Origin of the sequence: Dokdonia sp. 4H-3-7-5, assembly GCF_000212355.1 — a bacterium.
Taxonomy (GTDB): Bacteria; Bacteroidota; Bacteroidia; order Flavobacteriales; family Flavobacteriaceae; genus Dokdonia.
Window position 1 is genome coordinate 1,095,757 of the sequence record NC_015496.1, and the last position, 57,671, is coordinate 1,153,427.

The window sequence follows — 57,671 nt, forward strand, 5'->3', positions numbered from 1 at the left end:
GCACTTTTTTCTCAAGCCTTTGGTGCTGATTATAGTAGTTATCACCTACACTTAGTGCCCAGCTTGCAAGTTTCTGCTTTGTAGGCGTAGCCTCCTTTGTTTTCGCTTGTATAGCTGCATAAATTTTTTCAAAAATACGAGGCACTGTACACATCACCGTTGGTCGCACTTCTTTGAGAACCTCTGCAATTTTCTTTGGATCTTGATTAAAATACACTTCAATCCCCATGTGCAAACAGAAAAACACCCAACTACGCTCAAAAATATGACTGAGTGGTAAAAAGCTTAATGACACATCTTGATCTGATATATCAAGTTCATATTTATGCGCTGCAAGAGAAGCTCCTATATTAGCATGGCCTATCATCACACCTTTAGGTTCTCCAGTGGTTCCTGAAGTATAGATAATACTTGCTAGATCTTTTACATCAAGGTCTTGCTGTCTTTTTAAATAGATGTCTTCAATTTCTTGGGTAGGGCTAGTAGCAACAAAGTCTTCTAAATACATAGAAGAAACAGAGGGTTGTAACTTAATGGTATCTGTAAGAGCTACAATAAGCTTTAAGTATGAAGAGCTTTCTAGAAGTTCATAAGCCTGATCGTATTCATGCTGATTACCCACAAAAAGCAAGCTTACCTCAGCATCATTTATCACATAGTCTACTTCCTTTGTAGAGCATGTTGCATAGATAGGTACCGTTACTGCTCTTATGCTCATTATCGCAAGGTCTGCAATAATCCAGTTAGGCATATTTTCGGCAAAAATGGCTACGTTATGCTGTGTTTCAACACCAAACTGCAGTAAACCTTTGGCAAGATTTTCAACACGGTAATACATATTTTTCCAGCTTATACCTTCCCAAGTATTAAGTGTCTCATTCTTTACATAAAGCGCATTCTTGTTTTCAAAGCATAGCGCATTTTCCTTGACATTTACTACTAGATGTTTGTAATCCATAAACTGTAATTAATTACGATATTTAATCATTGAGGTTTTCCAAAATTAAACATTAATAGACCGTTTCTTCTTTTATTGGCCTTAGTAGCGTATAATAACACGCTTTTATTAACCTCTGTTAATAGAAGTGAAGCATCCTAGCAGAAAACCTTATATTTATCTACCATACGGTTGTATTTAACACAGCAACAATTCTTAAAATCGTCTTCTATGAAACTCTGGCCTCTCTGTCTCTTATTTACTGCTTTTATAGGTGTTGCTCAACCTCCCGTAGATGCACTTATAGATCAAAATCTCAAGAAAACTCTTATTGAACACAAAGCCTTTGTGAGCATTCCTAACTTGCCTTCAAACCCGGCTTTAATGCTAGAAAATATTGCCTTTGTAGAAGAGCGTTACAAGGCGCTAGATTTCACAACTAGCTTACTAGAAACTAGTACGCTCCCTATTCTTCTCGTAGAGAAAGAGTACAACCCAAATTACAAAACAGTACTCTTTTATGTTCATATAGATGGACAGGCAGTAAACCCTGCAACATGGGATCAAGAAGACCCTTTCACTCCTGTACTCAAGGTGAAAAACAGCTCTGGGGATTATAAAGCGATTTCTTGGGATCACCTAGACACTAAAATTGATAATGACTGGCGTATTTTTGGCCGAGCCGCTGCAGATGATAAGGCACCTATCATGATGTTTATTACTGCGCTACAACTTTTAAAAGAGCAACAAAAAGAACCTACTTTTAATATCAAGGTGATTTTTGATCCCGAAGAGGAATATAACTCGACTGCTTTACTTTCTACTCTAGACACTTATAAAAGTAGATATGCTGCAGATTATTTTGTGGTAATGGATGGTCCTGCTCATGATTCTAATAAGCCCACACTTACCTTTGGCTGTAGAGGAATTGCCACTGCTGCAATCACCACCTACGGTGCCCGCCTACCTCAACATAGTGGTCATTATGGCAACTATGCACCTAACCCAGTTTTTAGACTTGCAAACCTACTAACTACAATGAAAGATGATGATGGAAAAGTCTTAATAGAAAATTATTATGATGGAATTACCATTACTCCAGAAACGGCTCAAGTACTCTCTTCTGTACCTTTTGACGCAACTGATTTTAATAAAAAATTAGGTGTTCACACCGCCGAAAAAGTTGGAAACTCATATCAAGAAGCGCTGCAATTTCCTTCTCTTAACGTTAGACAAATAGGGACCTCGTGGACAGGTGAAGGTCTCAAAACGGTAGTTCCAGAGTATGCCATTGCAAACCTTGACATACGCCTTGTTCCAGAAACAGATGGTGATGCACAACTAGAAAAGATTAAAAAGCACATCACTAAACAAGGTTATCACCTTATAGATCGAGCACCCACGGAGGAGGAAAGACTTGCTTATCCTAAAATAGCCACGTTTACAGGTAAAACTTCTGTAAATGCATTTAGAACAGATCCAGATGATGCTTTTGGCAAAAAAATGAGGAAAGCACTATCACAATCTTTTGGTGAAGAACCTATTACAATTAGAATGATGGGTGGCACCGTGCCTATTGTTCCCGTGATTAAAGCGCTAGATGTTCCTACAGTTATACTTCCGCTGGTTAATATGGATAACAATCAGCACAATCCTAATGAGAATATACGCATAGGGAATATTAGACAAGGTATTAAGGTATGTCTAGCATTACTTGAAACAGCTTTTTAGGAAGGTTTTTGTGTTGTTACGCTTTCGCGAAAGCATACTAATATGCACAACTGCATCCTTTAAAATTTAGAGCTATTTACCACATTATTGAAGAAATATTGCATAAAAAGCAAAACGTCCAACTTATAACAAGTTGGACGTTTTTATTGTATACTTACGCTTTCGCGAAAGCGTGATTTATTTACTTAATATCAAAACGATCTGCGTTCATGACTTTAGTAAATGCCTTGATAAAGTCGGCTACGAAACGTTCTTCACCATCATTTGCTCCATAAACCTCAGCAATTGCTCTAAGCTCTGTGTTTGATCCAAAAATTAGATCTGCACGAGATCCTGTAAACTTCATCTCTCCAGTACGACGGTCACTTCCTGAGAATAATGTCTCATCAGAAGAAAGTTCCTTCCAAGTGTATGTAAAGTCTAGTATGTTTGTAAAGAAGTCGTTTGATAACTGTCCAGGTCGATCTGTAAAGACACCTACTTTAGTACCGTTATAGTTTGTACCTAATACACGTAAACCTCCTACAAGCACTGTCATTTCTGGAATAGAGAGTCCTAGTAATTGTGCACGATCAATAAGCATTGCTTCGGCAGCTGTTGCTTTTTGTGTATGACTCACATAGTTTCTAAAACCATCTGCTTTAGGCTCAAGATAACCAAAGCTATCTACATCTGTTTGTTCTTGTGTTGCATCTGTGCGTCCTGGCGTAAATGGGACTATGACATCATGTCCAGCATCTTTTGCCGCCTTTTCTACTCCTACAGATCCTGCAAGAACGATAAGGTCTGCCATAGATACGTCACCATCAAAATCACTTTGGATAGCACCTAATACATTAAGCACTTTGTATAACTGCTCAGGGTTGTTTACTTCCCATCTATTTTGTGGTGCCAGGCGGATGCGTGCACCGTTTGCTCCACCACGCTTGTCAGAATTTCTAAACGTAGAAGCTGATGCCCATGCTGTAGAAACCATCTCTGATACTGTAAGTCCTGACGCTGCAATTTTTACTTTTAATGTTGCAACTTGATCATCGCTTAATGCATACCCATCATTGCTCGGTACTGGATCTTGCCATAATAACTCTTCACTAGGAACTTCTGGACCTAAATATCTCTCTATAGGTCCCATGTCACGGTGTGTTAACTTATACCATGCACGTGCAAAAGCATCTTCAAAAGCCTTGTGGTCTTTATGGAATCTCTCTGAAATCTTACGATATTCTGGATCTACTTTCAAAGCAATATCTGCCGTAGTCATCATAAGGCGCTGCTTTTTTGAAGCGTCTCCAGCTGTTGGAGCCATCTTTGCATTTGAAGATTCTGTAGGTGTCCATTGGTATGCTCCTGCTGGACTCTTGGTAAGCTCCCAGTCGTAATTTAATAGTACATCAAAATAATCTGCATCCCATTGTGTTGGGTTAGGAGTCCATGCTCCCTCTATTCCAGAAGTAATAGCATCATCAAGTACACCTGTACCATAACTATTTTTCCATCCGGTACTCATTTCTTCAATAGGAGCTCCGTGTGGCTCCGTTCCTACATAGTCGTTTGGATCTGCTGCACCATGTGCTTTACCGAAGGTGTGACCACCAGCTACTAGTGCTACTGTCTCCTCATCATTCATCGCCATACGTCCAAAAGTCTCTCTCACATTTGCAGCAGAGCCCATAGGATCTGGAACTCCGTTAGGTCCTTCTGGATTTACATATATCCATCCCATCATTACTGCTCCTAGTGGTGCTTCTAACTCTCCCTCTGCATAACGCTCATCATTTGCTCCCCATTCTGTCTCGCTTCCCCAATAAATATCTTGTTCTGGCTCCCATACGTCTTCACGTCCTCCAGCAAAACCGAAAGTTGGGAAGCCCATAGATTCTAAAGCACAGTTACCTGCGAGCACCATTAAATCTGCCCAAGAAATTTTATTTCCATATTTTTTCTTGATAGGCCATAATAATAAACGAGCCTTATCAAGGTTACCATTATCTGGCCAACTGTTAAGTGGCGCGAAACGCTGTGTTCCGGAGCTTGCTCCTCCACGTCCATCTCCTATACGGTAGGTACCCGCACTGTGCCATGCAAGACGGATCATAAATCCTCCATAGTGACCATAATCTGCAGGCCACCAGTCTTGTGAATCTGTCATTAAATCAAGTACGTCTTGCTTAAGAGCATTAAAATCAAGACTGTTAAATGCCGCAGCATAATCAAAGTCTCCTCCTAATGGGTCAGATTTTGTAGCATTTTGTCTAAGTATATTTAAACGAAGTTCATTAGGCCACCAATCACGATTAGTTGTACCGCCACCAGATGTTTGTTTATGTGCGCCTCCCATAAAAGGGCACTTTGCCGCTTGAGACTCATCATTAAGATCAAATGTTTCTGTATTTTTCATTCCAATAGGTTTTTCAAGGTTGATGGCGTAAAAGTATTTAATAACCATTCACGTAACTATAGTTTATCATTAGAATAAGTTAATGTTCAATAGTCAAAAACTATAATTCTAATTTTCACCAAAAATTACATACCATTTTTAATAAATTGTTACTAACTAATTAATAGTGCCTTAAGTTACGTATTGTATTTGTAATTCTACAACAGAATGTATTATGTATCCTTTAAATAAGGGTACCTTTGGGCGTATTTTAAAACGGTTATGCAATGAATATAGATATAAAGGAAATACTTACGGCGGCAATGGTACTTTTTGCTGTAATCGATATTATAGGTAGTATTCCTATTATATTAAAGTTACGCAAAAAAGCAGGTCATATTCAAAGTGAAAAAGCAGCATTAGTCGCGCTTATCGTAATGATTTTATTTGTATTTGTAGGAGAGAGTATATTAAGTCTCATAGGTGTAAATGTGTATGAGTTTGCTGTGGCTGGTTCTTTTATCCTATTCTTTATAGCCCTAGAAATGATTCTGGGTGTTAGTATTTTTAAGGATGATGATGGTATAAGTGCAAAGACGGTCTCTGTATTTCCACTTGCCTTTCCATTAGTAGCAGGACCCGGCACTCTTACTTCGCTTCTCGCATTACGTGCAGAATATGACCTTAGTAATATAATAATAGCTGTCATACTTAACATATTACTAGTGTACATAGTCTTAAAAACCTCTAAACATATTGAGCGCTTTTTAGGAAAGAACGGTATTGCTGTAATACATAAAGTTTTTGGTGTAATTTTGTTAGCAATCGCTGTGAAGTTATTTACAGCAAATATTCAAGAACTATTTAAGTAAATCTATGAAGTTTATAATCCCTATTGGAATTTTACTGGCGCTGGGCCTTCTTATTTACAATGTAACATTACTCGACTTTTCTAATCTTCTTGAAGGAGAAAGTAGCATTGCTCTAATAGGAGTTATAGCGTGCTTATGTGCAATACTCTTATTGCTTATTTTACGTACCTCCCGCAAGATTGCAGAGAAACATAAATAAGATATAATTACATCAAATAGATAATGTAAGGATTATAAATCTCATAAATAATCCCAGCTATTAATGTAAGTATTGCTAGTGCCGTAAAAGCAATATGCAACTTTTGATACCATAGATTACGACGTAATTTCCAAATGAGTTTCTCATCATTTAGATTTTCTATTTGAGCTAGAATAATTGGTGGCTTCAAGTAAAAAGGACTTACGGATATACCATGTCGTATAAGCAATGCAGCACTATTATCTAGCAATCTAAATATGATTGCGACAATATAAATATATATAGCTACTACCATTAACATAGGTTATCCTTTTTCACGAGTAAGTTCTATCACTTTTTGAATTACGGCATCTTCTTTATTTACCATCATCTCAAATGCATTATTATCAAAAAGCTGTCTAGCCATAGTAGCTTTGAGATATTTCTTGTACAAGTCTCTATATTTACTTGCTTTCAAATTAATCTGCCTAAACTGTGCGAAAGATATAAAATCTTCTACTACCTGATCTGATATGATAACCTCTTCTTGAAATTGTTCCATACTGAGGCTATTATAATAAGTTCTATCTTTCTCTAATTGCTCAAAAATAAACAAGCGCATATATCCAGAACGCAATACATAATTGAGATGTTCTACTTCATAGTCTGTATTTTTAGGGACAAAAATATCTGGTATGATACCTCCTCCTCCATAAACAATTTTACCCTTAGGAGTTCTAAATTTGAGAGAATCTGCAACTTTAATGCTATCGACACTGCGTAACTCGCCGTTTTCATATCTATTGAGATAATCTTCAAAATAATCTTTATCTCCTAATTCATAAGGCTTTTGTATGGAGCGACCCGTAGGTGTATAATAACGGGCGATTGTCAATCTCACTGCACTCCCGTCTCCTAAATCCATTTCTCTCTGCACAAGCCCTTTACCAAAAGATCTACGTCCCACTATTACTCCTTTATCATTGTCTTGCAATGCTCCCGCGACAATCTCACTAGCACTTGCAGAGTTTTCATTTATAAGGATAAAGACTTCTCCGTCTTCAAAAACACCGCCATCATCAGTATAGCTATTAGATATCTTTCCTGTTTTATTCTTTGTAAACAGTATGAGTTTATCCTCTTCTAAAAACTCATTTACCACTCCCTCTGCGCTAGAGATATATCCTCCTGGATTATCTCTTAAATCTAACGCTATTTTTGACGCACCCTTACCTTTAAGGTCTAAAAGCGCCTTTCTGAACTCTTCGTGAGTAGACTCTGCAAAACGATTAATTTTAATATACCCAAGATTATCAGTAAGCATATAACTTCCTACAACACTAAAAATAGGCACGTGATCACGCTCAAAATTAAAAGACATAAGTTTTTTAACTCCAGGTCTTTTTATCTTAATTTCAATAGGTGTTCTTGCTTTACCCTTTAAAATACTAGATAGAGAGTCATCTGTAATTTCTTTAGTGGATAAATTGATGCCATCGGCATAGACAATACGGTCTCCACCTTTAATCCCAGCACGATAACTAGGGCCACCTTTAATAGCCTGTATTACTGCCAGCGAGTCGTTATATGGATAAAAGCTTACTCCAATCCCCACAAAATCACCTTTCATATTCTCCTCCATAGCGCTATATTCATCTGGTGGAATATAAGTAGAATGTGGATCAAGATTATCCAAGATACCATTTACGGTTACATCTACTATGCTATCAGTGTTTATAACATCTACATATTCATAATCTATATAATCTATGAGCTTATTAAGTTTATCCTTTTTTGCATTTGATGTAAACAACGCGGTATCCTTATATCCAAAATCTAATAAACTCCCGAGCATGATGCCTAGAGCAATGCCTAAACCAAAAAGTAGAGGAATATATTTGCGTTGTATTTTCATTTATGAATCGATGTCTTGAAGATGTACTATCTCAACGCCTGCTTTTTCTAAAAATTTTACACCCGTGAGATCTTTATATGCATTATGATAAACCACACGCTTAATACCTGCCTGATGTACTAATTTACTACAATCCTTGCAAGGACTTAATGTGATATATAGAGTAGCCCCATGACAAGATTGTGTGGAACTGGCAACCTTTAAAATTGCGTTTGCCTCAGCGTGTAATACATACCACTTCGTATTATTTTCGTCATCTTCACAAACGTTTTCAAAACCAGTTGGTGTTCCATTATAACCGTCAGAAATGATCATCTTATCTTTTACAATAATTGCTCCCACTTGCTTACGGTTGCAGTATGACAGTTTTCCCCATTCCCGAGCCATTCTCAAGTAAGCGATGTCATATTTATGTTGTTTTGAAGCCATTAATAGTTGTGATATCTGTTGTTACGCTTTCGCGAAAGCGTAAAAAAATATAATATATAACTTATTTACACACTTCTAAAAGCATGTAAAACAATAATTAAAAATTTATACTAGATAGTGCCGTTTTAAACACAGGAATAGCGACACCAATTACTACAGATGAAATAACCATCACCCAATCCCTTAGTGAGAATCTAAAGATTGCTTGGCCTATAAAACTTATAACAAGTACAACAAATACAATAATTAATTGCGCAGCTTCAATACCTAAGGTGTATTCTATTAATGGTAGCAACTTACTTTCTGAACTTGATGTCATCATTTTAAAATACGTAGAAAAACCTAGCCCATGTATTAAACCAAAAAATAATGCTGCAAAAAGGTGAATTCCAATCTTCTGATTACGATTCTTTTTACCAGCCGTAAATATATTATATAAAGCCGTTATTAATATGGTAATAGGTATTAACAACTCTACTAGTGATGAGTTAACTCTAACCACACCATACGCCGAGAGCGCGAGCGAAAGTGTATGCCCTAATGTGAAGATTGTTACCAGTGTCAATAATTTTTTCCAATTAGAAAATAAGTATGGAACAGTGAGAACTATTAAAAAAAGTATATGATCATAAGCGTTCCAATCTAGTACGTGGAAAAGGCCTTCTTTAAAATAAAATACGAATGAATCCATCTAAAAAAATTAGGGGGTTTTTATCAAATGTACAAATTAAAAATCTTGATTAAATGGCTATCTTTGAAGCTTACTTTAAATTAAAAAATATGTCTTTTTCAGATTTATATGATAGCGGGTTCCGCAAGAGAAATGAAGATCACTTTGCATCTATTGTGAGAGTGGCAATGGATGATGGTGTAATTTCAGATAAAGAAAAAGCTTTTTTAGACAGGCTTGCTCGTAATCTTTCTATATCTGCAGAGGATTATGAAATTATTTTAGGAGATTATATGTCTCACCCTATTAACCCTCCTACTACTTATGATAGAAGATTAGAGCGTTTATACGATCTTACTCGTATGATTCACATTGATCATGATTTTGAGGAAGAAGAGCCTCTTTTAATAAGACTTTCTATAGGTTTAGGTTTTGCTACAAGTAATGCACCTTATGTTGCACATAAAGCACTTACTCTTGTAAGAGAAGGTACTGATCTTGATACATTTCAAGATGAAATCAAAAATATGAGCCGCTAGATTGTAGCTTTTATCATAAATCAAAAAGGGGGAAGATCTTTATGAGATCTTCCCCCTTTTTGATTTTATAGAATTTTTATTCTTCCTCTTCATCTAGAGAAGCCACCTCTTTACTTTTCCTTTTATACCTCGTTAAGAGTCTCTCTATTGTTTCAAAAAGAAGCTCTGCATCTATAGGCTTTGTTAAGTAAGCATTCATACCTGCCTCCTTTGCTGCATCTTGCTCTTCTTGAGCTGTTCTAGCAGTAAGCGCTATAATGGGCAGTTTACTTATTTTACTATTAGAATGACTTCGTATCTGCACTGCAGTATCAAGCCCATCCATTATAGGCATCGTAAGATCAAGTATCACTAAATCATAAGTGTTTCTGTCTAAAAATTCTAGAACACGCTCACCATCTTTTGCAATATCTATACTATAAGCACCATGGTCTACAAATAGACGAAGCATCAACAACTGATTCACCTCGACATCTTCTCCTAATAAAATACGTGGCTTTTTACCAGCAGCTTTATTATTCTTTGTCTTCTTAGCCTTTTCTTTCTTCTCTCGTTTCTGATTATGAGAAACTCCCATATATACCGTAAAACTAAATGTAGATCCTTCCCCTTCCACACTACTTACCTCGAGATCACTCTCTAACAATTGCGTCAGTTGTTTTACGATACTAAGTCCTAATCCAGATCCTCCAAAGAGGCCTCTTTTTTCTAGCTGTGTAAAGCTGTCAAAAATACTGTCTATCTTCTCCTTTGGTATTCCTATTCCAGTATCTGTCACTTCAAAAGTTACAGGAATTCTTCTGGCATTTTGAGAATCTGTTTTTACACAGAATTTTATATTTCCTTGATGCGTATATTTTAATGCATTCTCTAATAAGTTTACAAGGATTTGATTGATTCTAAGATGATCGCCCACTAAGAAACGTGGAATCTTTGAGCCCATCTCAAACTCAAAAGAAAGTCTCTTCTCATCTGCTCTGAGTTGATAGGTTTTACCTAAAACTTCTATAAATTCTTTGAAATCAAATCGTCTCTTCTTAATTTCTAGTTTGCCTGCTTCAATCTTAGATATATCCATCAAATCATCTAGAATAGTCACTAGATTCTTAGATGAGTCTTTTACAATATTGAGTATGTCTAACTGCTCTCTTGTAATATCAGTATTTTCTAAAACAGAAAGAAAACCTACAATACTATTGAGAGGAGTACGTATTTCATGACTTACGTTTGCAAGAAATTTATTCTTGAAGCTACGCTGTATTTCTAGCTCTTGATTAAGCTCTTGAGTAATATTAAAACCTATTATAGACTCGTTACGCACTTGTTTAATCTGGTGTACCGTTTTATAGTGATCTGTAAGATCATTTAAAATTACGACTAACGTATCGTCATCTCTTAAGATGGTTTTTATATCTAAGAAATAAAGTCTGCCTAGCACTTCTACTTGAACACAAAAGAAAGTATGTTCTTTTTTTGTCTCCTCAAAGACGGTCATGAGTGAGTAGAAAAAAGGATGGAACTCTGTAATATCAGAGCCTTTAGTAATTGAGAATAGGTTTTGATCTGAGTCTTCTACCTTAAGTCCTCTATTAACAATAAGTAGTTGTGTGGTTTTATTAAAAAAATCCTGTCTGAGGTTATCAAGCATTTTCAAGCAATTGCGCTGCTACATCATTAAACAGCTGTTCAACATTTTCTCCGGTCTTTGCACTGGAAAGATAGCTATGTTGAACATCTTGCGCCTTAAGAGCTGCCATGATTTCATCCTTGTCGACTAAGTCTACTTTATTTCCGATAATGTGCACAGGCACTTGGGGATACTTATCTTTTAGGTGACTTAAGTTATATTTCAAATCACTATATGTTACTGCTCTTGAGGCATCAAATACATAAATAAAGCTAGAAGCTCCCATTAAATACGATGGCCTGTATTTTGTAAAATCATCTGTTCCTTCAACATCCCATATAATAAGTGTTACCTTGTCAGAATTGATGTTTACTTCTTTCTTCATTATATGCACACCAATAGTAACTACATAGTTGTCTGAGAAATTATTCTCAACAAACCTGCGAAGCAGTGAAGACTTACCAACACCAAAATGTCCTAGTAATACTATTTTTTTAGATACGCTCATCTGTAAAATACTCTTTTAATTTTTTGGTAAATTTCTGATTGTCACTTAAATCATCTTTGTTTATCACAAACTGAGCAAAGTCAAGTAACACATCATCAAGTTTATTTTTGTATTCATCATCATAAATACCGCTTAAAATTACGGCAATATAATATTCTGAGAAGTTTTGTAAATGAATAGTGTAGAGTTGATAATCTATCCTCTCTAATTCCATCTCCCCTCTCTCAAAAGCGTCTTCTGCAAAGCTTTTTATCGCCGTAAGCATACCCGCCATCATATCCTTGTCCATCGTTTTGGTTTTTGAATAGCTTGCTTTAAGCAATCCAGAACCTTTTTCTATTACAAGTATTTGTTCAATATACGCTTTATATTCTTCTTTAAGTAGTGCCGCTGCGGTTGGCCTTTCTTTTCCCTTAGATTTAAATATATTTCTAAAAGAAAAAGCATTATCTATTTTCTTACTTATAGAATCATTGAGTTTTTTTATTTCTGCTTGGATGTATTTTTTTATCATTTTACCCATAATAGGGTATAATGCTTCTACCACAGCATCCTGAGAATTTTTAATTTCAGATTTTAAAGTTTGGGTGATGGTGGGCCCTAGAGTTTTGGGCATTTCTTCAACAAAGCTTAGCAAACGCTCATCTAAAATAGGGCCAACTCTATCTGATAAATGTTGCTGCCTCTCTTCTAAGTCTTTAAGTTTTCTGTATATATCATTCTCAGGCTTTTTCTCATCTGTGAGTAAAAGCTCTTTTAAAATTTCAAGACGTTCATCAGTTGTCATTAAAAATTTTCAAAGATTGATCTAAGCCTTTATATTCTCACCTAAACGTATGAGCATATCACCTAAGCTATCACGGCTCACCTTTCTATTATCAAGATCTTGAGTTTTATCATCAAGTGCCTGTTCAAGATCCGAGATACGAATATTTACATCTGTACTCAGATTATCAATGGCAGTCATAATCTCTTTACGAGCGTCGTCTACATAAGAAAGCATTTCTTCACGTTTTTGCGTGATATCTGCCTTAAGCGTATCAAATTCGTGATTATATTCTTGAATATTTTCACCAAAAATGAGGTTTTTGATAGCCTCAATTTTAGAATTTGCAACATCAGGTAGTTGCTCGTTCTGTGTAGGGTCTTTTTTAGCCATAATGGTAGTAGCCTTGATATTTGTTTAATCAAATATAAAAAAAATACCCCGCCTTATGAGTTTTAATCTTTCTTAACTCATCAATTAAGACTCCTTCATAAAACTTTCGGCTTTTTCGACCATTAATTTACTACCACAAAAGAAGGGCACACGCTCATGTAATTCTGTAGGTTGTAAGTCTAAAATAGCTCCAAAACCGTCACTTGCTTTTCCTCCTGCCTGCTCGGCTATAAAAGCCATAGGATTACATTCATACAGCAAACGTAGTTTACCATTGGCTGCTTTCGAGCTTTTTGGATACATGTATATTCCACCTTTAATCATGTTTCTATGAATATCAGAAACTAATGACCCTATGTATCGGGAAGTATACGGACGGTCATCTTTCTCTTCTTGACAGTATTTTATATATTTTTTCACTCCGTCTGGGAAGTGCACATAATTACCTTCATTTACAGAATAGATATTTCCTGTTTCTGGAAACTGCATATTAGGATGGGAAAGATAAAAGGTTCCAATGGCTGGATTAAGAGTAAATCCATTTACACCATGACCTGTAGTATATACAATCATTGTAGAAGTCCCATAAATAATATATCCCGCAGCTACTTGCTCTCTACCTTTTTGTAAAAAGTCCTCTATAGTCACAGGAGTTCCAGCGGGAGTCACACGTCTGTAAATTGAAAAAATTGTCCCTACAGAAACATTCACATCAATATTAGAAGAGCCATCTAAAGGATCCATAAGTAGTACATACTTATTATTGTTATCCTCGTTTTGACCTTGTATTGAAATAAAATCATCATTTTCCTCACTCGCAATTCCACAAAGAATATTGCGGTTTGTGAGTGTACGTATAAAGGTATCATTTGCCATCACATCCAGCTTTTGCTGATCTTCACCTTGGATGTTTGTCTCCCCAGCGGCACCCACTATATCTACAAGGCCAGCCTTGTTCACTTCGTGGTTTACTACTTTGGCCGCAAGGCGAATAGAGTTAATTAATCGAGAAAGTTCTCCAGAAGAGTACTGGAACTCAGCTTGATTTTCAATGATAAACTCTCCTAATGTTTGGTTTTTTCTTGACACGATACGTGTTTTTTGATTTAATGCAAAAGTAGCTTTAATCTTAACTTGCTACAACGTTTTCGTTTAAGAATAGTTAATGTAATTATTTACCTTAGCGTCGCTTATAAAAAACAACCCTGAATATGAAGATTAACATTCAAAGAGCAACACCGCAAGATATGCCCGCTGTGTTGGGCCTCATAAACGAACTAGCAGTTTATGAAAAAGAGCCTGATGCGGTAAAGATTACAGAAAAAACACTCTTAGAAAACGGTTTTGGTGATCACCCTCTTTTTACTTGCTTCGTTGCAAAAACAGAAGCAGAGGTTGTAGGCATGGCTTTATGTTATTTCCGCTTTTCTACTTGGGATGGTAAGTCGCTACACTTAGAAGATCTCGTTGTGAAAGAGTCCTTACGTGGCAAAGGAGTAGGGCAACAGCTCTATGATCAGGTTATGATTTTTGGAGCAGAGAGCGGTGTAAAACGTGTAGAATGGGTTGTGCTAGACTGGAACACTAGCGCTATCGAGTTTTACAAAAAAAGTAATGCAAAATTTTTAAAAGATTGGCATCTTGTACAGATGGATGAGCAACGTCTTAAAGATTACATTAAAAAAATTAATGCTTAATAATTTTTGGCTCTGTTGTGATGAATTAGCTTTCGCGAAAGCGTAACAAAATCGATACAACCACAAATCACCATTTGTTTATTAATAAGCTCTCTCTTGAATGGAGCGACTCACCTAGAAAAGTAAGATTACCAATATGCAGGTATTTAAATTTGGCGGAGCATCTGTAAAAAATGCAGATGGCGTGAAGAATGTAGCAACGGTACTACAAACTATGGGAGCTGGAGAAAAACTTGTTGTAGTCTCTGCAATGGGAAAAATGACTAATGCTATGGAGGCAATTGTTACAGCTTACTTTGATGATAAAAGCAGTCTTCCAGAACGTATAGAACACACGGTCGCTTATCACAAAGAGATTACTAATAATCTTTTTGAAAAAGGCGATGAAGTTTTTGAAAAGATAAAAGAACTTTTTGCAGAGCTCAAAGGTTTTCTTGCCTGGAACAAATCGCCAAAATATGATTTTGTTTATGATCAAATTGTGTGCTACGGCGAGCTTATATCTACTACTATCATAAGTGCATACCTCAACAAGCAAGGACTTACAAATACCTGGATAGATGCGCGAGGTCTTATAAAAACAGACAGCAGTTATCGCGATGGACGCGTAGACTGGAAGGCAACGAAAGCAGCGATAAAAGAGCATGTAGACCCAAGAGGACTTACCATTACTCAAGGGTTTATAGCATCAGACAGTAATAACTTTACAACCACATTAGGCAGAGAAGGATCTGATTATACTGGTGGCATATTTGCATACTGCCTCGATGCAGAAAATCTGACTATCTGGAAGGATGTTCCTGGTGTTTTAAATGGTGATCCTCGAGTTTTTAACAATACCGTTTTATTACATGAAATTCCATACGAAGAAGCCATTGAGCTTGCATTTTACGGAGCTTCTGTTATTCATCCCAAAACGTTACAACCTTTACAGCGTAAAGAAATACCGCTTTATGTAAAATCCTTCCTCAACCCTACGGCTGCTGGCACCATGGTAAGTAGTGTGTCTACGCTAGCACCTATGGTGCCGTGTTATATAGTCAAGAAAAACCAAGTGCTCATATCACTATCTGCTCTAGATTTCTCTTTTATGGTAGAAGATAATATTGCAGAGGTTTTCCAGTTACTTTCTACTTACAAGCTTAAAGTTGACCTTATACAGAACTCTGCGATAAGCTTTTCTGTATGTGTAGACAACAAATTTAATGGCTTAGAAAAACTTACAAATCAGCTTAAAGGAAAATTTAAAGTAAGTGTTACTGCAGGGGTTTCTCTTTATACAATAAGGCATTTTGTACAAGAAGCTCTTGATAAATTTCAAGAGGATAAAACAGTGCTTCTTAAGCAAGTCACTCAAAACACAGTGCAACTTGTAACACAAAACTAGAAGTATGTTTTCTCTAGGTTAACAAAATGTAACTATAGCAAACCCTATTTGTTATATTTGCCTACTTAAAATAACCACAACAATAATGGGTCTAGTCACCGCTAAAGAAGTTGCACGAGCTATAAACGTCGATAAATTCGGCTTTATAGGCACCTTTGCTGGGTGGTCATTAATGAAGATTCTTAAAATCTCTTCTCTCAATAAAGTTTACGACCGTAATAAACATTTAGGAGATCTTGAGTTCCTTAATGCATTGCTTGATGAGTTTAATATTAAGTTTGAAATACCAGAAGAAGATTTAAAAAGACTACCTAAGGACGGCGCATACGTAACCATATCAAATCATCCTCTAGGAGGAATAGATGGCATATTACTGCTCAAGTTAATGCTTGAACAACGTCCAGATTTTAAAATTATAGCAAACTTTTTACTACACCGCATAGAGCCACTTAAGCCTTATGTAATGCCAGTAAATCCCTTTGAAAACAAGAAGGATGTAAGGTCAAGTATCGCAGGTTTTAAAAGTGCGATATCTCACCTTAGAGACGGTCATCCTCTAGGTATTTTTCCTGCTGGAGAAGTCTCTACGTATAAGGATGATAAACTTATTATAGACAAGCCTTGGGAAGAAGCAGCTATGAAGCTGGTTAAAAAGGCAGAAGTCCCTATTGTACCCATATATTTTCATGCAAAAAACAGCAGACTGTTTTATCAACTATCAAGCTTGAGCGATACACTTAGAACAGCTAAACTTCCTAGCGAACTCCTTACTCAAAAAAACCGAGTAATAAAGGTACGTATAGGAAATCCTATAAAGGTAACCGCTCAAAAGGAACACGAGTCACTAGCAGATTTTACAGAGTTTTTACGCAAGAAAACGTACATGCTGGCAAATTCCTTTGAGAAAAAGAATATTTTAAAAGACATCCCTCAAAAATTAAAACCGCCAAAGGAGCCGAAGAAGATTGTTACAGAAATGAGTAGCGACCTTATAGAAGACGAAATTTTACGCTTGCGCGAAAATGACCGTCGCCTCCTCACTAGTAAAAACTATGAAGTATATCTAGCTCCTGCTCAAGAGATGCCTAGCATTTTAAGAGAAATAGGGCGACTTAGAGAAATCACGTTTAGAGCCATAGGAGAAGGAACAAATGAGGCTATAGATCTAGACAAAATTGACAGATATTATTACCATATGTTTTTATGGGATAATGAAGCAAATGCACTTGCAGGAGCTTATAGAATGGGACTAGGATCAAAGATTTATAAGGAGCACGGTATAGATGGGTTTTATCTCCAAGATCTTTTCCGTTTTGAGCCAGAGCTGCACAAGATGATGAGTGAGAGTATTGAAATGGGTCGTGCCTTTATCATCAAAGAATATCAACAGAAACCTATGCCGCTTTTTCTTTTATGGAAAGGTATTGTACATACTACATTGCGCTTTCCAGAGCATAAATATCTCATAGGTGGGGTAAGTATTTCGAATCAATTTTCAAACTTCTCAAAGTCGATGATGGTTGAATTTATGAAATCCCATTATTACGACCCTTATATCGCACAATATATACGTCCTAAAAAGGAATGGAAAGTAAAGCTCAAAGATGCCGATAAGGAGTTTGTTTTTGACGAAAGTAAAGCAGATCTAAATAAGTTTGATAAACTCATTGAAGAAATAGAACCAGGATCACTACGACTCCCTGTTCTCATTAAAAAATACATAAAGCAAAATGCAAAAGTTATTGCATTTAATGTAGATCCCCTATTTAATAATGCAATAGATGGTCTTATGTATATACGCATAGCAGATCTACCAGAGAGCACCGTAAAACCTGTTATGGAAGAGTTTCAAGAAGAGCTTGAAAAAAAATATAATCAACGTAATACAGAAGAGGAATAAAAAAATTTTACTCCCCTCTCTATATAAATCTTATACTATCTGTATTCTGGATTTTCAAAATTCCAGCGAGTACCATCATCCCAGTCACCTCGTGAATTTCCATAAGCTGGATATCCACCTTGTGCTTTAAGCATACTTGCAAGATGCAATAGGTTGTATGTCATGAAGGTCGTATTACGATTTGTAAAGTCGTTATTTTTTGCTCCACTTTCTTCATCGTTATAACTAGCGCCAGGACCAGCCTCTCCTATCCATCCGCAATCTGCTTGTGGAGGGATGCTATACCCTATATGCTGTAAAGAATAAAGCGTACTCATGGCTACATGCTTAATACCATCTTCATTACCCGTGATAATACAACCTCCTACTTTGCCGTAAAAATAGTACTGACCTTTCTCATTGCGATTACCACTCTCCCCATATAACCGCTCTATAAGCTTTGTTGCTACAGATGACTTCTCACCTAACCAGATTGGAGTTCCTATCACAAGGATATCTGCCTCTTCTATTTTTTTAAAAATTTCTGGCCATTCATCTGTCTCTTCTCCATGTTCTGTCATGTCGTGATATACGCCATAGGCAACATCATGATTTACAAATCTTAAATATTCTACAGTAACGCCTTCAGCTCGCATAATATCTATAGAGACATCCATGAGTGCCTTTGTATGACTCATGTGAGGTGTTTTTTTAAGCGTGCAATTTATATACAGCGCTTTTAGGCTTGAGAAATCAGGTTTTTCCTTCATATCAACGATCTGACGTTTAAACTCTTAAAAACTTACATTTTTAGCACATAAATTATATTAAACTCAATTTATAAAAAACTCCAAATCTATGTTACAATAAATAGTATGCTTTCGCGAAAGCGTAAAAAATCAACCTTCCATTTGCGACATCAAATCGTTGAGCTTATCTTGAGTAATGGGCTTAACAATGAAGTTTTTTACGTTACTATAGGACTTGGCTTTTTCCTTATCTCTAGGGTCTATAGAACTTGTGACAATAAAGATGGTAATTTTCTTAATCACCTTTATTGTAATAATACCGTCTAAAAATTGCCACCCATCCAGAATAGGCATGTTTATGTCTAACAGTATTACATCTGGAATTGCAGACTCTACAGTACCTCTCAATACCGGAGCAAGGTGATTGAGCGCTTGTTCTCCATCATGAAAAATTAAAAACCCCTTACAGAAGTTACTCATTTTCATTAGTCGTTGTGCACCAAAAACAAAGATTGGGTCATCATCTATTATGCAGGCTATGTCTATTTGCTTCATCGTTTTAAATAAATTTTAAAAGTAGATCCTTCACCTACCGTACTTTCAACTTTTACACACCCTCCTAATGCTTCAATCTGGTTTTTTACAATATATAAGCCTAGACCTCTTGAACTTTCATTTCTATGAAAAGTCTTGTAGAGACCAAAAATTTTATTTCCGTGTAAATCTAAATCTATTCCAAGACCGTTATCTTTGAAGTGGATAATCGTATAGTCATCATTTTGAGAAGTACTTATTACTACCTTTAAACACGTATCCTCGCGTCTATAGGTAATAGTATTAGATAAAATATTTAAGAAAATACTTCTTAAGTATTCTGGAATACCCATTACTCTAAGCTCTGCAGGAATTTCTACTTTTACGCTGCCCCCCACCTCGTGAAATAATGTATTAAGACTTGCAAGTGTTTTATCTATAATTTGAACAATATTAATCTCAACAAAATCTTCAGAAGTGACGTTTTCAAAAGATGATACTTCGCTCAAATTTTCAATAGTCTCTTCAAGATTTCCAAATGCATTCTCTAGCATTTGAAACACCGAAGATTCTTCTATTTTAGGAATATCCTGTTTTAAAAAAGTCAACAACATATCTAAATTACTCGTATGTGATCGTAGATTATGAGAAACAATGTGTTTAAAATTTAATAATTTTTCATTTTGTCCTTCTGTTTTACTTAAAAGATCTTCAATTCTATGCTTTGCATTTTTAAGAGATGTTATATCTGTAATCTGGCATATGTAATAATCTGGATCCGACATCTCAGATTTCACTAATGAAACTGAAAGCAATCCCCATATAGTTTTACCTGTTTTATGTACAAAGCGTCTCTCCGCTTGATAATTTTCTATGTCTCCAGACAGTAGTTGGTCTGTGAGAATTTCATTGATAGGAACATCTCCTGGATAATTCAAATCATGAAGCTTTAACGTATTAAATTCATCTACTGTATACCCAAAAATCTTAGAAACCTGAGGGTTAACTTGTATCCAATTTCCTACTAAAGAAACCAACGCAACTCCATTAGGAGCGTTAGTAAAAGTTTTCCTAAACTTTTGCTCTTTTTGCTTGAGCTCTAACTGCGCCTTTTTTTGAAAATCAATATCTTGAAAAACACCATATAATTTGACACATTTTCCCTTTTCAAGAACAGGAACCCCGACAGATCGGACCCATTTTTCTTTACCAGTAGCAGTCATAATTAAATAATGCCCATCAAATTTTTTTGAGTTAGACATAGCATCTTCAAAATCTCGCTGTATTTTTTCTCGGTGATAACCCTCTTTATAAAATTTTATAGCCTGAGTAAGGTTGGGCTGGAAGTCACTAGAAACCCCGTGTATTTCTTTTGTACCTGCACTCCAGTACACCTTTTCTTCTCCCACATTAAACTCCCACATACCAATAGATGCCGCTTCTTGTAATAACAAAGATGCGTTCTCATCAAATGATGGAAATAACGAAGCAGGGGAAGTAAAAATTTTCATCTATAGGTTTGCCATAACATTCTGATTAACAGAACTATTATCCACTTTAGTTAACTAAAATAGATAATTTAATTTTAATTTGCGTAGAATAGCTAACCCTTATTCATTTTTAAATTTATCATACTAGAAATAATTAACGCAGCAGAGCCATTATTAAAATAATTAAATTGCCGCTTAAATAGAATTTTTAAGAAATTCTAATGGCAATTTCTCTAATAACGTCAAGCAAGCGCTCTGTGTGTTTTGTTGTCGTAAAAGGGTTCATAAATGTGGTTCTTAAATAGAATTCTCCACGTAAAGAGGTTCCCACAATATAAAACTCTCCATCTTCTAGTAATGCTTTACGTATGCTCTGGTTGACAAGATTAACATCACCAGCGCTCGCTTTATATCTAAAACACACTATATTTGAGACTGGATCTAGCGCTACTTCAAAATCTTCTTGCTTCTTCACTAAGGCAGCAAAATCCTTTCCCGCATCATAAAGCGTAGTAACAAAATCATCAAAAAACTGAACTCCATATGCATTTATAAGAGCATAAAAACGCAAGCTCATCATACTTTTTGTACATTCAAAAGTCCTTTTGGCTAGGTTAAACCAGTCTGCATCTTCGTTCTTTTCCCAGAGATATTGTGCTTTTTGCTCAAACGTAGCGTAGCTAGCCGTACTTTCCTTAAAAATAACCGCCGTTGCCAGCGCACTTGTACCCATCATTTTATGACCGTCTATAATTATGGAATCGGCTTTATCTGCTCCATTTAATAGATGTTTGTATTTAGGAGAAAAAATAGCTGCTCCACCATGGGCTGCGTCTATGTGGAACCATATTTTTTTTGCTTTCGCGAAAGCGTGAATCGCTTCTAGATCATCGTAAACCCCAGTACTTGTGCTAGGAGCACTCCCCACAATAGCAATCACCTCATAACCTTTTGCTACAGCCGAATCATAGTAAGTATCTAACAGTTCTGTGCGCATCTTGTAAGTGTCATCTGCAGGCACTTTTATAATGCCTTCACTCCCAAGGCCCATAATTCTAGCTGCTCTATCTACGCAATAGTGCGCTTCCTCAGAAACCATAATGGCAAGTTTACTGCTGTGCCCTTCATTCCAAACATCACCTTCTGCCATCACTCTACGAGCAGCAAGTAAGGCTGTAAGGTTTGCGAGCGTTCCCCCAGAGGTTAGAAAACCGTCGCCATTATCGAAGCCAATAACTTTTGCAAACTGCTCGATAATCAATCGCTCCAGTGCAGTAGATGCTGCTCCCATCTCATATACTGCCATCCCATTATTAAGTTGCGCGCTCAATAGTGTGGCTAAAGCAGATACAGGCACCGTAGGTGCCACCTGATGACCTATATATTTAGGGTGGTGCGTGCGTATTGACCTCGCGATAACAGTCTTAAAAAAGTCTGAGGTTGTGTGATTAGATGAAATATACTCTTTCCAAAATTGATACTCATCTTCTGGTGTTGTCCACGTGATGACTTTCTCTGATTTTCCCGAGGTAGTGTCAGACAAGTATTGAGATATCTGATTTACTAGATCTGTTCCTTCTTCTTTAAAGAGTGAGCTATCGTATGCTTTTTTTAATAGGGATGTACTCATTACTTCTCAGACATTTTTGATTTAGTATGCTCAAAGAAATCGTAAAACAGTCCTTGCAATTGCTCCCATTTGCGAGCATCTATACTATAATACTGCGCTTTACCCTTAAACTGGCTTTTTAAAACTCCTGCTCTTTTAATTACTTGTAGGTGTTGTGAAGTCGTGGGCTGCGATAGTCTTATTTTCTCTGAGATATCTTGACATAGGCAACCATCGCAATCACCTATGTATTCTATGATAGCCACACGTGCGGGATTAGAGAGAATCTTTGCCAGATCTGCAATCTGATTTGCCCTCATAGAATGTATATGCCTTTTTGTAACTCCCATAATGTTGCGTTGTTTATACTCTAAAGATATACATAAATTGTAATATCGCTATATTACGATAAAATATTTAACAAAAAAGCCCAGACTAGCTGAGCTTTATTAATAATTCTAGAACCAAGATTTCTTATTTACTACATATGTAGTATGGAAATCTTCGTCAGATTTCGTTAGATATATAATACCCTCTATAAAGCCCACAATTCCCGCAGCACCACATGTTACAATAGTTGCTCCAAGCTGAATAAGTCCTTCTTTAGTATAACCCAACATAAATTTATGGATTCCTAAATATCCGAATATAATTCCCATTATACCAATTAATACTTTGTTGCTTACTCCAGTGTTCACCTTATTCCATTCTTCTTTTGCACTATTGCCAAATTCATTGGCAGTATCTTTTGCTTCGTTTGCAAAATTACTTGCAGCTTTTTTTGCGTCGTCTGCCATGTTCTTTGCATCATTACCTGGCTTATCACCTGGGATTTTTTCGTCTTCTAAACTCATCTGGTTGGTTGTTGGTTAATTAGTTCTAAAACTACAAAAAAGATTGAGATACTTCTACGCTATTCCTCCTTTAAAAACTCACTATCAATAGGTTCCCATAATTCGATTTTGTTTCCTTCTGGATCCAGTATCCAGCCAAATTTCCCATAGCTATATTCTTCTACCTTACCTACAATTGTTACACCTTCTTCTTTGAGGACAGCCAATAACGCAAATAAATCATCAACCCTAAAGTTAAACATGAACTGCTTCTTACTAGGAGAAAAATAGGTCGTATCATCGTCCATGGGACTCCATTGAGTGGAGCATTTCTTTCCGTTCTCATCTCGCCACCAGAATGTCCAGCCATATTGATCTGTGGGAATCCCTAAGTGGTTTTTATACCACTCCTTTTGTGCATCTGGATCTTCACTTTTAAAGAACATTCCTCCTATTCCAGTAACTCTTTTCATAACGCTATATATTTAAGTGACTTACTCTTTCTTGAGTATAAATGCTGCAATAAGACTTACAATAAAACCTAATATAAACGTCATTACAAACATCATAAGCCCCGCAATAAATGACATCTCCGTACCGCTATATTGACTATACATTTCCCTTTGAGCCTCAAGCTGAGAGATAGCAACTGGATTATTTGACTCCACAGCAAGTTCCATGGCATAATCATTATACTCTATAAAAAAGGATGGATTTACAAATAAGGTATAGACAATATCTGCCAGCGCTACACCTAACCCTCCTAGAGCCGCAATAATAATTCCTGTTTTTAAGGCTTTCCCGAAAGATATTTTTCCAGCATACACCGTATCACGCTGATAAGCAACACCAAAATATACCATAGCCGCTGTCATACCCATAACTCCCCATCCTACGAGCTCTTGTGTGCCATAATCAAGGCTCTTACCCAAATATAGTGCTAGTGAAAAACCAAGCAACCCTATAAAAAAGGCAATCATTCCAAACTTCTTTATTACTAAACTCATAGTATTATATGTATAATTAATAGATTGAATCTAAGAAAATCGTTTCAATATCTTATCTACAATCGTTTGAGATAACTTGATTTTACTTTCTACTGTCCATCCAGCAATGTGCGGAGTAAGTAGTACATTGTCTTGCTTAATAAGATATTCCAATGGTGCTGGCAGATTTGAACTTCCGTCTGTGGTAAATAAATTCTCAAAAGAGAGCTTTTCATATTCTAACACATCAAGTCCAGCTCCTAATACTTTACCACTTTTCATAGCTGATACCAGATCTGCAGTAACTACAGATTTCCCTCTAGCTGTATTTATGAGATAAAATGGTTTTGCAAATGCATTTATAAAAGTGGCATCTACCATTTTATCTGTTTGCGGAGTCCAAGGTGTGTGCAAACTCACAACATCTACTTGCTTTTTAAATTCTTGTAATGATACTTGGCGTGCACGCTCGTCTCCCACATTTTCTTTAATATCATAACAGAGCACCTCACAATCAAAACCCTGCAGTTTCTTGGCAAAAGCCTTTCCCATATTACCGTAACCTATAATTCCTACAGTTCTCCCTTCTAGCTCAACACCTCTGTTTGCTTCACGGTTCCAGTTTCCTGCTTTTACCTCTGCATCTGCACGATTTAAGTTATTAAAGAGACTTAATAACATACCTAGCGCTTGTTCTCCTACTGCATTTCGATTACCTTCTGGTGCACTAATGAGATAAATTCCCTTACTCTCTGCATAAGGAATATCAATACTTTCCAGTCCCGCACCCACACGAGCAATAAATTTGAGATTGGGCGCTGCGTCGATAAACGTTTTATCAATATTAAAACGGCTTCTTATCACAATCCCATCATATAAAGCAATGATAGCTTCTGTCTCCTTTTTTGTAATTGTGTAATTCTCCACATTCTCATGACCCGCAGCGGTGAGCTGCTCCATAAGGAGTGGGTGGTTATTATCTAAGTGTAATATCTTCATTGATTATTTTTATTTTTTCCTCATAGGAATCCAGCCTAGAAAAATACCTAATCCTATTGCCATCATTATTCCAGACACAAAACCTATACCTCCAGACACATCATCAAAAACAAACATAAATGCTCCCGCAATTGCCATAATAACAATACCTATTATCTTTCTATTATTCATTATTTTAAATTTTAGGATAGCTAGTTTGTGTTTTTTCATGACTCACTTCACCTGTATGCGCAGTAGTTGATTTCTCAAAAAGCAATAGGTGTACTTCCTCTCCGTCTTTTGTAGTTGGGCAATGTTCTACACCTTTAGGTACGACAATGATTTCACCTTGATGTACAGTTTCAGACCACTCTTTTTCTGGGTTTCCGCTTTCGCGAAAGCGCATTTCTAACACTCCTTTTTGCACATAAAACAACTCGTCTTCATCCTTATGACTATGCCATACAAAGTAACCAGAAATCTTAGCAAGCAAGACTTGCATATCATCTACCGTAGCAATCTGGTGTGGATGCCATTGCTTATCAAATTTGGAGTACTTATCTTGAATGTTGATGGGCTTCATAAAACGACTTCTTTAAGATAAAGATAAGGATTTATAAAACTGTCTCTGTGTAGATAACCAATAATGAACTATGTATTAAAATAGCTCAAGCACCTCCTTAGGCACTCGCATCGGTCTGCCTTCTGGCATTTTGAGTAAGCACCAGTTTGTTACTGCGCTTACAAGAATCTTATCTTCTCCTTTACGACGTATTTCTGTGTGACGGACAGAGGTTGCGGCAGTAAACGTTTTCACGAAAGTGGTGACCACAATCTCATCACCCTCAAAAGCTTCTGCTTTATATTTGATATGGTGATCCATCACGACCCACGCCATTTTATTGATACCTAGCCGTTCTTCCTCTGGGTCTTCATCCTTGAAATAAGTTGCTGTGGCAGCATTCCAGTGTTTTGATGCAGCTATTTGCACCCAATCTAAGTACACTACGTTATTTACGTGCCCTAATACATCTATAGCAGATGGTGGAACGGTGAGGTGATATGAAAACGGTTGTTTCTTCAAATACCTAATACCATTTTTGCAATCCAGAAATAAATTAATATCCCGAAAATATCATTACTCGTAGTAATAAATGGTCCCGTCGCGATCGCTGGATCGATGCCTCTTTTATGAAGAAATAGTGGAATAAAAGTACCTATAATTCCTGCCATGATAATTACTACAAAAAGGGATGCAGAGATTGCAATCGCTGCTCTCACATCACCATACCACAATGCCGTAAAAGCAAACAACGCAAGTCCTAATAGAAGTCCGTTAAGTGCTGCTAGTAGCATTTCCTTTAGAAGACGGTTACCTATGCTTCCTTTTACATCATCATTAGCCAGACCCTGAACGATAATCGCACTAGACTGTACTCCTACATTTCCAGCCATTGCTGCAATAAGTGGTGTATAGAAAAAGAGTAGTGCATAGCTCTCTAATATATCTTCAAATCCTCCCATAATAGTCGCTGCACCAACTCCACCTACTAAGCCTAAAAACAACCATGGCAATCTTGCTCGTGTGAGTGTAAGTATACTATCATCTGCCTCGACATCTTGAGAGATACCTGCAGCCATCTGGTAATCTTTTTCTGCTTCTTCTTTTATAAAATCCACAATATCATCAATGGTAATACGCCCCATTAAAATATTCTTATCATTCACCACCGGTATCGCCTCTAGGTCATACTTCTGCATGAGCTTAGCTACATCTTCTGCACTGTCATTAATATTTACAGAGTCAACCTTAGGAATATAAATTTCGGCAATTTTTGTTTTTGTATCAGAGGTAAGTAAATCCTTGAGAGATAAACGACCTATAAGTTCGTCTCTTTTTGTAACTACATAAATGGAGTGTACTCTAGTGACTTCTTCTGCCTGACGACGCATCTCACTTACACAACCACCTACAGTCCAAGAATCCTTTACTCTTATGAGCTCTTTTGCCATTAATCCACCAGCACTATTCTCATCATATTGCAGCATCTCTCGTATGTCTGCCTTGTGCTCCTCATCTTCTATTTGATTAATAACAGCAAGCTGCACATCATCATCAAGCTCTGCAATCATGTCTACCGCATCATCGGTATCCATTTCATCAACTTCGTCTGCTATTTCGGCTGGAGTAAGATTGCCCAGTAATTTTTCGCGTACGTCCTCGTCAAGCTCCATAAGAGCTTCTGAGGTTTGCTCACTATCTAGTAAAAGAACTAGGTATGCAGCTTCATCTGCATCTACCTCATCTAATACTTCGGCAATATCTGCGTGGTGAAGCTCAGAGAGCAACTCTTTAAGTGCGGTCTCATTTTGAACAGCTACATATGCTTGTATTTGATCGATAAGATCGCTTGTGAGTTCAAATTGCATAGGGTAATTTTTGGTAGTTGGGCAAATATAGGAAAAGCGCTTACGGAGATAGAATAGTTACCTCATAGAATTTACGAAGTAGCAATATCTTCTGTAATTGCTGCCGTAAGTGCTATAAATTCTTGTACAGATATTTGTTCTGGTCTTCTAGTTAAGATTTCTCGCTCTCTAAACTCATCACTTAGTCCCATTCCTTTCAGACTATTTCGTAAGGTCTTCCTGCGTTGCTGGAAAGCCATTTTTACAACCTTAAATAGCATCTCTTGTGTACAACCTATATCTTGGTATCCTTCTTTTCGCTTTAAGCGTAAAACACCACTATCCACTTTTGGCGGCGGTATAAATACGGTAGGAGGTACCGTAAATAGGTATTCTGCATCAAAAAAAGCTTGTACTAGCACAGACATAATTCCGTAGGTCTTACTACCGTGATCTGCACAAATACGAGCAGCCACTTCTTTCTGAAACATTCCCGTAAATTCTGGTATGCGCTCCTTATGTTCTATGGTCTTAAATACGATTTGAGTACTAATATTATAAGGGAAGTTGCCAGTAATTGCAAGTTGCTCCCCTGGATATATCGTATCGAGATCATATCGTAAAAAATCTGCTTCAAGAACCGTAAAATGCTCATCATTGAGCTTATGCTCTAGTGTAAAAGCACTCTGTAAATAAGCAATAGATTCTCTATCGAGATCCATCACACTAAGATGTGTGGGTTTTTCAAGAAGATACTTTGTAAGTACTCCTGTACCAGGACCTATTTCTAGCACATGACTATATCCCACATAAGTAAGGGTGTCTGCAATATCTTTTGCAACAGATTCATCTCCTAAGAAATGCTGTCCTAAGTGCTTCTTTGCCTTAATACCTTGATCGTGTGTATCACGATGTGCATGTGGCTTTTCAAACTTACGTTTTGAGCTGTGCTTCGCCATTAGTGCTGACTGATTATTTCTAGTTCTGTTCTAAAAGCGACAAACTTACCAGCAAACTTATTACTCGCAAGTCTTAGTCTATCTGCATCTTGCTCGTAGTAAGCATCTAGATGTTGCTGGCTAGGGCAACCATATTGAACAGAGTATGTCACTCCGCCCATTTCTTCCTCCGTGCGCACTCTAGTCATTAATGCTTTTACAAATTTACCTGTAGCAATAACCTCTGGAATATGCACTTGTTGCATCCAGGCGAGCCATTCTTTTTCTACAGATTCTTCTATGTTTATGGTAACGTTATATATAAGCATTTTCTATGTTTTCTAATTAATTGCGTCGCCTCTCAAGTTCCTAAAGCGCTTCTGTGCCTCTACATAATAGATACTGTCTGCAAGGTCAAAAATAATGCGTTCGTAATTATTTTTTGCCTTTTCTGGTTGATTGAGTGGTCCTTCGTATAATCTTGCTAGGCGATAATAAGCATCATCTGCTAGTACACCATCGCTATAATATTCTATGATTGTGAGGTAGTTTTTTTCTGCTTTCGCGAAAGCTTCTTTACGCTCATACAGTTTAGCCTGAGAAAGCAATGCCTCGTCTTCTATCTTTTCTCCCTTGTGCTTCTCTAAAATATCCTCATATAATGCGATGGCCTCTTCAGGCTTGTTTTGGAAAGCTAGCAAATCTGCCGTGGCATATTTTTTAAGTGCTGTTTGTAAACTATCATCCATGGAGTTATCTCTAATAACGAGTAATAACTCTAGTGCATCATTTGCAATAAGTTGTGTTGCACCAGCCTTCAAGACATTAAGTTGCGACTCTGCCCAGTCAAAATCTGCTTTATAGTAACTAGTCTTTGCCACCTTAAATCGTGCTTCCTGCGAGATGACATTATTCTGAATCTCATTCTGAATTTGAGAATAATAGATAAGTGCCTGATTAAACTTTTCTGTAAGCACCAAAATATCTGCTAGCTCCATCTTAAGACGAGCATGGTCAAATCTATCACGAGGGATTTCAATTCCCTTTTTAAGATATGCAATAGCCTCATCTGGCTGCTCCATATTAAACGCAAGAAAATGTGCATAATCTATTTGCAAAGGCACGGTGTATTCTTTCTTAATATATTGATCCAGTAAAGCTTCAAAACGTGTTTTAACGACCGCTTCATCTTCTGCTGTGACTGCCTTTTTTACCGCCAGCTGTATTAACTGTTGCTCTGCATAAAGCTTAACACTACCCGCAACTACGTTATCTCTTAGAAATTCTAATATCTCTGTCGCATCTTCAATAGCATTTTCTTCTATCGCAATTTCAGCTAGATTTATGATGCCTTCATATCTTCCTTCTGTACGGCGATAAATAGCCTTTTCTTGTGCAAATGCCTTTCTATAATCCTTTTGTTGTATAAAAAGCCAACTTAGCAACTCATTATAAAGCACATTTTGTTCTGTTTGTAATCGTTTTAACAAGGTCTTTCTAAAGATGATGTTAGCCTCATTAAGCGGATCATCATTGACATAAAGGGCAAAATTACGTTGAGCGGCTTGTAGATAGTTTTCACTCTTATTAATTAGGTCTAAGTAGGCATTAAACATTTTTTCTACCTCTCCTAGCTCTCCATAAAGTCTCGCTAGTTGGACATTATAATTCGCTCGTGGATTATTAGCCATTGCAATCTCATAGGCTTGAACAGCTTCTGTAAGTAAGTTGTGCTCTTGAAAAGCACGAGCAGCGCGATATGCACTCATAGTATTACTCTCTATGCCTGCAATTACTTGGTTATAATAATCCTGAGCGATAGAATCTCGCTGTTGTAGCTGATGGTTGTACCCTATCTCTACATAATAAAAACCTTTATCGCGAGTAGCGGCAAGGTTTTCGTTAAGCGCACTTTCGGCTTCTTTGTATTTTTCTAACTGCTGGTAGCTTTTTACAAGACCGGTAATGAGTACATGATTACCCTTCTGCTTAAGTAATGCTTTTTTGTAAGAAATGATGGCCTTCTCAAACTCACCTTGATCTGCATAATTGCGAGCAAGTTGTTCTGTTTGCGCTTTCGCGAAAGCGAAAAAACCAAACACACAGATGAGTATTAAAAACCAATTTTTCTTCATATCCTAAAGATAACGAAAAACGTGCCATAGCAATTGCTCTGACACGTTTCTTATCACTGCTAATGCGTTATTAGTTAATCATATCAAATCCGCAATAAGGGATAAGTGCCTTAGGAATTTTTATTCCTTCTGGTGTCTGGCAGTTTTCAAGAATTCCTGCAAGTACGCGTGGCAGCGCTAGTGAGCTACCATTAAGTGTATGTGCAAGCTTGTTCTGACCATCTTCATCCTTAAAACGAAGTTTTAAACGGTTTGCTTGAAAGGTCAAGAAGTTAGAAACAGAACTAATTTCTAACCAGCGATCTTGCGCTGTAGAAAATAATTCAAAATCATAGGTAAGGTGCGCTGTAAACCCAAGGTCACCACCACAAAGACGTAAAATTCTGTAAGGCATCTCTAGCTCATCCAGTATTGTTTTTACGTGATCTACCATCCCGTCTAGTGCAGCTGCACTATCTTCTGGACGTTCTATACGTACAATCTCAACTTTATCAAACTGGTGCAAGCGATTTAACCCGCGTACGTGTGCTCCATAAGATCCCGCCTCACGACGGAAACATGGTGTGTACCCCGTACATGTAATAGGCAACTCATTGTGATTACGTAAATCACCGCGAAACATATTTGTCACTGGCACCTCTGCCGTAGGGATTAAATATAAATCGTCTTCGGTCACATGATACATTTGCCCTTCCTTATCTGGAAGTTGGCCAGTACCAAAACCTGACGCCTCATTTACAAGGTGCGGCACTTGGTATTCTGTATATCCAGCCTCGGTATTTTTGTCTAAAAAATAAGCGATAAGCGCACGTTGTAATCGTGCTCCTTTGCCTTTATACACCGGAAAACCAGCCCCAGCAATCTTAGTTCCTAGTTCAAAATCAATAATATCATATTTCTTTGCAAGCTCCCAGTGTGGCTGTGCTGCTTCATGCAACTCAGGAATATCTCCCTTACGAAAGATTTCTTCATTATCCTCATCACTGTTACCCTCAGGAACACTGTCATGTGGAATGTTTGGGATTTGATATAGCAAGTTCTGCAAATCCTCAGAAGCAGTGTTTAATTGCTCTTGGAGGGTTTTAGATTGTTCTTTTAAACCTGCAGTTTTCTCTTTAAGAATATTAGCTTTTTGAGCTTCTCCACTTTTAAAAAGCATTCCTATTTCCTTGGAAAACTTATTACTATCTGCAAGTACTTCATCAAGTTGCGCTTGCGAACTACGACGAAGATCATCTGCCGCTACTACTTGATCAAGTAAGGTTGCAGCGTCTATATTTCTTTTAGATAACGCTTTCGCGAAAGCTTCTTTGTTTTCTCTAATGTGTGCTACTTCTAGCATAGTGGAATGGTTTTTAAAGGAAAAGGTAAATTTAAGGAAATGCTCTTAAGTATACAGTGACAGATGGCTTAGATTTTTTTATTTCTCTAGAAATTAAAATTTTACTCAAATAAAGGAAATCCGTAACATAGTTAATGTGAGGTGATGTAGTTTTGAGGTTAACACGTAACTAGCAGCTTCAATTTCTGGTTTAGATGTTGCTAGAGCTATTGCACGACTATATTCACGCGGATATATTTTGTAGAATTACCACTATTAATCATACACAAAATGATTTTGGTTTAAGTGCTAATTACATAAATCACTCCGAGCTTAATGAGCTAGCTAATCTATATACTAATGTATTAAATGACAATAATGAACCACCTTGTAATTAAACTTTGTTTACCCTTTCTTTTTTTATATTTAAACTGTAATGATTTGAGTAAAAAAACTGTCATACCAGATAATTTTTTATGCGAGTATCTAGAAAAAATTAAAGTGGATATTAGATTGGATGTTATTCCCACACCAAAAGAATTTAAAAATGGTAAAGCAGCTTATAGGTTAGATACCCGCCCTGATAGTATACAACCCTTAAAAGTATATGTATGGAATACTGAAATTGATCCTTTTTTTAATAAATTAAATAAAGAAATCAATAAAGATTTTAATAAAAGAAGGTGTGAAAAAACATCCTTAGTTGATCTTTTTCAAGCATCAAAATGTAAAAACTTTGAGATCAAAAACAATGAAATTTTAGATCAAAAAATATTCAAATACAACAACCCTAATAAAGGAATATTACTTCAAACGAGTAAATTATTTCTTAACAAGAATAATACAAAAGCTATAATTTTTATTAGATTAACTCGCAATCCTCTAGATAGCTCAGAACAAGCTATAATTTTGAAAAAAGAAAATTCAAAATGGATTTATGAAAAATCTATAGGAATATCAATGTCATAACATAATTCTAAGCGACTATGGTATTCTTACAGCTCTTTCAATACATATTTAAATATAACGGATTCAAGTAGCAAAGACATATTCATGGCTGAATTTTTAATCACTCTAACAGTATATCAATTTGATATCGATGCAGATAGATGGTTTAAACCTTAAAAAAACTAAAATGAAAATACTTAAACTATTATTTTGCATCTTATTATTTTCTTCTTGTAGCTCAAAACTAAAAATTATAAATATTCATACGCCCACCTCTGGTATGAATTTAAAAAAGAATTTTTATCTAAAAGATAAAGCCACCTTTACAAGATTAAAGGGAGAATGGCTTTGGACAAATGCATCTGACACTTTGACTTTGAAAATAATACCTAAATACAAAATAAAATATGATGAAAAAGTAAGTCACTTTGAAAATGCATACTACGATACTGCGATAATAGAAATTAAGTATATCAAAAATGGTATTACTATATTTAATAGTATAGATAATAAAACTGATGAAGTGTGTTTAAAGGTTACTCCTTACAAAATTTACACAGACATATTTTATCTAAATAATTTTTGCAAAGAAGTATTAGACACTTCTTATTTAATTTTTATGGATGGAGGTGATAGTTTAAGCCTTCTAAATCCTGCCTTAGAAAAAGAAAACGTATTATTAAAAAAAGAAGGTGAGTATGACGTTGTTATACCAAATTCAATTATGCTAGATAGAGTAATGCAGTAGGTGAGACTATATTATTTCTGAGACGCAAAAGTGTACTAAACTCGCTATATTATTCTCTATTCACTTTTATCTCAATGATATAATTTTTTAAAATGAACTATTACCGAATTAGACACAGTACAGATAGAAAAATTGTAGGCAAATTTACTCAGATTAATGAAGTGAAACATAGATGTAGCGTTGATGATAAAAGATTTATAGATAGCGTTTTTTTTAAAAAAGCATCGTTTGATCCAATTACATCAATAGGAATTTTAGACAAAAAAGCTAAAATTACAGATCTTATAAGTACCTCAGGGCAAGGTTATACCGCCAAACTACTAATTAGTGGTAAATTAAAGTCTTTAATTGAAATACATCAAAAAAGTGGATTAGAGTTTTTTAAATCCCCTATTATTTATGGAGAAGAAGAGCTTGATGATTATTGGGTAATGAGTCCTTTTGAAACTCATCCAGAATTCATTAATTATAGAGATAGTCATATACAGAGTCGCAGGAGAAAAGCGGAGGGTGGTACTATTTTAATTGATTTAGAAGTAGGCAGTTATCGTGATTTTAATGAATTACAAAAAAGAGAAAGAGTAGATAGAAATATACTCCAAGTCTCTAAAATAAAATTAATTGAAAACTTAAGTGAACATTTTTTTATATTAAGATCAATTGAAGGTGGATTCGGATATTTTGTGTCAGAAAAAATGAAAAATGATATGGTAGCTATGAATATTACCGGCGTTGCTTTTCAGCCTTCCCACTTAACGTTTAATGAGTGGGTTGTACCTTAAATATCAAAGAAGTACATCCTTGTATCAATGTATTAATGGGATAGCCCAAACCTGAGAGATCACGTATTGCAAGAAACTATTAAATCTATCTTTCAGGCTTTCATGTAGTAGCAAAATCATAAAAATTCAAACTCTCCTCTATAATCTAGATTTTTAAAAGAATTTCAAGATTGTATGAGAGCGTACTTTATTAATCACCTCCAAAACTAGGAAACAACCCCTTATCATCCAGATAACCATCACTATCTAGCACCCAAGGATTATGAGAGAACCAGTTCCAGTCGACACTCGCGAGATCTACTCCTGGATCTATAAGCTCTTGAGACTTACGGCCGTTTATGCGTATTCTACATTTTACGTAGACCGCTACATCTTGCCCTTCTGTCTTTTTGAGCTGTTTAATGTATTGAGCAAATTGCCATATCACATCTGGTTTTGACCTGATATTGCGTTGTTGGTTTTTTGTGAGGTACTCTTTATGGTCTAGTGTAGTTCGCTTTCCGGTTGCCTTATCTTCTACCGTAAACGTTACTGATCCACCTTTAGAACGTAGCATCATACGCCAACTCAAACGATGTCCTTCCTCAGACCACAGCACATTATCTTGTATAAAATGCTGTCGCAGCGGCAAGCCTATTTGCACTACAAAATACACTGCAAATACAGTGAGCATTGCTGTCTTATATTTAGGGATAATTAAAGTTTGAGGTGAGCCAGTAATTGAACCAGTTGTAATTCCTTGATTATAATGATTCACTTTGCTACGCTCGTAAAAAGGTTTCCAGCGTTTAAGAAATAAATTATGAATGGTTCTCGGCTCAAAAAAGAATACCGTAAATGCCAGCGACATGTATGGAAAAATCCCAATCTGAAACACAAATGAGTTAAAGAGATGAAAGAATATGGAGATAAAAAATGCCCATGTACGTGTACGTTTCCATAACAATAATGGGATGATCAAACCATCAAATGCGATTCCTACGTAAGAAATAATCCAGTGTGTCCAGTCCTTTTGAAGCACACCACCCACGAGCCAATAATCTTTCTTACCACGCATTAATATTTCTGGTACCGTCGCATCTAACCAGTCGGGATATATTTTGGCAATAGACGCGTAGGTATAAACAATCCACAGTTGGAAAATGATAAACAAAGTCACCCAGCGCGGCATGCTTATGTTTCTTACGCTTTCGCGAAAGCGTGCATCAATAGAAAACGCAGCGTTTGCAGGAAGTATAGCCATAATCCATAACAGCAGCATTAATAGATAATAGTGGTTATTATAAGCGGTTTTTTGCATGAAATACACGGTACTCCACATAATTGCATAGCCAATAATTGCTACGCGGTATTTAAAACCTAACATTACCATCACTCCAAAAACTCCCATTAAACCAAACCACGCATACATTTGTGGTCCAGGCCCTGGAAATGTTTGTAAAAAGTTAAAACCTATAAAGTTAAAAGTGAATTCTGGTGTTACGAGTATACGTCTCACCCACCCTGTAGCAAGCGCTCCCCAAGCCTCACAAGTAATAAGAAAACCAAAAAAAATGCGAAACACAATGAGCGCGCTGTTATCTATTCTAGTAAAGAGGAGCTTATTAAGTGACATCTTATTTGATTAAAGCTTATTTATATAATCCCGTGCATACTTCTCATCCTCTTTCATCGCTTTTACAAGCTCATCTACACTCGCAAAGGTTTTCTCATCACGTATACGGTCTAGCAATTGTATCTCTAGCTCTTGTCCATATAAGTCTTTACTAAAATCAAAGAAATAGGTTTCAATAGTTTGCGCACTTCCTCCCACTGTCGGATTTGTGCCTATGTTCATCATTCCATATACAATCTTGCCATTAATACGAGACTGCACGACATAAGCACCTTGCGCGGGTATTAGTTTATAATCTTCGGCTATCTCAAGATTTGCCGTAGGGTAGCCTATGGTTCTACCTAAACTCCTGCCTTTTACAACGGTTCCCGTAAGCATAAAAGCCTGATCAAGGTAGCTATTTGCTAGCGCTACATCTCCTGCCTCTAGTGATTTACGCACTTTTGTAGAACTTACAGCTACATCTTCTAGTTCTTGCTTTGATATCTCTTCCACCTCAAAACCTAGTTGCTCTCCAAAACGTTTGAGATCTTCAATATTTGCATTACGATTGCGACCAAAACGGTGATCGTATCCTATTATTACTTTCTTTGCGTTAAGAGAATTCACAAGAATCTCCTCAACAAAAGTCTCTGCATGATATCTTGAAAAATCTAAGGTAAAAGGATGAATCACAAGGTGATCTAAACCTAGACCTTCAAGCAGTCGCGCTCGCTCATCTATGGTGTTTATAAGCTTGAGCGAAGTATCTTTTTGTAATACCATCCTAGGATGCGGAAAAAAGGTAAGTACACACGACTCCCAGTCATTTGCGCGCGCACTTTCGTTAAGCCTATTAATAATCTGGCGATGCCCTAAATGTACTCCATCAAAGGTGCCTATCGTAACGACAGTTCCTTTTTCTGAGTTAAATGTATGTGCGCTATTGTGAGTTTTCAAGATTATTTGCCGTTGTACGCGTTCATTGTATTATTAATTCCTCCACTCACAAAAGAAGTGATTACCTCACAACTCTTATCTAAGCGCTCTGGAAGACTAGCTTGCTCCTCTGGCGTCCATTCTCCTAACACATAATCTACTTGACGTCCCGTAGAAAACGCATCACTTATGCCAAAACGGAATCTATTATATGCAGAAGTATTAAGTTGAGCCTGCGTGTCTTTTAGTCCATTATGTCCTCCCGCCGAACCTTTGGTTTTCACTCTTATGGTTCCAAATTCCAAATTCAAATCATCTGTAATTACTAGAAGATTTTCTACAGGGATTTTTTCTTGTTGCAACCAGTATCGTATAGCCTTACCACTTAAATTCATAAAAGTATTAGGCTTTAATAAGATAACGGTTTTACCTTTTACTTTGGTACGCGCGATGTCACCTAGTTTTTCAGTTTCGAAAGTGGTTTCTTGCGCTTTCGCGAAAGCGTCTACCACCTTAAATCCTATATTATGCCTAGTTTCTGTGTACTTAGGACCTATGTTTCCTAAACCAACGATAAGAAATTTTTTCATGGGGTCTATTGCTTCCTCTTCTATCGTTACTTTTCTAAATAATCTACCGAAAAAAGAGCGCATCATTTGCTGTTTGTTAGAATGTAATTTGCGTCAAGGCTTTACTAATTACGTTAAAGACACTGCTTATTACTATCGTATAAAAATAAAAAAAGCATCTCGAAGAACGAGATGCTTTTGTATTAAATATAACGGATTGATTACTCTGCTACTGCAGCGGCATCATCTGTTTGTGTAGAAGGAACATCTCCTGCTTCAGTTTCATCATCATCATCGTCAGCATCAAGGATTGCTGTACGAGAAGTTCTAACTTGACACACTACTGTGTTATCAGGGTGCATAAGTGTTAGGTTTTCTTGTGGTAAAGCTCCTATGTATAACTTATTACCTATTTTAAGGTTTGTGATATCTGCAACTAAGTAATCAGGAAGATTTTTAGGAAGTGCTTTCACACGTAATACACGGTTAGTTTTACGTAAAACACCACCGTTCATTACTCCACGAGAGTTACCTGTAAAGTGTACTGGGATATTCATAGTTACTTCTTTACCTTCAAAAATCTGGTAGAAGTCTATGTGTAAAATACGATCAGTTACCGGGTGGAACTGGATATCTTGAAGAATCGCCTTTACGGTTACACCGTCTAATTCGATTTCTACTGTGTGCGCGTCTGGAGTGTATACCAATTCTTTGAACGCTAGTTCTGGTGCGCTAAAATGCAATGGTGTGTCCCCTCCGTATACAACGCAAGGTACCAGTCCAGCATTACGTAAGGCCTTTGTAGCTTTCTTGCCTACGCTTTCTCTTTTAGATCCGTGGATCGAAACTGATTTCATATTAAATAATTATAGTTAAAAAAATATTACATAATAAACTTCGAAGCAATACTCGTGTTACTATTTACACGGTGCATTACATCTGCAAAAAGTGGTGCACAAGTTATCACTCGCACTTTACCACTTTTGTGTTCCTTAGGAATTGAATCTGTTACTATTAATTCTGCCAGTTTACTGTTTTCTATTTTATCATAAGCGTTACCGCTTAAAATAGCGTGGGTACAGATCGCTCGTACACTAAGCGCACCCTTTTCTATCATTAAATCTGCTGCCTTTGTTAAGGTTCCAGCGGTATCTACCATATCATCTACAAGCACCACGTGCTGTCCTTTTACCTCACCTATAAGTTCCATATGTGAGATTACATTTGCCTTTGCACGTTGTTTGTAACATATAACTACGTCACTTTCCATCGCCTTGCTATATGCATAAGCTCTCTTACTACCTCCCATATCTGGAGAAGCAATTGTAAGATTTTCTAATCCTAGCCCTTTTAAATAAGGTAAGAATATAGTAGAGGCAAATAAGTGATCTACTGGCTTCTCAAAAAATCCTTGTATTTGATCTGCGTGTAAGTCCATAGTGATAATACGCGTAGCACCTGCTGTTTCCAGTAGGCTTGCCATAAGCTTTGCAGCAATAGGCACTCTAGGTTTATCCTTACGGTCTTGTCTCGCCCATCCAAAATAAGGTATCACTGCCGTTATGTGTCTTGCACTAGCACGCTTTGCAGCATCTAGCATCAATAACATTTCCATCATATTATCTGATGATGGCATTGTGCTTCCTATTATAAATACACGTGATCCACGTACAGATTCTTCAAAAGAAGGTTGAAATTCTCCATCACTATATGTCGATGTTATGACGTTACCCAGCGGCTGCCCAAAGGCTTTTGCGATTTTTTCGGCCAGTGGTTTGCTGTTTTGACAAGCAAATATCTTCGGTTGCGGTACGGTAGCGGTCATCAGTTGTGACAGTTAAATGATTTAATTACAATTCTTTTCCCTCTAAGGAGGTGCAAAAATAGGAATTAAAAATGAGTAGAGCAGTACAATAAATGATGTTTTATACGCTGTAATTTAAATTATTCTTTAATTTTGCACTTCCAAAAAGCCTAGGTGGCGGAATTGGTAGACGCGCTCGACTCAAACTCGAGTTTCTTTGAAGTGTGGGTTCGATTCCCATCCTAGGTACAAAGGCCTCAATCTCTAACGATTGAGGCTTTTTTTATTCCATATCTCGCAGCTGTATAGAAAGTGCCTTTGTAGAAAGCTGAACTTCAATTAAAGAAAGTATAAGTGATAGGATTAGTGCAAAAAGACTAATCCCAAAAACGATTTTTGCATAAAATGCCTCTTCTATATAAATTAAAAGCATAGTAAGTACCGCGAGTAAAAAACTTACAATTGCTACTGCTTGCATGTTTTTTATGATTGTAAGGCGTTTTCTCAATTTTTTCACCTGAAGACCTACTCCTTCTGCATGTGTTTCTTGATAAGAAGCATGCAAACTACGTATCAAACCTGCAATAGCCAGATAACGCGCATTATAAGCAAGCATCGTAAGAGAAATCGCTGGAAATAGTAATGCCGGAATACTTAAGGAAAGATTCATAATTACATCTTTTTTTAAAAAATTAAAGCTTAGCAATAAGTTTATCCTCAATTAACTTAACAGTACTGACTGCTTTTTATTTGAGTGAGTTATTTACATTTAGTATTCAATATAAACAATGCTGAAAAATATAAGGTTCTTAATAGTCACTATTATAATTCTCTCATTTTCACTTCAAGTGAAAAGTCAAGAGCTAGGCACTGTTTATAGTAATTATTTTGAACTACCAAGAGAGAGCATCTTTCTACATTTAAACAAAACGACCTACATAACTGGGGAAGACATCTATTTTAAAGCGTACATCTATAATAGGCAAACGGGAAAACCATTTTCTGAAACCACAAATCTAATCGTTGGTATTTATGATTCTCTAGGGAATCAGGTAATCAAAAAGCAGTTTATTTCCGGTAACGGATTTGGGAACGGTCACTTTGAATTAGATTCTTCATTTCCAAGTGGAAGCTATTACATTAAAGCATCTACAAACTGGATGAAAAATTTTTATGAGGACGATTCTTTTCATCAAAAAATAACCATCTACAACAGCAGCGTAAGTAAGGATCTAAGCAACATATCATCAGTTAAAAAAATAAAATTTACTCCAGAAGGTGGCTCCCTTGTAAATGATGTAGCAAATAATGTTGCGATAAGAGTTTCTGATGAACACGGCTATTCAAAACCCTTTAAAAAAGGAATTATCAAGGATCAATATGGGTATCACTTAACAACATTTACCCCTGGCAAAAACAATATCGCCGTTGTAACATTTTCGCCTCGAGCTACATTTGAGTATTCTTTAGAAATTGAACATGAGGATGGAAGTAAACAGCTACAGAAGATAGCTCCTCCAAAAAAGAATGCTGTAGGACTTGCTATCGCAAGCCACTCTATGGATAAGATAGCCATAACCTTAAGATTAGATAAGAAAACGACAACATCAATCATTAATGATACATTATACCTATTGATCCATAGGGATGGTATGGCAAAAAAAATAAACCTAACGATACCTAAGGATTTAAACTACGCCTCTTATTTATTTGATAAATCTCAATTACAGCAAGGAGTAAATATTTTCTCCTTATTTCATGACAGCAAAGAGCCCATTGCAGAGCGTATTTACTTTAATACTGAAGGCATCAAATACGAAGAAATTCAAAAACCAACTATCACAAAAACCCAAACTGACTCTCTTCTTATCTCGCTTTCTAAAAAAACATCAAATTCGCTCTCAAATTTGAGCATATCTGTCTTACCATTTGAAACCATAAGTAATGCACCCTCACAAAATATACTATCTGCATTTTATTTAAAGCCCTATTTGAAAAATCAAACTATCTCTTACAGTCGTTATTTTTCAAAAAACACCATAGACTCATTAGAACTTGATGCTTTACTAATCTCACAAGGACAAAGCAGGTATTTATGGAAGAGAATATTAAATAATCCTCCAAAGAAGACATACACTTTCTCACAAGGAGTATCAATCAAGGGGACATTAAATAAGAAGCTAAGAAGCAATGAACAGCTTTTCTTGCACGCAGGCACTACGTATCCTGCGCAAACTCTAAAATTAGAAAATGGCAATTTTACACTTCCTTTGATTTTTCCTGAAACAGAGCAAGCTTTACAGTTTTCAATTCTTTCAGGTAGAGGTAAATTAACAAAACCATCACTCAGCATTCTCTCAACAGATATTTTAGAGAAAGATTTTATAACAGAAAGAATATTCAATAAAACTAATTCATTCTCTAGTAAGGCCAAAACGTTACCTGTCGTATCAAATTTTGATGATATAGAACAACTCAACGAGGTTATACTAACTGGTAAGAAGAAGGTCTCATACGAGTCTAGCAACCCTTTAGTTCCTTCCTTTCTCAAAAATAAAGTTACAGTGGTTACAGAAGACCTTGTTTTTAAACAACCTAGTTTTTTAGATATTATTAGATCTAGAGGCTATACAGTAAGAGAAGATTTACAATTTGCAAGCACAACTCGTGTACAAATAAGAGTACGGACTCAACAATCTTTTGGATTAGGAAGTGGTGGATCTGAAAGAGCTTTTCCACAACCTGTGATTTATTTTAATGATGTTAAGCTAATAGATTTTGACATCTTAACCGGCTTACGAACAGAAGACCTAGAAAGCTTTTATTTTCAAAGAAATGGAGCCTCGGAAGGTGTAAACGGGACTGGAGGCGTTATTAGGATTTATACAAGACGTAATTTAAATAAGCCTATAAAATCAGATTCAAAAAAAGAGATTTCTAATATGTCAGAAGTTTTTGCTTACCCAATAAAAAATGGTTTTGAAAAAGAGAAAAAATTTATACAACCTGATTACTCAACCTATGACGATAAAGCTTTTACAAATTTTGGAGTTATTCACTGGGAACCACAACTCATTCTAGATGGCAAGAAGTCTTCCTCATTCAACATTAAAGACACTGGAAATAAAAAACTTATGGTACACATTGAAGGCATGACTCTTGATGGGTTACTCATTTCTACCATTAAAACTTTAAACCTTTATAACTCAAATTAAATTTCAATTCATCAATTACTAACCATCTGTTTAATCATCAGATATCTCAATCAAAAAGCATGTTTTCAAAATTATTCTTCAAGCTCTTTACTATTAGTTTACTTCTATTTACAAGCTTTCTTTTCGCCCAAAACTCTAATAAAAGCGAATTAATAGAAAACTATAGTTCTTATTTTGAATTGCCTAGACAAAGCGCTTATATCCATTTAAATAAAACTCATTTTACAGAAAATGAAGAGATATGGTTTAAGGCTTACTTACGAACTAGACAGTTAGAAAAATCCTTCTCAGAAAAGACAACCTTATATATAGATATTTTTAAACCTGACGGGTTACTGTTCAAATCAGAAAAATTTATAGTCGATAATGGAGTAAGTCATGGTAACATTAAAATAGATTCCACTATGCAGAGTGGCACCTATTACTTGAGAGGCTCTACGCAATGGATGAAAAATTTTAAGGAAGACGACTCGTTCATGCAAAAAATAACTGTTGTCAGTAATAAAATGTCGGGCAACAATATAGAGAAAGAAAAAGCGTACGACATTCAATTACTGCCAGAAGGAGGTCACTTGATACATAGCACAACTAATACCGTGGGTGTAAAAGTTCTTGATGAGGATGGGTTTGGAGCTTCTTTCAAAAACGCGACAATAAGAAATCAAAATGGTATAGATCTTCTGCAAATAAAAAGTAAATCCTACGGGTTTGCAAAATTTAATATTATCCCTGTACCTACACAAACATACACAGCACACTTTACTTTTGAAGATAATACGGAAATAGCTGTACCGTTACCTGACGTGGTAAACACGACGCCAAGCATTGCAATAGTTGACGAAGATGAGGGTGAAATATCAATAAAAATTAAGAGTAACTATCAAATAAGGAATAATATAAACCGTCAAGGTTTGTATGTTTTACTACATAAAAATGGTGTTGCAAAGAAAATAAAAACCCCTCTAACTCAAGAAGCAAACATCTCAGCATTTGTAGTGAATAAATCTTCCCTATTTTCTGGTATGAATATTATTACTTTATTTGATGCTAATGATAATCCCTTATCAGAAAGACTCTACTTTAATTGGGCAGATGAACTTGATTTTGATGTAGAGGTGTCCTCCTTAATCAATCAAAAGTCAGATTCTATCACAATCACCTTAAACAACTTAGGAAAAAACATTTCTAAAAAAAATCTCAGTGTATCTGTTCTTCCTACAAAAACTAAAGGTTATGACCCAGAAAATAATATACTTAGCTCATTTTATTTAAAGCCATATTTACAAGGTTCTATAGAAAATCCCAAGCAATATTTTAACGGTAATAGCGACAACAAGGAAAATCTAGATCTATTACTACTTACGCAAGGTTGGAGTTCATATACTTGGGAGAACATTAATAAGAGTCCTCCAAAAAAAGATTTTGATTTTGAACAAGGAACTACCGTAGTAGGTAAGCTCAATAGAGATATCGGGTTAAAGGATAATATTTATGTTCACCCTACACTACATAATGAAGGTATGACTATCTCTCCTGAAGATAACATGTTTGCTTTGGGAGGTTTGTATACAAAAACTAACGAGACAATTTCCTTTTCCCTCATCAATAAGAAAGGGCAATTATCAAGACCTAGCCTATTCGTATATGAAGAAACAAATCGTGTAGACCCTATCAATATTACTTCAACCACAACCAAGCAAATCCCTATTAGAAAACCTACAAAAGAAGAAAAGATAGAAGTCCCTCAAATGATTGACCAATCACTTATTGAACTAAACGAAGTTATATTAGAATTTGAACAAAAGAAAACTGAAATAATTGATAATCCCAATGTTCCTTCATATTTAAAGAATAAAATTAAGGTCGTTACTGAGGATGATACCATATTGTACCCTTTTGTTACAGATATTATACGCCAAAATGGATATGTAGTTCTAGAAGAGCTTTCATTTGGATCAACAAGTAGAGTTTCTATTTCATCACGTAGAATTTCAGGTTTTTCTGGTGCACGTGCGCCTCTAGTTTATTTAGATGATGTAGAGTTATTAGATCTTGATATACTATATGGACTTCGCACAGATTTTATTGAAAGCTATTATATTAACAAATTTGACCCTAGAAGCGGTTCAAGAGGTGGTGATGGTGTTATAAGATTATACTCTAGACGTAATTTTAATATTGATTTACCATCCACGACTAATAATAAGAAAATTCAAAACAACATTTTCACATATGCTATACGTGAAGGGTATTCTGTTGCCAAAAAATTCTACAATCCAGTATATACCATATTGAATGATAAAGGCTTTATAAATTATGGCACAATTCACTGGGAACCAGAAGTAATCTTAAGTAAAAACAAGGTTAGCACTTTTAATATTATCAATACAAATACTAAATCTATCACACTCTTTATAGAGGGAATAAGTGAAGATGGAGCGGTAATTTCTAAATCTGAAGTACTTCAATTAGAAAATACAGAAAACTAATTATATCATATTTTATGGGTTAATTTTTAAAACCCTTAACATTCTCTCACAAACAATGGTTAATTAAAAATCGATAGGCTAAGTCTAGCACTATATTTATACTCACTAAGCATTTAAAACGCTTTATTGAAGCTAACTAAATCATCGATATTATGAAAACCATACTTATATTATTCAGCACAATTTTATTAGGAGTAAGTCCTTTCATAACGAAAGAAAATTCTAAAGAAGCATTTACAGAGCATCTTACATTTGACGCTTACGAGGGAGGATATTTCTTCTTTACAGATGGCGACAATGAGCCGAGAGTTTTAGAAATAGATGCTACTACTAGTATTAATGGTAAGCTACTTACAAAAAACGACAATGTAGGTTTAGAGTATCTAGTTCACTATAAAACCATAGAAAAATCTGAAGATAGCTCAAGTGATGGAATCATACTTCATTTAGAAGTAATCGAATAATAATTGAACTTATAACACCTAAAAGCCTCTTGCAAAAAGAGGCTTTTTTATGCCCTAAAGTTTTCCTAAAACCCTAATGTAAAGGTATGTCGACCCGTATCTTTAAGATGAAAAAGAAAAAAATTTGAAAAAGCCACTTCTAGAATTTACAGATAAGGGCATCTATTGCCCGCCCGCAAAGGTCTATCTGGACCCGTGGAAACCTGTAGATAAAGCCCTCATCACGCACGGCCACGCAGACCATAGTCGGTGGGGACATAAACAGTACATCACTCACGAGAGTAACGTTCCTATTATTTCTCATAGGTTGGGAGATATCAATGTTTCTGGGGTACGCTTTCGCGAAAGCGTAAACATCAACAATGTAAAATTCACCTTTCATCCCGCTGGCCACATTCCTGGCTCTAGTCAGATACGTGTAGAACACAAGGGCGAAGTGTGGGTGTTTACAGGAGATTATAAGACTGAAGTAGATGGTATCTCTCAACCCTACGAACCCGTGAAATGCGACACTTTCATTACCGAATGTACCTTTGGACTCCCAGCTTTCAAATGGACACCACAAGCCGAAGTAATGCACGACATAAATACTTGGTGGGCGAAAAATAAAGCCGAAGGAAAGTGTTCTGTACTATTTGCTTACAGTTTAGGTAAAGCACAACGATTATTGAAACACCTTGACCCGAGTATAGGCAAGATCCTCACACACGGCGCTATCGAAAAAATGACCGAAGTACTGCGCCCTATGATCGATATGCCGGCAACAGAATTAGTCACTAGAGATACTAAAAAGGAAGATTTTAAAGGAAGTATCGTCCTAGCACCACCAGCCACTCACGGCAGTACATGGATACGCAAGATGGTGCCATATGTAACTGCAAGCGCAAGCGGCTGGATGGCTTTTAGAGGAGCACGAAGACGCAGAGCTATCGACAAAGGGTTTGTAATGAGCGATCATTGCGATTGGCCTAGCTTACTAGAAAGTATAGAAGCTACGGGTGCCGAAAAAATCATTTGCACTCATGGATACACAGATATATTTTCCAAATACCTACGCAGTATAGGCTATGATGCGCGCACAGAAGAAACGCAATATGAAGGCGAACTAGCAGAAATGGATGCAAAAAAAGAGGAGGAGGAAACTAGCGTATGAAACTATTTGCAGCACTCATAAAGACACTCGATTCTACAAATAAGACTAACGAGAAGGTCAAGGCGCTTGCGCATTACTTCAGAGAAGCGTCAGATAAAGACAAGGTGTGGACTATTGCCATCTTATCGCACCGTCGCCCTCCAAGACCCGTAAACACCACCTTACTCAGGGAATGGGCGAGCGAACTATCAAACATCCCGTTATGGCTATTTGAAGAAAGTTACCACATCGTGGGTGACCTCGCAGAAACGATTGCACTTGTGGTTCCCGCAGCAACAGCATCTTCAGAGAAGTCGCTTACTCAGTTTCTGGAAGAGATGATTTCGCTTAAGCGAAAAACGGATGAAGAGAAAAAGGAATACCTGTTTGATAACTGGGCAAATCTCAACTATTATGAACGTTTTGTATTTACAAAATTAATTACAGGAGGCTTTAGAATAGGTGTGAGTCAAAAGTTGATGACGCGTGCATTATCACAAGCGACAGACATAGAAGAAGATGTGCTTGCTTATAAATTAATGGGCGACTGGAAACCACAGACGGTCACCTTTCACGATCTGGTTATCGAAGAAGATGCAAGTCAAGAATTTTCAAGGCCGTATCCGTTTTACCTTGCCTATGCAGTTGAAGATGAACCTTCGGCGCTGGGTGATGTAACAGATTTTCTTGCCGAACATAAGTGGGATGGTATACGCTCACAAACCATCTTTCGTAATGGGGAGATTTTTATCTGGAGTCGCGGTGAAGAGCTAGTGACAGATAAGTACCCAGAACTTGAGATTCTCAAAGAACATATACCAGACGGAACCGTCATAGATGGTGAGTTACTACCTTTTTATGATGGGCAGATCGGCACATTTAACGACTTACAAGCGCGTATAGGACGTAAAACCGTGAGCAAGAAAATGCTCAAAGAAGTGCCTGTAATTATCAAGGCTTATGATATTCTAGAATGGGAAGGAAAAGACTTGCGTGAAACCGCTTTCGCGAAAAGAAGGACTATCCTCGAATCGTTATATCGCAATATCACAGATAAAGAACTGCCTATAGGCATTTCTGAAACGATGGAGTTTGATAGTTGGGAAGCAATGGCACAAGAAAGAGATCGTAGTAGAGAGATGCGCTCTGAAGGGTTAATGATTAAGCGTAAAGACAGCCCCTATCGCGTAGGTAGAAAAAAAGGCGACTGGTGGAAATGGAAAGTTGATCCACTCACCATTGATGCGGTACTCACGTATGCAATGCGTGGTCACGGTAGACGAAGTAATTTATTTACAGATTACACCTTTGGTTTATGGAATGAAGATAAAACAGAGCTTGTTACTTTTGCTAAAGCATATTCAGGCCTCACAGATGCCGAGTTTAGAAAAGTAGACAACTGGATTAAAAAAAACACGTTAGAACGTTTTGGTCCAGTGAGATCTGTAACGCCTCATCACGTGTTTGAGATTGCTTTTGAAGGTATAGCGTTATCAAAAAGACATAAAAGTGGTATAGCCACGCGTTTCCCAAGGATGCTACGCTGGCGACACGATAAGCAGATAGAAGATGCAAATACACTAGAGGATTTAAAAGGGATGATTCCGAGCGCAGCAAAGGAATCTCTCCCGCCCACAAAATAATGGTATAAGAAAGTAATGTCCGAATCTCCCCAAGTTAAGAATGAAAAGCTTCTAAAGATTATAGAGTTAAACAAAAGCTCCTTCCCCAGAAAGGGGAAGGTGACCTAGAATATCTAGGTCGGATGGGGTAAAAGCCAGAATAAAAATGAAAAAGCAAAAGCTTCACAATCCAGAAGAAACTTTGAAATTCAGAAAAGAATTGAGAAGAAATTTGACTCCGGCAGAGGCATTTTTGTGGTCACACTTAAAACGCAAACAGCTTGAGGGCAGAAAATTTAGAAGACAACACGGCATAGGCCCTTTCATTGTGGATTTTTACTGTGCATCAGAGCAGTTAATTATTGAGCTAGATGGCCAAGTACATATGAATGAGCAGGCGCAACAGTACGATGAAATGAGAACAAGATACTTGGAAAATCAAGGACTAAGAGTAATTCGTTTTGAAAACAAAATGGTTTTTGATCTTTTACCAAGTGTTATAAAAGATATTAGTGATAATTTTAAGTAACACCCGCCCCGTCCACGCTTAAGGCGCGGCCACCCCTCCCTTTCAAGGAGGGGAACTTTATTGATATGACTCAAAAAGAACTACTAGATATCGCAAATAACTGGTTCCAGTCGCAAGACTGGAAACCTTTTCCGTTTCAAAAACAAACGTGGAAGGCGTTTCTTGCGGGTAAAAATGGATTGCTTAATGCGCCTACGGGGAGTGGTAAGACGTATGCACTTTGGTTTCCGGTGGTTCTTAATTACATCAAGAAAAATCCTGATTACAAGACCAAACATAAAAAAGGATTAAAGGCCATTTGGATTACTCCGCTGCGCTCGCTTTCTAATGAGATTGAGCTTTCGGCTTCTCGTATCACACAAGATCTCGGTACACAAATGACGGTGGGAATACGCAATGGAGATACTCCACAATCTGACCGTGCTAAACAAAAGCGTTCTATGCCAGACTTGCTCATCACCACCCCGGAAAGTCTAATGCTTTTAATTGCCTCAAAAGGGTATGAGAAAGTTTTTAAGGACTGCTCTGCCGTAATAGTTGATGAGTGGCACGAACTTCTAGGGACTAAGCGCGGTGTACAGATGGAACTCGCCCTGAGCCGATTGAAAACTGTCGCTTCAGATATGCGTATCTGGGGTATATCGGCTACTATTGGCAATCTTGAACAAGCTCGAGAAGTACTGCTGGGTTATGAAAGTGACGCTTTTCGCGAAAGCGTAATTATCAAAGCAAACATCAATAAAAAGATTACCGTCAAGTCTATCATTCCAGACGAGATGGAAACCTTTCCTTGGCGTGGTCATTTGGGATTGCATTTGCTGGAATACGTCGTGCCCATTATCAATAATAGTAAGACGACATTACTGTTTACAAACACGCGAAGCCAGTGTGAGATATGGTTTCAGCGTATTCTTGCGGCACATCCTGAGTATGCGGGAGAGATTGCAATGCATCACGGGAGTATCAATAAGGAGACGCGCACTTGGGTTGAGGGCGCCATTCGGAATGGCTCTCTCAAAGCGGTAGTTTGTACTTCTAGCCTTGATCTCGGAGTAGACTTTGCGCCTGTTGAAACCATTATACAAATAGGCGGTCCAAAGGGTGTCGCTCGCTTTTTACAACGTGCTGGACGTTCTGGTCACAGCCCCGGCAAGGAGAGTGTGATTTACTTTTTGCCTACGCACGCCATCGAGCTGGTAGAAGCCTCTGCCTTACAGCGCGCTGTTAAGGAAAACACGGTGGAAGATAGAATTCCGTATCTCAATAGTTTTGACGTATTGATTCAATACCTCGTGACGCTAGCCGTGTCTGACGGATTTTTACCTGATGATATTTGGCCAGAGATACAGACTACGTTTTGCTTTCAAGCAATGACAAAAGAGCAATGGGAATGGTGCCTTAATTTTATGACGATGGGTGCGCAATCCCTACAAGCTTATGATGAATATAAGAAAGTGGAGATTCTTGAGGACGGCAGATTTAAAGTGAATTCTCGTATGGTGGCAATGCGCCATCGCCTGCAAATAGGGACGATTGTGAGCGATGCAAATCTTGTAGTCAAATATCAAAAAGGTGGTTACATTGGTACAATAGAGGAGTTTTTCATCAGTAAGCTAACGCGTGGTGACGTGTTTACTTTTGCAGGTCGCAACCTAGAATTTATCCGTATTAAAAATATGGAAGTACACGTGCGAAACAGCTCAAAGAAAACTAATAAAGTCCCCTCGTGGATGGGCGGCCGACTTACCTTAAGCAGCCAGATGTCTCAGCTATTACGGGAGGAACTTTATACAGGGAATTCGCTTTCGCGAAAGCGATCTCTTGAGATTAATGCGCTAGAGCACATTTTTAGACAGCAAAAGGTAGAGAGCATCATCCCAAGTGATGAGCAACTGCTCATTGAGACATTTAAAACACGTGATGGTTATCATCACGTTTTTTACCCTTTTGAAGGTCGTTTTGTGCACGAGGCTATGGGAAGTTTACTCGGGTATCGCCTTAGTCTGCTAGATCCTATCACCTTCTCTCTTGCCTTCAACGACTATGGTTTTGAGCTACTTTCAGACCAACCTATAGACATACAGCAGCTACTAGATAACGACCTATTTACGACGGCATATATGCACGACGACTTGCAAAATAGTCTCAATGCCACAGAGATGGCCAGACGAAAATTTAGAGACATTGCGGTAATTTCTGGGCTTGTTTTTACTGGCTTCCCAAACAAGCAAATCAAACAGAAACACCTGCAAAGTAGTAGTCAGCTGTTTTTTGATGTGTTCCGTGATTATGAGGCAGAGAACTTACTGTTTCAACAGGCATTTACAGAAACCTTTGAGCACCAACTAGAAGAAGGTCGATTGCAAGAAGCGCTAGAGCGCATAGAAACACAAGAAATTGTGTGGATGGATTGTGAGCAACCTACGCCATTATCTTTCCCTATTATTACAGACCGCTTACGCGAAAAATTGAGCAGCGAAAAACTAGCCGACAGGATCAAGAAAATGACTGCGAAGTTGATGCGGAAAAAGAAATAACAGCCCTACGAAAGATTGTACTAAAAGTAAATATCTTGTGCCGTTCTAAAGGTATTTGCGTGTGCGTCAATTATCACTTTTATATCTGGAGAATAGCCGCCGCCCATACTACATTGTACAGGAATTTTTAAATCGTGACAGATTTGTAACACAAACCGATCGCGTTCTTTACAACCTTCTATACTACACCCCAATTTACCCAATTTGTCACTCGCTAAAATATCGACTCCGCACAGGTAGAAGATGAAATCTGGCTGTTGTTCTTTAATGAGATTAGGCAATGTTTTTTTGAGAATATCGAGATACTCCGCATCGCCTGTATCAGTCTCTAAAGCAATATCAAGATCTGAGATTTCTTTTCTAAAAGGATAGTTTGCCTTACCGTGCATAGAAAACGTAAACACCGAATCGTCACCCGTAAAAATCTCTGCCGTTCCGTTACCTTGGTGAACATCGAGGTCTACAATGAGAATCTTTTTTGCAAGCTCGTTTGCTTGTAAATATCGCGCAGCAATCGCTTGGTCGTTGAGAAGGCAAAATGCCTCTCCGTGATCTGTATAAGCGTGATGTGTACCACCAGCAATATTCATTGCAATACCATTTTCTAGCGCGTAGTGACACCCATCAATGGTGCCTTGAGTGATGATTAATTCGCGATCTACAAGTTCTTGTGAGAGCGGAAAACCGGTTTTTCGCTGTGCTCTTGGGTCAATAGTAAGTGCTTTAAGACTCTCTACATATTCTGTAGTATGACATCGTACAATATGCTCGTTATCTACCTCTACCGGCTCAAAAAAGTTATCCTCTGTACACGTCCCTTCATACACTAACTGCTTAGGAAGCAAATCATATTTCTCCATTGGGAAGCGATGCCCCTCTGGCAACGGGTGTTTATAAATGGGGTGGAATGCGATTTTGAGCATTAAGTATATTATAGTGAGTATACAAATATACAATCGCTCGTCATTTCGAGCTTGCCGAGAAATCGCATAGTAGTAAGTGTATAAAAAAGCTACTTGTGTGACCTCTCGACACGCTCAAGGTGACAAAACTTTTACTTCTCCAACTTCAATTGTATCCGTTTTCTAGCAATATCTACTTCCAGTACTTTTACAATTACCTGCTGTTGTAAACTTACGTGTGCACTTACATCACTCACAAAACCATCTGCCAAGTTTGAGATGTGTATGAGGCCACTTTCTTTGATGCCTATGTCTACAAAGGCGCCAAAGGCCGTAACATTATTTACAATCCCTGGTAATAACTGCCCTGGCTGTACATTTTCTATGGTGCGTATGTTTTGATTAAAAGTAAACACCTTTGCTTTTTCTCTAATGTCAAGCCCTGGCTTTTCTAGTTCGCTTATAATATCGGTGAGTGTAGGGAGTCCTACCTCATCGCTTACATATTTTTGAAAATCTATCGATTTAAGAAGGCTTGTGTTTCCTATCATTTCGGCGACAGAGACTTTTTGATCTTTGGCGATGCTTGCAACCAACTTATATCTTTCTGGATGTACCGACGAGTTATCTAGCGGATTTTCGGCACCTGTGATTCTCAAGAAACCTGCGGCTTGTACGAATGCTTTTCCTCCCAGACGTGGTACCTTTTTAATCTCTTGACGTGTTTTGAAGGGTCCTTCGCTTTCGCGAAAGCGTACTACACCTTCAGCCAGTTTTGGTCCAATACCTGACACATAGCTCAATAGCGGAGCACTTGCTGTATTTATATTGACACCCACGGCATTTACACAGTTTTCTACCGTCTGATCTAGTGATTTTTGAAGTGCAGTCTGGTCTACATCGTGCTGATATTGTCCTACACCAATGGACTTTGCATCTATCTTCACCAGCTCTGCCAGCGGGTCTTGCAATCTACGACCTATAGAAACCGCACCACGAACTGTCACATCATAATTAGGAAACTCATCACGGGCGATCTTGCTTGCACTGTATATGGATGCACCCGCCTCGCTCACCACAAAAACCTCCATTGCATTCTTAAAGTGAATGCGCTTCACTAGCCTTTCTGTCTCTCGGGAAGCCGTACCATTACCGATGGCGATCGCTTCAATTTTATAAGCATCTGTAAGACTTGAGATCTTTTTTATCGCGCCTTTGTCATCGTTTTTTGGTGCGTGTGGATAGATGGTTTCATTATGTAACAACTGTCCCTGTGCATCGAGGCACACCAGCTTACAACCTGTTCTAAAACCTGGGTCTAGCGCAAGAATACGCTTCTCACCTAGCGGCGAACCAAGGAGTAATTGTTTTAAATTTTTTGCAAAAACCTGAATAGCAGTTTCATCTGCTGTTTTCTTTGCTTCTGAGAGACGCTCATTGCTCAATGCAGGAAATAATAGTCGCTTGTAGGCGTCTTTTAGGGCTATCTCAATCTGTGTAGCGCTATCTCCACGAGAGCGTATGAGTTTGCGTTCTATTTTATCAAGCGCTCGCTCATCATCAATGACAATTTTTACACGGATGTAGCCCTCATTTTCGGCTCTCAAAATGGCAAGTAATCTGTGTGAAGGGCAGCGACTTAATGACTCAGACCAATCAAAATAATCACGGAATTTCTGAGCCTTTTCCTCTTCTGTCATTTTTTTAACAACCTTCGTCTCTATGGTGGCAAAACGTTTTAACTGCTCGCGTATATTATTACGTATATCTGCACGCTCATTAATCCACTCGGCTATAATGTGACGTGCTCCTTCTAGCGCACTTTGTGCATCCGGAACTTCCTTATTAGTATATCGATGCGCTAGCCCTTCTGGGTCTTGCGCATTTTGAGACATAATAATTTTGGCTAGTGGTTCTAGTCCGTTTATACGTGCTGTCTCCGCCTTAGTTTTACGTTTTTTCTTGTATGGTATATACAAGTCTTCTAGGGTAGTAAGATCTTGCGTTTTTTCAATCTTATCTTTGAGTTCGCTGGTAAGAACGTCTTGCTCTTCTAGTGATTTAAGAATTGATTTTTTACGTTTTTCTACAGTTTCAAACTGCTCTTTAAGCTCGATAATTTTTCCAATCTCCACCTCATCTAGCCCACCCGTCGCTTCCTTGCGGTAGCGAGCTATAAATGGGAGTGTACAGTCTTCGTTGAGGAGATCTAGTGTGTTTTTTACACCTTTTTCTGATAAGCCTGAGCTTTTGATTACGTATTGTAAAACCTCCACACGCTTAACTTATCATATTCCCATTACTCACCCCTTCAGCGTCAGGATTTACAAAAACCAACTTACCGCTAGCATCCTCCGTCATTAAAATCATTCCTTCACTCTCTACACCTCTTAATGCTCTTGGAGCCAGGTTTACAAGTACGGTTACTTGCTTCCCAATTACTTCTTCTGGAGTAAAGCTCTCTGCGATACCAGAAACGATGGTACGCACATCTATACCTGTATCTACTTTTAAGATGAGGAGTTTCTTCGTTTTCTTCATCTTTTCTGCTTCGATGATGGTACCTACTCGCATATCGAGTTTTGTAAAATCGTCAAAGTTAATAAGCTCTTTTTGTGGCTCTACTACCGCATTTTCGGCAGCAGCTTCTGCTTCATTTGCAGCTTTACTTGCTTCTAGTTTATCTAGTTGAATCTGGATTTGACTGTCTTCTATTTTTGAGAAGAGCAATTGAGATTCATTGATTGTGTGTCCAGCTGGTAATAACACTTCTTTTGAAGTGATGTCACTCCACTGTAATGCATTCTCAACATCACTAGCAGGAAGGTCAAGAATATTTTTAAGCGTTACACTTGTATGTGGTAATAACGGCTCACTTAATATAGCAAGTGCTGTAGCAATTTGTAAAGCCACATACATTACTGTTTTAGTGCGCTCCTCGTCAGTTTTGATTGTCTTCCACGGCTCTTCGTCTGCTAGGTATTTATTTCCTAGACGAGCGAGATTCATGAATTCTGCTTGGCTTTCACGAAAGCGGTATTTTTCAATACTACTACCTATCACCGCTGGATATGCTTTTATAGCATCTAGCACTTCTTTGTCTAGCTCGTTAAAAGTTCCAGGCGTAGGCACAACACCTCCATAATACTTATGTGTAAGTACCGTCACGCGGTTAATTAAATTACCAAAAATCGCTACGAGTTCGCTATTATTTCTAGTTTGAAAATCTTTCCAAGTAAAATCATTATCCTTAGATTCTGGTGCATTTGCAGTAAGTACATAACGCAACACATCTTGCTGATCTGGAAATTCTTCCAGATACTCATGTAACCACACTGCCCAGTTTTTTGACGTAGAAAGCTTGCGGCCTTCTAGATTTAAAAACTCGTTTGCAGGCACATTATCTGGCAAGATATACTCACCATGTCCCTTTAACATTGCAGGAAAAATCAAACAGTGAAAAACGATGTTATCCTTCCCAATGAAGTGAAGTAATTTTGTGTTTTCATCTTTCCAATAAGGTTCCCAATCCTTTCCTTCACGTGCTGCCCACTCCTTTGTAGAAGAAATATAGCCAATAGGCGCATCAAACCAAACGTATAAAACCTTGCCCTCTGCTCCTTCTACTGGTACTGGGATTCCCCAGTCCAGATCACGAGTTACGGCACGAGGGCGTAGTCCATCATCTATCCATGATTTACATTGTCCGTATACGTTAGTTTTCCAGTCTTTTTTATGACCTTCTATAATCCACTCCTTAAAGAAATCATTGTATTGATCTAGTGGTAAAAACCAGTGTTTTGTTTCCTTAAGTGTAGGTACAGCTCCCGTAATCGCACTCTTAGGATTAATTAAATCTGTTGCGTTGTGCGACGTACCACAGCTCTCACACTGATCTCCATAAGCCTCTTCAAAGCCACATTTAGGGCAAGTTCCCGTCACAAAACGGTCTGCAAGAAACTGGTTTGCCTCTGCATCATACAGTTGCTCGTTTGTTTCTTCTATAAACTTACCTTGATCGTACATATTCTTAAAAAACTCAGACGCTGTATCGTGGTGAATTTTTGCAGAGGTACGTGAGTAATTATCAAAGGTGATCCCAAAATCTTCAAAAGATTTTATGATAATGGCATTGTATTTATCAACCACATCTTGAGGGGTAACGCCCTCCTTTTTTGCCTTAATTGTAATAGGCACTCCATGCTCATCACTACCACATATAAAAGCAACATCTGCTCCTTGCATACGCTGGTAACGCGCATAAATATCTGCCGGAACATACACTCCTGCAAGGTGGCCTATGTGTATAGGTCCGTTAGTATACGGCAGTGCCGCTGTAATTGTATATCGTTGTGGATTCTGAGACATATTGTGTTCTTTAAGAAGCGACAAAAATAAAGAAAAACAAGCAAGGATTATCTATAAACTAATCTAGCTTTAACTCGGTATTGTTATGCTAGGAGCGCTGCAGTAGTTGCAAGAAGAAGCTTTCTGTTCCCGCTATTCATTACAATTCCTCACCTTGCTATCGCTAGGTTGCGGGATTTTCATTGCTATCGGGGCTATGGAGCATGGTTTAGGAGTTATAAGCACCTCTCAAATCATCTTGTTTTAAGATAATAAGTAATTAACCTTTTCATCAAATTACCAGATAGTTTAAAATCCAAACTGCCGTTAAGTTAGTATATTGAGGTGTGAAAAATAAATCAATGGTTACACCTCCATATCTTAAATACGGCGATAAAGTCGGAATAGTTGCCACGGCACGTAAAATTTCTAAAAAAGAACTTGAAGAGGGCATCGCGCTTCTTGAAAGTTGGGGCTTAGTTCCCGTGTTAGGAAACACCATAGGCCTCGAAGACAATCAGTATGCTGGGACAGACTTTGAGAGAGCACAAGACTTTCAGCAAATGATGGATAACACGGAGATTAAAGCCATCTGGTGTGCTCGTGGCGGCTACGGAACCGTGCGCATAGTAGATGATCTAGATTTTTACAAATTTGTCAAATATCCAAAGTGGGTAGTGGGTTACTCAGATGTGACGGTGTTACATAGCCATATTCATAAAATAGGCTTCAAAACGATACACGCCACAATGCCGGTTTCTCTTGAGGATAATACCGCTTTCGCGAAAGCGTCATTAAAACAATCTCTTTTTGGCGAGCAACCTAACTTTAGTTACAACACCACAAATAAACTTAATAGACTAGGCACTGCAAAAGGGAACCTTGTAGGCGGTAATCTCTCTATACTTTACAGCCTTTGTGGCAGTAGCTCTGATCTAGATACAGCTGATAAAATCTTATTTATAGAAGACCTTGATGAGTACCTCTATCATATAGATAGAATGGTAGTCAATCTAAAACGCAACGGGATGCTAGATCACTGTGCGGGTATGGTAGTAGGTGGTATGACAAAGATGCACGATAACAGAATCCCTTTTGGAAAAACGGCTCAAGAAATTGTGCTAGATGCTGTAAAAGAATGTGACTTCCCAGTAGCTTTCGAC

The 57,671-nt window shown here is 37.3% G+C and carries 55 protein-coding genes and 1 tRNA gene (2 of these 56 only partly in view); 19 read left to right on the plus strand and 37 right to left on the minus strand.

What is annotated here, in order from left to right:
• Positions 1 to 958, minus strand: partial view of an AMP-dependent synthetase/ligase gene (locus tag KRODI_RS04780; RefSeq protein ID WP_013750448.1) — the 5' portion only. Its footprint begins 839 nt before the window's first position; only the first 958 of its 1,797 coding nucleotides appear in the window; it begins with the start codon at positions 956 to 958; its stop codon lies off the left edge, out of view.
• A 210-nt stretch (positions 959 to 1,168) separates the two neighbouring features.
• Between KRODI_RS04780 and KRODI_RS04785 the strand changes: the two genes are divergently transcribed.
• The gene (locus KRODI_RS04785) at positions 1,169 to 2,668 is read left to right on the plus strand and encodes a M20/M25/M40 family metallo-hydrolase (protein WP_013750449.1); all 1,500 of its coding nucleotides are present in this window, start codon (positions 1,169 to 1,171) and stop codon (positions 2,666 to 2,668) included.
• A 181-nt stretch (positions 2,669 to 2,849) separates the two neighbouring features.
• Here the strand turns inward: KRODI_RS04785 and katG are convergent, their stop codons facing one another.
• The gene (gene katG, locus KRODI_RS04790; RefSeq protein WP_041295806.1) at positions 2,850 to 5,066 is read right to left on the minus strand and encodes a catalase/peroxidase HPI; all 2,217 of its coding nucleotides are present in this window, start codon (positions 5,064 to 5,066) and stop codon (positions 2,850 to 2,852) included.
• Positions 5,067 to 5,332: 266 nt separating this feature from the next.
• Between katG and KRODI_RS04795 the strand changes: the two genes are divergently transcribed.
• Together KRODI_RS04795 and KRODI_RS04800 are read left to right on the plus strand one after the other, a co-directional pair.
• On the plus strand, positions 5,333 to 5,917 hold the full coding sequence (locus KRODI_RS04795; RefSeq protein ID WP_013750451.1) for a MarC family protein: 585 nt from the start codon (positions 5,333 to 5,335) through the stop codon (positions 5,915 to 5,917).
• Positions 5,918 to 5,921: 4 nt separating this feature from the next.
• A complete protein-coding gene (locus KRODI_RS04800) occupies positions 5,922 to 6,116 on the plus strand; it encodes a hypothetical protein (protein WP_013750452.1) in 195 nt (64 codons plus the stop codon).
• 7 nt (positions 6,117 to 6,123) lie between these two features.
• Here the strand turns inward: KRODI_RS04800 and KRODI_RS04805 are convergent, their stop codons facing one another.
• From KRODI_RS04805 to KRODI_RS04820, 4 genes are all read right to left on the minus strand, one after another.
• On the minus strand, positions 6,124 to 6,411 hold the full coding sequence (locus tag KRODI_RS04805; protein ID WP_237699384.1) for a hypothetical protein: 288 nt from the start codon (positions 6,409 to 6,411) through the stop codon (positions 6,124 to 6,126).
• Positions 6,412 to 6,420: 9 nt separating this feature from the next.
• Entirely contained in the window at positions 6,421 to 8,010 is a 1,590-nt protein-coding gene (locus KRODI_RS04810) for a S41 family peptidase (protein ID WP_013750454.1), read from the minus strand.
• Positions 8,011 to 8,439: a deoxycytidylate deaminase gene (locus KRODI_RS04815; RefSeq protein WP_013750455.1), complete on the minus strand. Its 429-nt coding sequence runs from the start codon at positions 8,437 to 8,439 to the stop codon at positions 8,011 to 8,013.
• Between the two features lie 97 nt (positions 8,440 to 8,536).
• Entirely contained in the window at positions 8,537 to 9,130 is a 594-nt protein-coding gene (locus tag KRODI_RS04820) for a HupE/UreJ family protein (protein WP_013750456.1), read from the minus strand.
• Positions 9,131 to 9,219: 89 nt separating this feature from the next.
• Between KRODI_RS04820 and KRODI_RS04825 the strand changes: the two genes are divergently transcribed.
• Positions 9,220 to 9,648 (plus strand): fructose 1,6-bisphosphatase, encoded by a 429-nt coding sequence (locus KRODI_RS04825; RefSeq protein WP_041295807.1) that lies wholly within the window; start codon positions 9,220 to 9,222, stop codon positions 9,646 to 9,648.
• 76 nt (positions 9,649 to 9,724) lie between these two features.
• Here KRODI_RS04825 and KRODI_RS04830 read toward each other — a convergent pair whose 3' ends face one another.
• From KRODI_RS04830 to fbp, 5 genes are all read right to left on the minus strand, one after another.
• Positions 9,725 to 11,296 carry an ATP-binding protein gene (locus KRODI_RS04830; RefSeq protein WP_013750458.1) on the minus strand — a complete coding sequence of 524 codons (1,572 nt, stop codon included), beginning with the start codon at positions 11,294 to 11,296 and terminating at the stop codon, positions 9,725 to 9,727.
• Positions 11,289 to 11,783 carry a Rab family GTPase gene (locus KRODI_RS04835; RefSeq protein WP_013750459.1) on the minus strand — a complete coding sequence of 165 codons (495 nt, stop codon included), beginning with the start codon at positions 11,781 to 11,783 and terminating at the stop codon, positions 11,289 to 11,291. Before KRODI_RS04835 ends, KRODI_RS04830 begins: the two co-directional genes overlap by 8 nt.
• Positions 11,770 to 12,570: a hypothetical protein gene (locus KRODI_RS04840; protein ID WP_013750460.1), complete on the minus strand. Its 801-nt coding sequence runs from the start codon at positions 12,568 to 12,570 to the stop codon at positions 11,770 to 11,772. The genes KRODI_RS04835 and KRODI_RS04840 overlap by 14 nt, the downstream gene beginning before the upstream one ends.
• Before the next feature lie 21 nt (positions 12,571 to 12,591).
• On the minus strand, positions 12,592 to 12,942 hold the full coding sequence (locus KRODI_RS04845) for a hypothetical protein (protein ID WP_013750461.1): 351 nt from the start codon (positions 12,940 to 12,942) through the stop codon (positions 12,592 to 12,594).
• Between the two features lie 84 nt (positions 12,943 to 13,026).
• Positions 13,027 to 14,031 (minus strand): class 1 fructose-bisphosphatase, encoded by a 1,005-nt coding sequence (gene fbp, locus KRODI_RS04850; RefSeq protein ID WP_013750462.1) that lies wholly within the window; start codon positions 14,029 to 14,031, stop codon positions 13,027 to 13,029.
• 122 nt (positions 14,032 to 14,153) lie between these two features.
• Here fbp and KRODI_RS04855 point away from each other — a divergent pair, with 122 nt between their 5' ends.
• From KRODI_RS04855 to KRODI_RS04865, 3 genes are all read left to right on the plus strand, one after another.
• Positions 14,154 to 14,639 (plus strand): GNAT family N-acetyltransferase, encoded by a 486-nt coding sequence (locus KRODI_RS04855; protein WP_013750463.1) that lies wholly within the window; start codon positions 14,154 to 14,156, stop codon positions 14,637 to 14,639.
• A 136-nt stretch (positions 14,640 to 14,775) separates the two neighbouring features.
• A complete protein-coding gene (locus KRODI_RS04860) occupies positions 14,776 to 16,026 on the plus strand; it encodes an aspartate kinase (RefSeq protein WP_013750464.1) in 1,251 nt (416 codons plus the stop codon).
• 85 nt (positions 16,027 to 16,111) lie between these two features.
• Positions 16,112 to 17,926, plus strand: coding sequence for a GNAT family N-acyltransferase (locus tag KRODI_RS04865; protein ID WP_013750465.1), 1,815 nt, complete (start codon positions 16,112 to 16,114; stop codon positions 17,924 to 17,926).
• A 35-nt stretch (positions 17,927 to 17,961) separates the two neighbouring features.
• Here KRODI_RS04865 and KRODI_RS04870 read toward each other — a convergent pair whose 3' ends face one another.
• From KRODI_RS04870 to serS, 17 genes are all read right to left on the minus strand, one after another.
• Positions 17,962 to 18,675 carry a flavodoxin family protein gene (locus tag KRODI_RS04870; protein WP_013750466.1) on the minus strand — a complete coding sequence of 238 codons (714 nt, stop codon included), beginning with the start codon at positions 18,673 to 18,675 and terminating at the stop codon, positions 17,962 to 17,964.
• A gap of 129 nt (positions 18,676 to 18,804) precedes the next feature.
• Positions 18,805 to 19,209 carry a response regulator gene (locus KRODI_RS04875; protein ID WP_013750467.1) on the minus strand — a complete coding sequence of 135 codons (405 nt, stop codon included), beginning with the start codon at positions 19,207 to 19,209 and terminating at the stop codon, positions 18,805 to 18,807.
• Complete coding sequence (locus tag KRODI_RS04880; protein WP_013750468.1) at positions 19,206 to 20,699, minus strand: PAS domain-containing sensor histidine kinase; 1,494 nt, start codon at positions 20,697 to 20,699, stop codon at positions 19,206 to 19,208. Before KRODI_RS04880 ends, KRODI_RS04875 begins: the two co-directional genes overlap by 4 nt.
• Positions 20,700 to 20,886: 187 nt before the next feature.
• Positions 20,887 to 22,308, minus strand: a complete 1,422-nt coding sequence (locus tag KRODI_RS04885) for a pyridoxal phosphate-dependent decarboxylase family protein (RefSeq protein WP_013750469.1) — start codon at positions 22,306 to 22,308, stop codon at positions 20,887 to 20,889.
• Complete coding sequence (locus KRODI_RS04890; protein ID WP_013750470.1) at positions 22,308 to 22,637, minus strand: ArsR/SmtB family transcription factor; 330 nt, start codon at positions 22,635 to 22,637, stop codon at positions 22,308 to 22,310. Before KRODI_RS04890 ends, KRODI_RS04885 begins: the two co-directional genes overlap by 1 nt.
• A gap of 108 nt (positions 22,638 to 22,745) precedes the next feature.
• A complete protein-coding gene (locus tag KRODI_RS04895; RefSeq protein WP_013750471.1) occupies positions 22,746 to 23,141 on the minus strand; it encodes a TM2 domain-containing protein in 396 nt (131 codons plus the stop codon).
• Positions 23,142 to 23,200: 59 nt separating this feature from the next.
• Positions 23,201 to 23,593: a VOC family protein gene (locus tag KRODI_RS04900; RefSeq protein WP_013750472.1), complete on the minus strand. Its 393-nt coding sequence runs from the start codon at positions 23,591 to 23,593 to the stop codon at positions 23,201 to 23,203.
• A gap of 21 nt (positions 23,594 to 23,614) precedes the next feature.
• Positions 23,615 to 24,127, minus strand: coding sequence for a DUF4199 domain-containing protein (locus KRODI_RS04905; protein WP_013750473.1), 513 nt, complete (start codon positions 24,125 to 24,127; stop codon positions 23,615 to 23,617).
• Between the two features lie 30 nt (positions 24,128 to 24,157).
• Positions 24,158 to 25,105 carry a 2-hydroxyacid dehydrogenase gene (locus KRODI_RS04910; protein WP_013750474.1) on the minus strand — a complete coding sequence of 316 codons (948 nt, stop codon included), beginning with the start codon at positions 25,103 to 25,105 and terminating at the stop codon, positions 24,158 to 24,160.
• A gap of 9 nt (positions 25,106 to 25,114) precedes the next feature.
• The gene (locus tag KRODI_RS15575) at positions 25,115 to 25,276 is read right to left on the minus strand and encodes a membrane protein (RefSeq protein WP_013750475.1); all 162 of its coding nucleotides are present in this window, start codon (positions 25,274 to 25,276) and stop codon (positions 25,115 to 25,117) included.
• 4 nt (positions 25,277 to 25,280) lie between these two features.
• On the minus strand, positions 25,281 to 25,667 hold the full coding sequence (locus KRODI_RS04915) for a cupin domain-containing protein (RefSeq protein WP_013750476.1): 387 nt from the start codon (positions 25,665 to 25,667) through the stop codon (positions 25,281 to 25,283).
• Between the two features lie 75 nt (positions 25,668 to 25,742).
• Positions 25,743 to 26,168 (minus strand): acyl-CoA thioesterase, encoded by a 426-nt coding sequence (locus tag KRODI_RS04920; RefSeq protein ID WP_013750477.1) that lies wholly within the window; start codon positions 26,166 to 26,168, stop codon positions 25,743 to 25,745.
• Entirely contained in the window at positions 26,165 to 27,514 is a 1,350-nt protein-coding gene (mgtE, locus tag KRODI_RS04925; RefSeq protein WP_013750478.1) for a magnesium transporter, read from the minus strand. The genes KRODI_RS04920 and mgtE overlap by 4 nt, the downstream gene beginning before the upstream one ends.
• A gap of 71 nt (positions 27,515 to 27,585) precedes the next feature.
• The gene (rsmA, locus tag KRODI_RS04930; RefSeq protein ID WP_013750479.1) at positions 27,586 to 28,452 is read right to left on the minus strand and encodes a 16S rRNA (adenine(1518)-N(6)/adenine(1519)-N(6))-dimethyltransferase RsmA; all 867 of its coding nucleotides are present in this window, start codon (positions 28,450 to 28,452) and stop codon (positions 27,586 to 27,588) included.
• Positions 28,452 to 28,760 carry a DUF4286 family protein gene (locus KRODI_RS04935; protein WP_013750480.1) on the minus strand — a complete coding sequence of 103 codons (309 nt, stop codon included), beginning with the start codon at positions 28,758 to 28,760 and terminating at the stop codon, positions 28,452 to 28,454. The genes rsmA and KRODI_RS04935 overlap by 1 nt, the downstream gene beginning before the upstream one ends.
• A gap of 12 nt (positions 28,761 to 28,772) precedes the next feature.
• Complete coding sequence (locus KRODI_RS04940) at positions 28,773 to 30,566, minus strand: tetratricopeptide repeat protein (protein WP_013750481.1); 1,794 nt, start codon at positions 30,564 to 30,566, stop codon at positions 28,773 to 28,775.
• A gap of 70 nt (positions 30,567 to 30,636) precedes the next feature.
• On the minus strand, positions 30,637 to 31,908 hold the full coding sequence (gene serS / locus KRODI_RS04945; protein ID WP_013750482.1) for a serine--tRNA ligase: 1,272 nt from the start codon (positions 31,906 to 31,908) through the stop codon (positions 30,637 to 30,639).
• Between the two features lie 420 nt (positions 31,909 to 32,328).
• Here serS and KRODI_RS04950 point away from each other — a divergent pair, with 420 nt between their 5' ends.
• The 3 genes from KRODI_RS04950 (at position 32,329) to KRODI_RS04960 (ending at position 34,365) form a co-directional block, all read left to right on the plus strand.
• Complete coding sequence (locus KRODI_RS04950; protein ID WP_148235983.1) at positions 32,329 to 32,856, plus strand: hypothetical protein; 528 nt, start codon at positions 32,329 to 32,331, stop codon at positions 32,854 to 32,856.
• A gap of 166 nt (positions 32,857 to 33,022) precedes the next feature.
• Positions 33,023 to 33,583, plus strand: a complete 561-nt coding sequence (locus KRODI_RS04955) for a hypothetical protein (protein ID WP_148235984.1) — start codon at positions 33,023 to 33,025, stop codon at positions 33,581 to 33,583.
• Between the two features lie 92 nt (positions 33,584 to 33,675).
• The gene (locus tag KRODI_RS04960) at positions 33,676 to 34,365 is read left to right on the plus strand and encodes a hypothetical protein (RefSeq protein ID WP_013750485.1); all 690 of its coding nucleotides are present in this window, start codon (positions 33,676 to 33,678) and stop codon (positions 34,363 to 34,365) included.
• Positions 34,366 to 34,555: 190 nt separating this feature from the next.
• On the opposite strand, the gene KRODI_RS04965 is transcribed toward KRODI_RS04960, so the two are convergent.
• The 5 genes from KRODI_RS04965 to KRODI_RS04985 all read right to left on the minus strand — a co-directional run bounded on the left by KRODI_RS04965 (position 34,556) and on the right by KRODI_RS04985 (position 39,292).
• Positions 34,556 to 35,980, minus strand: coding sequence for an HTTM domain-containing protein (locus tag KRODI_RS04965; protein WP_013750486.1), 1,425 nt, complete (start codon positions 35,978 to 35,980; stop codon positions 34,556 to 34,558).
• 9 nt (positions 35,981 to 35,989) lie between these two features.
• Positions 35,990 to 36,919 (minus strand): bifunctional riboflavin kinase/FAD synthetase, encoded by a 930-nt coding sequence (locus tag KRODI_RS04970; protein WP_013750487.1) that lies wholly within the window; start codon positions 36,917 to 36,919, stop codon positions 35,990 to 35,992.
• 2 nt (positions 36,920 to 36,921) lie between these two features.
• On the minus strand, positions 36,922 to 37,551 hold the full coding sequence (pth, locus tag KRODI_RS04975; RefSeq protein WP_041295622.1) for an aminoacyl-tRNA hydrolase: 630 nt from the start codon (positions 37,549 to 37,551) through the stop codon (positions 36,922 to 36,924).
• Positions 37,552 to 37,688: 137 nt separating this feature from the next.
• The gene (locus tag KRODI_RS04980) at positions 37,689 to 38,324 is read right to left on the minus strand and encodes a 50S ribosomal protein L25/general stress protein Ctc (protein WP_013750489.1); all 636 of its coding nucleotides are present in this window, start codon (positions 38,322 to 38,324) and stop codon (positions 37,689 to 37,691) included.
• Positions 38,325 to 38,350: 26 nt separating this feature from the next.
• Positions 38,351 to 39,292, minus strand: a complete 942-nt coding sequence (locus KRODI_RS04985; RefSeq protein ID WP_013750490.1) for a ribose-phosphate pyrophosphokinase — start codon at positions 39,290 to 39,292, stop codon at positions 38,351 to 38,353.
• A gap of 147 nt (positions 39,293 to 39,439) precedes the next feature.
• Here KRODI_RS04985 and KRODI_RS04990 point away from each other — a divergent pair.
• Positions 39,440 to 39,520 (plus strand) — tRNA-Leu (locus tag KRODI_RS04990).
• Positions 39,521 to 39,554: 34 nt separating this feature from the next.
• Here the strand turns inward: KRODI_RS04990 and KRODI_RS04995 are convergent.
• Entirely contained in the window at positions 39,555 to 39,941 is a 387-nt protein-coding gene (locus KRODI_RS04995; RefSeq protein ID WP_013750491.1) for a DUF2721 domain-containing protein, read from the minus strand.
• A 118-nt stretch (positions 39,942 to 40,059) separates the two neighbouring features.
• On the opposite strand from KRODI_RS04995, the gene KRODI_RS05000 reads away from it, so the two are divergent.
• From KRODI_RS05000 to KRODI_RS05030, 7 genes are all read left to right on the plus strand, one after another.
• A complete protein-coding gene (locus KRODI_RS05000; protein WP_013750492.1) occupies positions 40,060 to 42,486 on the plus strand; it encodes a hypothetical protein in 2,427 nt (808 codons plus the stop codon).
• A 179-nt stretch (positions 42,487 to 42,665) separates the two neighbouring features.
• Positions 42,666 to 44,975 (plus strand): hypothetical protein, encoded by a 2,310-nt coding sequence (locus KRODI_RS05005; RefSeq protein WP_148235985.1) that lies wholly within the window; start codon positions 42,666 to 42,668, stop codon positions 44,973 to 44,975.
• Positions 44,976 to 45,127: 152 nt separating this feature from the next.
• Complete coding sequence (locus KRODI_RS05010) at positions 45,128 to 45,439, plus strand: hypothetical protein (RefSeq protein ID WP_013750494.1); 312 nt, start codon at positions 45,128 to 45,130, stop codon at positions 45,437 to 45,439.
• Positions 45,440 to 45,563: 124 nt separating this feature from the next.
• Positions 45,564 to 46,592, plus strand: a complete 1,029-nt coding sequence (locus KRODI_RS05015; protein WP_013750495.1) for a ligase-associated DNA damage response exonuclease — start codon at positions 45,564 to 45,566, stop codon at positions 46,590 to 46,592.
• Complete coding sequence (locus KRODI_RS05020) at positions 46,589 to 48,214, plus strand: ATP-dependent DNA ligase (RefSeq protein WP_013750496.1); 1,626 nt, start codon at positions 46,589 to 46,591, stop codon at positions 48,212 to 48,214. Before KRODI_RS05015 ends, KRODI_RS05020 begins: the two co-directional genes overlap by 4 nt.
• 145 nt (positions 48,215 to 48,359) lie before the next feature.
• Positions 48,360 to 48,722 (plus strand): endonuclease domain-containing protein, encoded by a 363-nt coding sequence (locus KRODI_RS05025; RefSeq protein WP_013750497.1) that lies wholly within the window; start codon positions 48,360 to 48,362, stop codon positions 48,720 to 48,722.
• 65 nt (positions 48,723 to 48,787) lie between these two features.
• Complete coding sequence (locus KRODI_RS05030; protein ID WP_013750498.1) at positions 48,788 to 51,259, plus strand: ligase-associated DNA damage response DEXH box helicase; 2,472 nt, start codon at positions 48,788 to 48,790, stop codon at positions 51,257 to 51,259.
• Between the two features lie 20 nt (positions 51,260 to 51,279).
• On the opposite strand, the gene KRODI_RS05035 is transcribed toward KRODI_RS05030, so the two are convergent.
• From KRODI_RS05035 to metG, 3 genes are all read right to left on the minus strand, one after another.
• On the minus strand, positions 51,280 to 52,182 hold the full coding sequence (locus tag KRODI_RS05035) for a histone deacetylase (protein WP_013750499.1): 903 nt from the start codon (positions 52,180 to 52,182) through the stop codon (positions 51,280 to 51,282).
• A 131-nt stretch (positions 52,183 to 52,313) separates the two neighbouring features.
• Positions 52,314 to 54,437, minus strand: coding sequence for a Tex family protein (locus tag KRODI_RS05040; RefSeq protein WP_013750500.1), 2,124 nt, complete (start codon positions 54,435 to 54,437; stop codon positions 52,314 to 52,316).
• 4 nt (positions 54,438 to 54,441) lie between these two features.
• Positions 54,442 to 56,529 (minus strand): methionine--tRNA ligase, encoded by a 2,088-nt coding sequence (gene metG, locus KRODI_RS05045; protein ID WP_013750501.1) that lies wholly within the window; start codon positions 56,527 to 56,529, stop codon positions 54,442 to 54,444.
• Positions 56,530 to 56,870: 341 nt separating this feature from the next.
• On the opposite strand from metG, the gene KRODI_RS05050 reads away from it, so the two are divergent.
• Positions 56,871 to 57,671 carry the 5' portion of an LD-carboxypeptidase gene (locus tag KRODI_RS05050; protein ID WP_013750502.1) on the plus strand. The gene runs 99 nt beyond the window's last position, so 801 of the gene's 900 nt are visible here — the first part of the coding sequence; it begins with the start codon at positions 56,871 to 56,873; its stop codon lies off the right edge, out of view.

Excerpts from the sequence above, each read along its gene's own strand:
- KRODI_RS04785 (WP_013750449.1), top strand. The coding sequence starts at position 1,169 with ATGAAACTCTGGCCTCTCTGTCTCTTATTTACTGCTTTTATAGGTGTT.
- katG (WP_041295806.1), bottom strand. The coding sequence starts at position 5,066 with ATGAAAAATACAGAAACATTTGATCTTAATGATGAGTCTCAAGCGGCA.
- KRODI_RS04795 (WP_013750451.1), top strand. The coding sequence starts at position 5,333 with ATGAATATAGATATAAAGGAAATACTTACGGCGGCAATGGTACTTTTT.
- KRODI_RS04800 (WP_013750452.1), top strand. The coding sequence starts at position 5,922 with ATGAAGTTTATAATCCCTATTGGAATTTTACTGGCGCTGGGCCTTCTT.
- KRODI_RS04805 (WP_237699384.1), bottom strand. The coding sequence starts at position 6,411 with ATGGTAGTAGCTATATATATTTATATTGTCGCAATCATATTTAGATTG.
- KRODI_RS04810 (WP_013750454.1), bottom strand. The coding sequence starts at position 8,010 with ATGAAAATACAACGCAAATATATTCCTCTACTTTTTGGTTTAGGCATT.
- KRODI_RS04815 (WP_013750455.1), bottom strand. The coding sequence starts at position 8,439 with ATGGCTTCAAAACAACATAAATATGACATCGCTTACTTGAGAATGGCT.
- KRODI_RS04820 (WP_013750456.1), bottom strand. The coding sequence starts at position 9,130 with ATGGATTCATTCGTATTTTATTTTAAAGAAGGCCTTTTCCACGTACTA.
- KRODI_RS04825 (WP_041295807.1), top strand. The coding sequence starts at position 9,220 with ATGTCTTTTTCAGATTTATATGATAGCGGGTTCCGCAAGAGAAATGAA.
- KRODI_RS04830 (WP_013750458.1), bottom strand. The coding sequence starts at position 11,296 with ATGCTTGATAACCTCAGACAGGATTTTTTTAATAAAACCACACAACTA.
- KRODI_RS04835 (WP_013750459.1), bottom strand. The coding sequence starts at position 11,783 with ATGAGCGTATCTAAAAAAATAGTATTACTAGGACATTTTGGTGTTGGT.
- KRODI_RS04840 (WP_013750460.1), bottom strand. The coding sequence starts at position 12,570 with ATGACAACTGATGAACGTCTTGAAATTTTAAAAGAGCTTTTACTCACA.
- KRODI_RS04845 (WP_013750461.1), bottom strand. The coding sequence starts at position 12,942 with ATGGCTAAAAAAGACCCTACACAGAACGAGCAACTACCTGATGTTGCA.
- KRODI_RS04855 (WP_013750463.1), top strand. The coding sequence starts at position 14,154 with ATGAAGATTAACATTCAAAGAGCAACACCGCAAGATATGCCCGCTGTG.
- KRODI_RS04860 (WP_013750464.1), top strand. The coding sequence starts at position 14,776 with ATGCAGGTATTTAAATTTGGCGGAGCATCTGTAAAAAATGCAGATGGC.
- KRODI_RS04865 (WP_013750465.1), top strand. The coding sequence starts at position 16,112 with ATGGGTCTAGTCACCGCTAAAGAAGTTGCACGAGCTATAAACGTCGAT.
- KRODI_RS04870 (WP_013750466.1), bottom strand. The coding sequence starts at position 18,675 with ATGAAGGAAAAACCTGATTTCTCAAGCCTAAAAGCGCTGTATATAAAT.
- KRODI_RS04875 (WP_013750467.1), bottom strand. The coding sequence starts at position 19,209 with ATGAAGCAAATAGACATAGCCTGCATAATAGATGATGACCCAATCTTT.
- KRODI_RS04880 (WP_013750468.1), bottom strand. The coding sequence starts at position 20,699 with ATGAAAATTTTTACTTCCCCTGCTTCGTTATTTCCATCATTTGATGAG.
- KRODI_RS04885 (WP_013750469.1), bottom strand. The coding sequence starts at position 22,308 with ATGAGTACATCCCTATTAAAAAAAGCATACGATAGCTCACTCTTTAAA.
- KRODI_RS04890 (WP_013750470.1), bottom strand. The coding sequence starts at position 22,637 with ATGGGAGTTACAAAAAGGCATATACATTCTATGAGGGCAAATCAGATT.
- KRODI_RS04895 (WP_013750471.1), bottom strand. The coding sequence starts at position 23,141 with ATGAGTTTAGAAGACGAAAAAATCCCAGGTGATAAGCCAGGTAATGAT.
- KRODI_RS04900 (WP_013750472.1), bottom strand. The coding sequence starts at position 23,593 with ATGAAAAGAGTTACTGGAATAGGAGGAATGTTCTTTAAAAGTGAAGAT.
- KRODI_RS04905 (WP_013750473.1), bottom strand. The coding sequence starts at position 24,127 with ATGAGTTTAGTAATAAAGAAGTTTGGAATGATTGCCTTTTTTATAGGG.
- KRODI_RS04910 (WP_013750474.1), bottom strand. The coding sequence starts at position 25,105 with ATGAAGATATTACACTTAGATAATAACCACCCACTCCTTATGGAGCAG.
- KRODI_RS15575 (WP_013750475.1), bottom strand. The coding sequence starts at position 25,276 with ATGAATAATAGAAAGATAATAGGTATTGTTATTATGGCAATTGCGGGA.
- KRODI_RS04915 (WP_013750476.1), bottom strand. The coding sequence starts at position 25,667 with ATGAAGCCCATCAACATTCAAGATAAGTACTCCAAATTTGATAAGCAA.
- mgtE (WP_013750478.1), bottom strand. The coding sequence starts at position 27,514 with ATGCAATTTGAACTCACAAGCGATCTTATCGATCAAATACAAGCATAT.
- rsmA (WP_013750479.1), bottom strand. The coding sequence starts at position 28,452 with ATGGCGAAGCACAGCTCAAAACGTAAGTTTGAAAAGCCACATGCACAT.
- KRODI_RS04935 (WP_013750480.1), bottom strand. The coding sequence starts at position 28,760 with ATGCTTATATATAACGTTACCATAAACATAGAAGAATCTGTAGAAAAA.
- KRODI_RS04940 (WP_013750481.1), bottom strand. The coding sequence starts at position 30,566 with ATGAAGAAAAATTGGTTTTTAATACTCATCTGTGTGTTTGGTTTTTTC.
- serS (WP_013750482.1), bottom strand. The coding sequence starts at position 31,908 with ATGCTAGAAGTAGCACACATTAGAGAAAACAAAGAAGCTTTCGCGAAA.
- KRODI_RS04955 (WP_148235984.1), top strand. The coding sequence starts at position 33,023 with ATGAAAATACTTAAACTATTATTTTGCATCTTATTATTTTCTTCTTGT.
- KRODI_RS04960 (WP_013750485.1), top strand. The coding sequence starts at position 33,676 with ATGAACTATTACCGAATTAGACACAGTACAGATAGAAAAATTGTAGGC.
- KRODI_RS04965 (WP_013750486.1), bottom strand. The coding sequence starts at position 35,980 with ATGTCACTTAATAAGCTCCTCTTTACTAGAATAGATAACAGCGCGCTC.
- pth (WP_041295622.1), bottom strand. The coding sequence starts at position 37,551 with ATGCGCTCTTTTTTCGGTAGATTATTTAGAAAAGTAACGATAGAAGAG.
- KRODI_RS04980 (WP_013750489.1), bottom strand. The coding sequence starts at position 38,324 with ATGAAATCAGTTTCGATCCACGGATCTAAAAGAGAAAGCGTAGGCAAG.
- KRODI_RS04985 (WP_013750490.1), bottom strand. The coding sequence starts at position 39,292 with ATGACCGCTACCGTACCGCAACCGAAGATATTTGCTTGTCAAAACAGC.
- KRODI_RS04995 (WP_013750491.1), bottom strand. The coding sequence starts at position 39,941 with ATGAATCTTTCCTTAAGTATTCCGGCATTACTATTTCCAGCGATTTCT.
- KRODI_RS05000 (WP_013750492.1), top strand. The coding sequence starts at position 40,060 with ATGCTGAAAAATATAAGGTTCTTAATAGTCACTATTATAATTCTCTCA.
- KRODI_RS05010 (WP_013750494.1), top strand. The coding sequence starts at position 45,128 with ATGAAAACCATACTTATATTATTCAGCACAATTTTATTAGGAGTAAGT.
- KRODI_RS05020 (WP_013750496.1), top strand. The coding sequence starts at position 46,589 with ATGAAACTATTTGCAGCACTCATAAAGACACTCGATTCTACAAATAAG.
- KRODI_RS05025 (WP_013750497.1), top strand. The coding sequence starts at position 48,360 with ATGAAAAAGCAAAAGCTTCACAATCCAGAAGAAACTTTGAAATTCAGA.
- KRODI_RS05030 (WP_013750498.1), top strand. The coding sequence starts at position 48,788 with ATGACTCAAAAAGAACTACTAGATATCGCAAATAACTGGTTCCAGTCG.
- KRODI_RS05035 (WP_013750499.1), bottom strand. The coding sequence starts at position 52,182 with ATGCTCAAAATCGCATTCCACCCCATTTATAAACACCCGTTGCCAGAG.
- metG (WP_013750501.1), bottom strand. The coding sequence starts at position 56,529 with ATGTCTCAGAATCCACAACGATATACAATTACAGCGGCACTGCCGTAT.